At 55.8% G+C, this 57,671-nt stretch carries 52 protein-coding genes and 2 tRNA genes (1 of these 54 running past the window's edge); 22 read left to right on the forward strand and 32 right to left on the reverse strand.

The genetic code is table 11. The features are described from left to right. The 3 genes from ACSYTG_RS12210 to ACSYTG_RS12220 form a co-directional block, all read right to left on the reverse strand. A protein-coding gene (locus ACSYTG_RS12210) for a sensor domain-containing diguanylate cyclase (RefSeq protein ID WP_489783373.1) crosses the window boundary here: on the reverse strand, positions 1-976 show its start. It extends 1,826 nt beyond the left edge of the window; only the first 976 of its 2,802 coding nucleotides appear in the window; it begins with the start codon at positions 974-976; the stop codon falls past the left edge of the window. A gap of 232 nt (positions 977-1,208) precedes the next feature. Further along, positions 1,209-1,880, reverse strand: a complete 672-nt coding sequence (gene tmpT, locus ACSYTG_RS12215; RefSeq protein WP_489783374.1) for a thiopurine S-methyltransferase — start codon at positions 1,878-1,880, stop codon at positions 1,209-1,211. A 34-nt stretch (positions 1,881-1,914) separates the two neighbouring features. Next, positions 1,915-2,241 carry a YnfA family protein gene (locus ACSYTG_RS12220; protein ID WP_489783375.1) on the reverse strand — a complete coding sequence of 109 codons (327 nt, stop codon included), beginning with the start codon at positions 2,239-2,241 and terminating at the stop codon, positions 1,915-1,917. 740 nt (positions 2,242-2,981) lie between these two features. Between ACSYTG_RS12220 and ACSYTG_RS12225 the strand changes: the two genes are divergently transcribed. The 5 genes from ACSYTG_RS12225 to ACSYTG_RS12245 all read left to right on the forward strand — a co-directional run bounded on the left by ACSYTG_RS12225 (position 2,982) and on the right by ACSYTG_RS12245 (position 8,987). Beyond that, positions 2,982-5,186 (forward strand): EAL domain-containing protein, encoded by a 2,205-nt coding sequence (locus tag ACSYTG_RS12225; RefSeq protein ID WP_253529743.1) that lies wholly within the window; start codon positions 2,982-2,984, stop codon positions 5,184-5,186. A 125-nt stretch (positions 5,187-5,311) separates the two neighbouring features. Then, positions 5,312-6,229, forward strand: coding sequence for an NUDIX hydrolase (locus tag ACSYTG_RS12230; RefSeq protein WP_489783376.1), 918 nt, complete (start codon positions 5,312-5,314; stop codon positions 6,227-6,229). 86 nt (positions 6,230-6,315) lie between these two features. Continuing rightward, entirely contained in the window at positions 6,316-7,296 is a 981-nt protein-coding gene (gene nadA, locus ACSYTG_RS12235) for a quinolinate synthase NadA (RefSeq protein WP_095350187.1), read from the forward strand. 21 nt (positions 7,297-7,317) lie between these two features. Continuing rightward, a complete protein-coding gene (nadC, locus tag ACSYTG_RS12240; RefSeq protein WP_489783377.1) occupies positions 7,318-8,181 on the forward strand; it encodes a carboxylating nicotinate-nucleotide diphosphorylase in 864 nt (287 codons plus the stop codon). A 188-nt stretch (positions 8,182-8,369) separates the two neighbouring features. After that, a complete protein-coding gene (locus tag ACSYTG_RS12245) occupies positions 8,370-8,987 on the forward strand; it encodes a GcrA family cell cycle regulator (protein WP_489783379.1) in 618 nt (205 codons plus the stop codon). Between the two features lie 67 nt (positions 8,988-9,054). Here the strand turns inward: ACSYTG_RS12245 and ACSYTG_RS12250 are convergent, their stop codons facing one another. Next, positions 9,055-9,744 (reverse strand): bactofilin family protein, encoded by a 690-nt coding sequence (locus ACSYTG_RS12250; protein WP_489783381.1) that lies wholly within the window; start codon positions 9,742-9,744, stop codon positions 9,055-9,057. Positions 9,745-9,959: 215 nt separating this feature from the next. Here ACSYTG_RS12250 and ACSYTG_RS12255 point away from each other — a divergent pair, with 215 nt between their 5' ends. Then, positions 9,960-10,958: an adenosine kinase gene (locus ACSYTG_RS12255; protein WP_095350184.1), complete on the forward strand. Its 999-nt coding sequence runs from the start codon at positions 9,960-9,962 to the stop codon at positions 10,956-10,958. A 35-nt stretch (positions 10,959-10,993) separates the two neighbouring features. On the opposite strand, the gene rnd is transcribed toward ACSYTG_RS12255, so the two are convergent. Next, a complete protein-coding gene (gene rnd / locus ACSYTG_RS12260) occupies positions 10,994-12,196 on the reverse strand; it encodes a ribonuclease D (RefSeq protein ID WP_086645106.1) in 1,203 nt (400 codons plus the stop codon). A gap of 122 nt (positions 12,197-12,318) precedes the next feature. Here rnd and queF point away from each other — a divergent pair, with 122 nt between their 5' ends. Next, the gene (gene queF, locus ACSYTG_RS12265) at positions 12,319-12,789 is read left to right on the forward strand and encodes a preQ(1) synthase (protein ID WP_086645105.1); all 471 of its coding nucleotides are present in this window, start codon (positions 12,319-12,321) and stop codon (positions 12,787-12,789) included. A 63-nt stretch (positions 12,790-12,852) separates the two neighbouring features. Here the strand turns inward: queF and atpC are convergent, their stop codons facing one another. The 6 genes from atpC to ACSYTG_RS12295 all read right to left on the reverse strand — a co-directional run bounded on the left by atpC (position 12,853) and on the right by ACSYTG_RS12295 (position 18,234). Then, entirely contained in the window at positions 12,853-13,260 is a 408-nt protein-coding gene (atpC, locus tag ACSYTG_RS12270; protein ID WP_086645104.1) for an ATP synthase F1 subunit epsilon, read from the reverse strand. A gap of 28 nt (positions 13,261-13,288) precedes the next feature. Next, on the reverse strand, positions 13,289-14,761 hold the full coding sequence (gene atpD, locus ACSYTG_RS12275) for a F0F1 ATP synthase subunit beta (protein WP_086645103.1): 1,473 nt from the start codon (positions 14,759-14,761) through the stop codon (positions 13,289-13,291). Positions 14,762-14,792: 31 nt separating this feature from the next. Beyond that, the gene (locus tag ACSYTG_RS12280; protein ID WP_086645102.1) at positions 14,793-15,680 is read right to left on the reverse strand and encodes a F0F1 ATP synthase subunit gamma; all 888 of its coding nucleotides are present in this window, start codon (positions 15,678-15,680) and stop codon (positions 14,793-14,795) included. Between the two features lie 16 nt (positions 15,681-15,696). After that, positions 15,697-17,232, reverse strand: a complete 1,536-nt coding sequence (gene atpA, locus ACSYTG_RS12285) for a F0F1 ATP synthase subunit alpha (protein WP_086645101.1) — start codon at positions 17,230-17,232, stop codon at positions 15,697-15,699. Continuing rightward, positions 17,232-17,849, reverse strand: coding sequence for an ATP synthase F1 subunit delta (atpH, locus tag ACSYTG_RS12290; RefSeq protein WP_179290170.1), 618 nt, complete (start codon positions 17,847-17,849; stop codon positions 17,232-17,234). Before atpH ends, atpA begins: the two co-directional genes overlap by 1 nt. Positions 17,850-18,160: 311 nt before the next feature. Further along, positions 18,161-18,234: transfer RNA gene (locus tag ACSYTG_RS12295), tRNA-Gly, on the reverse strand. Positions 18,235-18,459: 225 nt separating this feature from the next. Here ACSYTG_RS12295 and ACSYTG_RS12300 point away from each other — a divergent pair. From ACSYTG_RS12300 to ACSYTG_RS12315, 4 genes are all read left to right on the forward strand, one after another. Beyond that, a tRNA-Trp gene (locus ACSYTG_RS12300) sits at positions 18,460-18,536 on the forward strand. Between the two features lie 132 nt (positions 18,537-18,668). Further along, entirely contained in the window at positions 18,669-18,863 is a 195-nt protein-coding gene (gene secE / locus ACSYTG_RS12305; protein WP_059024606.1) for a preprotein translocase subunit SecE, read from the forward strand. 9 nt (positions 18,864-18,872) lie between these two features. Further along, entirely contained in the window at positions 18,873-19,403 is a 531-nt protein-coding gene (nusG, locus tag ACSYTG_RS12310; protein WP_086645100.1) for a transcription termination/antitermination protein NusG, read from the forward strand. Positions 19,404-19,592: 189 nt separating this feature from the next. Then, the gene (locus ACSYTG_RS12315; protein WP_489783382.1) at positions 19,593-21,221 is read left to right on the forward strand and encodes an NAD-dependent malic enzyme; all 1,629 of its coding nucleotides are present in this window, start codon (positions 19,593-19,595) and stop codon (positions 21,219-21,221) included. 74 nt (positions 21,222-21,295) lie between these two features. Here ACSYTG_RS12315 and ACSYTG_RS12320 read toward each other — a convergent pair whose 3' ends face one another. Next, a complete protein-coding gene (locus ACSYTG_RS12320; RefSeq protein ID WP_489783511.1) occupies positions 21,296-23,257 on the reverse strand; it encodes an alpha/beta hydrolase family protein in 1,962 nt (653 codons plus the stop codon). 265 nt (positions 23,258-23,522) lie between these two features. Here ACSYTG_RS12320 and ACSYTG_RS12325 point away from each other — a divergent pair, with 265 nt between their 5' ends. Beyond that, entirely contained in the window at positions 23,523-24,107 is a 585-nt protein-coding gene (locus tag ACSYTG_RS12325) for a DedA family protein (RefSeq protein ID WP_086645156.1), read from the forward strand. Further along, positions 24,104-25,054, forward strand: a complete 951-nt coding sequence (locus ACSYTG_RS12330) for an SDR family oxidoreductase (RefSeq protein ID WP_489783383.1) — start codon at positions 24,104-24,106, stop codon at positions 25,052-25,054. Before ACSYTG_RS12325 ends, ACSYTG_RS12330 begins: the two co-directional genes overlap by 4 nt. Positions 25,055-25,066: 12 nt before the next feature. Here the strand turns inward: ACSYTG_RS12330 and ACSYTG_RS12335 are convergent, their stop codons facing one another. Continuing rightward, the gene (locus tag ACSYTG_RS12335) at positions 25,067-27,418 is read right to left on the reverse strand and encodes a helicase-related protein (RefSeq protein ID WP_489783384.1); all 2,352 of its coding nucleotides are present in this window, start codon (positions 27,416-27,418) and stop codon (positions 25,067-25,069) included. 362 nt (positions 27,419-27,780) lie between these two features. On the opposite strand from ACSYTG_RS12335, the gene ACSYTG_RS12340 reads away from it, so the two are divergent. From ACSYTG_RS12340 to ACSYTG_RS12350, 3 genes are read left to right on the forward strand one after another with little or no spacing between them, the layout of a single operon-like run. Next, positions 27,781-28,677, forward strand: a complete 897-nt coding sequence (locus ACSYTG_RS12340; RefSeq protein ID WP_095350180.1) for a ferredoxin--NADP reductase — start codon at positions 27,781-27,783, stop codon at positions 28,675-28,677. A gap of 58 nt (positions 28,678-28,735) precedes the next feature. Continuing rightward, positions 28,736-30,133, forward strand: a complete 1,398-nt coding sequence (gene gorA / locus ACSYTG_RS12345) for a glutathione-disulfide reductase (protein WP_489783385.1) — start codon at positions 28,736-28,738, stop codon at positions 30,131-30,133. A 10-nt stretch (positions 30,134-30,143) separates the two neighbouring features. Next, a complete protein-coding gene (locus ACSYTG_RS12350; RefSeq protein WP_095350178.1) occupies positions 30,144-31,493 on the forward strand; it encodes a dihydroorotase in 1,350 nt (449 codons plus the stop codon). Between the two features lie 143 nt (positions 31,494-31,636). Here ACSYTG_RS12350 and ACSYTG_RS12355 read toward each other — a convergent pair whose 3' ends face one another. The 13 genes from ACSYTG_RS12355 to ACSYTG_RS12415 form a co-directional block, all read right to left on the reverse strand. Further along, the gene (locus ACSYTG_RS12355) at positions 31,637-33,181 is read right to left on the reverse strand and encodes a Tad domain-containing protein (protein ID WP_158093019.1); all 1,545 of its coding nucleotides are present in this window, start codon (positions 33,179-33,181) and stop codon (positions 31,637-31,639) included. Then, on the reverse strand, positions 33,178-33,786 hold the full coding sequence (locus ACSYTG_RS12360; protein WP_086645091.1) for a TadE/TadG family type IV pilus assembly protein: 609 nt from the start codon (positions 33,784-33,786) through the stop codon (positions 33,178-33,180). The genes ACSYTG_RS12355 and ACSYTG_RS12360 overlap by 4 nt, the downstream gene beginning before the upstream one ends. Further along, positions 33,755-34,237, reverse strand: a complete 483-nt coding sequence (locus ACSYTG_RS12365; RefSeq protein ID WP_086645090.1) for a TadE/TadG family type IV pilus assembly protein — start codon at positions 34,235-34,237, stop codon at positions 33,755-33,757. The genes ACSYTG_RS12360 and ACSYTG_RS12365 overlap by 32 nt, the downstream gene beginning before the upstream one ends. Further along, positions 34,224-34,967 (reverse strand): tetratricopeptide repeat protein, encoded by a 744-nt coding sequence (locus ACSYTG_RS12370; protein ID WP_086645089.1) that lies wholly within the window; start codon positions 34,965-34,967, stop codon positions 34,224-34,226. The genes ACSYTG_RS12365 and ACSYTG_RS12370 overlap by 14 nt, the downstream gene beginning before the upstream one ends. A 28-nt stretch (positions 34,968-34,995) precedes the next feature. Then, positions 34,996-35,934, reverse strand: coding sequence for a type II secretion system F family protein (locus ACSYTG_RS12375; protein ID WP_086645088.1), 939 nt, complete (start codon positions 35,932-35,934; stop codon positions 34,996-34,998). Beyond that, on the reverse strand, positions 35,934-36,899 hold the full coding sequence (locus ACSYTG_RS12380) for a type II secretion system F family protein (protein ID WP_086645087.1): 966 nt from the start codon (positions 36,897-36,899) through the stop codon (positions 35,934-35,936). Before ACSYTG_RS12380 ends, ACSYTG_RS12375 begins: the two co-directional genes overlap by 1 nt. Beyond that, on the reverse strand, positions 36,896-38,224 hold the full coding sequence (locus ACSYTG_RS12385) for a TadA family conjugal transfer-associated ATPase (RefSeq protein ID WP_491706432.1): 1,329 nt from the start codon (positions 38,222-38,224) through the stop codon (positions 36,896-36,898). Before ACSYTG_RS12385 ends, ACSYTG_RS12380 begins: the two co-directional genes overlap by 4 nt. A gap of 68 nt (positions 38,225-38,292) precedes the next feature. Next, positions 38,293-39,555, reverse strand: coding sequence for a CpaE/TadZ family protein (locus ACSYTG_RS12390; RefSeq protein ID WP_165925898.1), 1,263 nt, complete (start codon positions 39,553-39,555; stop codon positions 38,293-38,295). A gap of 3 nt (positions 39,556-39,558) precedes the next feature. Beyond that, the gene (locus ACSYTG_RS12395) at positions 39,559-39,897 is read right to left on the reverse strand and encodes a hypothetical protein (protein WP_086645084.1); all 339 of its coding nucleotides are present in this window, start codon (positions 39,895-39,897) and stop codon (positions 39,559-39,561) included. A 6-nt stretch (positions 39,898-39,903) separates the two neighbouring features. Beyond that, on the reverse strand, positions 39,904-41,358 hold the full coding sequence (locus tag ACSYTG_RS12400) for a type II and III secretion system protein family protein (protein ID WP_242005812.1): 1,455 nt from the start codon (positions 41,356-41,358) through the stop codon (positions 39,904-39,906). Continuing rightward, the gene (gene cpaB / locus ACSYTG_RS12405) at positions 41,345-42,190 is read right to left on the reverse strand and encodes a Flp pilus assembly protein CpaB (RefSeq protein WP_086645083.1); all 846 of its coding nucleotides are present in this window, start codon (positions 42,188-42,190) and stop codon (positions 41,345-41,347) included. The genes ACSYTG_RS12400 and cpaB overlap by 14 nt, the downstream gene beginning before the upstream one ends. Before the next feature lie 9 nt (positions 42,191-42,199). Beyond that, entirely contained in the window at positions 42,200-42,661 is a 462-nt protein-coding gene (locus ACSYTG_RS12410; RefSeq protein WP_165925897.1) for an A24 family peptidase, read from the reverse strand. 115 nt (positions 42,662-42,776) lie between these two features. Next, positions 42,777-42,968 (reverse strand): Flp family type IVb pilin, encoded by a 192-nt coding sequence (locus tag ACSYTG_RS12415; RefSeq protein ID WP_086645081.1) that lies wholly within the window; start codon positions 42,966-42,968, stop codon positions 42,777-42,779. Positions 42,969-43,257: 289 nt separating this feature from the next. Between ACSYTG_RS12415 and ACSYTG_RS12420 the strand changes: the two genes are divergently transcribed. The 3 genes from ACSYTG_RS12420 to ACSYTG_RS12430 all read left to right on the forward strand — a co-directional run bounded on the left by ACSYTG_RS12420 (position 43,258) and on the right by ACSYTG_RS12430 (position 46,826). Beyond that, positions 43,258-44,421 (forward strand): glycosyltransferase family 87 protein, encoded by a 1,164-nt coding sequence (locus ACSYTG_RS12420; protein WP_489783386.1) that lies wholly within the window; start codon positions 43,258-43,260, stop codon positions 44,419-44,421. 176 nt (positions 44,422-44,597) lie between these two features. Then, on the forward strand, positions 44,598-45,032 hold the full coding sequence (locus ACSYTG_RS12425; RefSeq protein WP_415437211.1) for a methyltransferase family protein: 435 nt from the start codon (positions 44,598-44,600) through the stop codon (positions 45,030-45,032). A gap of 249 nt (positions 45,033-45,281) precedes the next feature. After that, entirely contained in the window at positions 45,282-46,826 is a 1,545-nt protein-coding gene (locus ACSYTG_RS12430; protein WP_489783387.1) for an NAD(P)/FAD-dependent oxidoreductase, read from the forward strand. A gap of 52 nt (positions 46,827-46,878) precedes the next feature. Here ACSYTG_RS12430 and ACSYTG_RS12435 read toward each other — a convergent pair whose 3' ends face one another. The 3 genes from ACSYTG_RS12435 to ACSYTG_RS12445 are packed head-to-tail and all read right to left on the reverse strand — an operon-like array spanning position 46,879 to position 50,507. Then, positions 46,879-47,343 (reverse strand): hypothetical protein, encoded by a 465-nt coding sequence (locus ACSYTG_RS12435; RefSeq protein WP_086645077.1) that lies wholly within the window; start codon positions 47,341-47,343, stop codon positions 46,879-46,881. A 12-nt stretch (positions 47,344-47,355) separates the two neighbouring features. Continuing rightward, positions 47,356-48,492: a DegT/DnrJ/EryC1/StrS family aminotransferase gene (locus ACSYTG_RS12440; protein ID WP_489783388.1), complete on the reverse strand. Its 1,137-nt coding sequence runs from the start codon at positions 48,490-48,492 to the stop codon at positions 47,356-47,358. Beyond that, complete coding sequence (locus ACSYTG_RS12445; RefSeq protein ID WP_489783389.1) at positions 48,489-50,507, reverse strand: polysaccharide biosynthesis protein; 2,019 nt, start codon at positions 50,505-50,507, stop codon at positions 48,489-48,491. Before ACSYTG_RS12445 ends, ACSYTG_RS12440 begins: the two co-directional genes overlap by 4 nt. 66 nt (positions 50,508-50,573) lie before the next feature. Here ACSYTG_RS12445 and ACSYTG_RS12450 point away from each other — a divergent pair, with 66 nt between their 5' ends. Beyond that, positions 50,574-51,599 carry an MraY family glycosyltransferase gene (locus tag ACSYTG_RS12450; protein WP_489783390.1) on the forward strand — a complete coding sequence of 342 codons (1,026 nt, stop codon included), beginning with the start codon at positions 50,574-50,576 and terminating at the stop codon, positions 51,597-51,599. Positions 51,600-51,620: 21 nt separating this feature from the next. Here ACSYTG_RS12450 and ACSYTG_RS12455 read toward each other — a convergent pair whose 3' ends face one another. The 3 genes from ACSYTG_RS12455 to ACSYTG_RS12465 form a co-directional block, all read right to left on the reverse strand. After that, positions 51,621-52,064, reverse strand: a complete 444-nt coding sequence (locus tag ACSYTG_RS12455) for a hypothetical protein (RefSeq protein ID WP_086645073.1) — start codon at positions 52,062-52,064, stop codon at positions 51,621-51,623. Positions 52,065-52,263: 199 nt separating this feature from the next. Further along, complete coding sequence (locus tag ACSYTG_RS12460) at positions 52,264-52,677, reverse strand: MarR family transcriptional regulator (RefSeq protein WP_086645072.1); 414 nt, start codon at positions 52,675-52,677, stop codon at positions 52,264-52,266. A gap of 170 nt (positions 52,678-52,847) precedes the next feature. Beyond that, the gene (locus ACSYTG_RS12465; protein WP_489783391.1) at positions 52,848-54,275 is read right to left on the reverse strand and encodes a leucyl aminopeptidase family protein; all 1,428 of its coding nucleotides are present in this window, start codon (positions 54,273-54,275) and stop codon (positions 52,848-52,850) included. Positions 54,276-54,387: 112 nt separating this feature from the next. Between ACSYTG_RS12465 and ACSYTG_RS12470 the strand changes: the two genes are divergently transcribed. Together ACSYTG_RS12470 and fdxA are read left to right on the forward strand one after the other, a co-directional pair. Further along, positions 54,388-56,973, forward strand: coding sequence for a helicase-related protein (locus ACSYTG_RS12470; protein ID WP_489783513.1), 2,586 nt, complete (start codon positions 54,388-54,390; stop codon positions 56,971-56,973). Positions 56,974-57,138: 165 nt separating this feature from the next. After that, positions 57,139-57,471, forward strand: a complete 333-nt coding sequence (gene fdxA, locus ACSYTG_RS12475; protein WP_086645070.1) for a ferredoxin FdxA — start codon at positions 57,139-57,141, stop codon at positions 57,469-57,471. Positions 57,472-57,671 lie beyond the last annotated feature (200 nt).

Here is a 57,671-nt window from a genome sequence, read left to right on the forward strand (position 1 = left end):
CAATTCTAAAATGAGTATAGCGTATGGCCATATCGCAGATTTCCTGCAAAAGCCCCGCTTCATCATTTGCCTGACTGGCACATTGGCTGGCCTGTGCCATAAACATGTTAAAATCGGTCAGCCTGCGCAAATGCGCCATCTGCTCACGATCACGCCGACGGATTAAAAACTCCCCGACGAGCAATAACAGGACAAGCAGCAGTGCCTCCGCACTCCAGCGCGCGGGAGCCTGCTGGCTGTATGCGTGCCATACGCGCGAGGAAGATACCAGCGTCTGCACAACAAACGGGTAACCCGGCACAGGGGCCAGCGCGACCATTTCCGGCTTTACAGACAACAAAGGGTGAACCTGCACCTGCATATGCAGCAAATGGGTCAGGGACTGCCCGCTCCGGGTATCAATAACCGTAAAATCCCAGCTCCGGTAATCCGGTGGCAGTTCCTGCTCATCCAGAAACCTGCTGAGCCGGTAAGGAGACCCTAAAAAATAGCCCGCTTTTCCACCGTCTTTTTCGCGCACCCGCATTGGCAGCACGACTGTTCCCAGACTTTCCGAATAATGCACCGGCCCCAGAAGGTGATGTGGCATTTTGGGAACGGGTAAAAAATCCCGCAATGGTTCATCCAGTGCTTTTTTCTGCTCCGAGCTGGACCATTGTATGCTCTCACCATCAGCCCCCAGAACACTAAAAGTCGAGTAAGCCGGGCGCGAAAGCAGATAGTGCCGAAGCGACAGCTCAACCTGGGGAGAAAGAGGAGTGCCAAGCTTGTCATCCGCACCGCGCAGCGCGGCCAGCGCCATATCCAGCTCGGTAAAGCGGGTATCCAGCCGCTCCATAATCAGGTTGGCATAAGCCTGACTATCCCGGCGGGCAGCCTCGTTAATTCTGGAAATGGCATGCTGGTATTCATCAAACTCAACGGCTGTACCGCAGATTGCCACAACCAGAACTGGCAGCCCATAGCTCACCATCATTTTTGCCGGCTTTTTTATGGCTCTGAAAACCTGAGAAGCCGCAACAAAGAAGGATGGGAATGGACTCACGCGCATGACCATATGCAGGATTTTATAACAAGCTCACAGGCAATATATACGACGCTATGCCCAAGACTCTATGTTTTTTAAGTAATGGATACAAATATTTTACAGATTTTTTGCAAAAATCAGCACGCGGCCCAAATTCATAAAAAGTCAAACCAAATATGGATTAAATTTTCTGGCCACTCGCAGGCGCTTCATCACGCCCTTGCAAAATCCAGACATGCTCAAACCCCGGTTCTTTTCCCTTTATGCCTCTGGGCACAGGCAGGCGCTCAATACTCTCGATATTATAAGTCTGCCCGTAATACCGCTCCACATCATGCGCCATAACGGCATAGGGCGGACCAGACAGGCGGGACTGATCATATTCAACACAAATCAAAAACTGTTCTGATTTACAGGAAATTTCCATAACATGCTGCGCATAACGCACGCGTATATCCTCAGGTAACGCCACCAGAGCGGCCCTATCGTAAACCGCATCAACCGGACCGAGTATGGTGTGCGTCAGCACAAAAATATCCGCCACAAAAATTTTTATATCAGGACCTTCAAACACCATGATTTCTGGAGACAGAGAAAACACAGCGGGTTGAATCCCCAATTCAGCAAAAAGCTGTTCAACCGCCAGGCGACTCAGTTCCACACCGACAACTTTGCACCTCTGTTCTAGGAGCCAGTGGATATCCAGTGTCTTCCCACATAACGGCACAAAAACCCGCCCCCCTGGAGACAAACCGAGCCTGGAAAAATACTGCACCAAAGCATGATGCGGGCAAGGAGTATGAAACCCGATTTCGTTTTGACGCCATTTTGCAAGCCAGAACTCTGCGTTCATGAATACACATGCCTCCGCCAGAACAAATAATCGCTCACCGCGCGTGGGGCGCCAATAAAATAACAACCGTACCCAGCAGGCATAAACCCACATCCAGAAAATCCCACGGGTCTGGTCGCGCTCCTTCTGCCAGCCACATCCAGAAAACCGCTACCAGAATGTAAATACCCCCGTAGGCTGCGTAAGCACGCCCCGCCACGGATGTATCAATCAGGGTTAAAAGATACGCGAACAGAAGCAGGCAACAACACCCCGGCACAAGCCAGAGGGGCGTTTTCCCCAAACGCAGCCACCCCCAGAAGGCAAAACACCCGCCGATTTCAGCTATTGCAGCAGCCAGAAAAATTAAGCCTGTCTTCATGCTCTCTTGTCACAACCATCTATCTGATCCTTCACCGCTCCTTTAAAAGAGGGCCGGATACAGGGTCATGCCTGCATATCACGCTTCAGAGCAAAAACCTGACATTAAAATTAAGCCATTTAAACCAGTCAGGCACCGTATGAAGCAATGCTTTACCTTGTTTGTTTTTCTCCACAATCCGCTAGCAAAACCCTGCTTTTCCGCCCCGGAGCAGGAGCGGGAAATTATCCTTTAAATAACTGTAAAATTAGATTTTTTTTACCTATTTTTAAAAAATATATGGACGCTCCACTGTTGTAACGCCAATGTGACAATGGTGGTATAAGAATCACGATAAGCTTCATGGTGGGGTTTTGCTGCGAAGCAATTCCTCCAGATCTTAAAACATTTTTGACGCCTTGCGATAACAATAAAAACATTACGTGTGTCATCACAAGGGAATATATACGACATGAGTTTGATTATTTTTGACAAATTTATTGAATATAACGCACAAACACTAGAACTATATTTTATTTTTTCTGTTCTGTTTTATATAACATGCCATTTTCTGAAAAATAATTTTCCAATTTCTCATACTTTCAACAAAATTTATTTGACTTTGCAATCACCCATATATTCAATTTTCAAAAGACCTCACACACCAAACCATGCCTTGCGCAATGCGGTTCTTCCATCTGGCATGAATGTCATGAGGCAGATGTCCCTCTGGTTTAGCCTTCTGCTTAAAGATTGAGTCCATGCCAGAACTTGCAAACCCGCTCACGCTCTCAGGCTATACCAACACGTTTTACGCGGCCATTCTTGAACAGGCGACTGATGGCGTCATCATCATTGATGACCAGAACAGGATTGTTTTTTTCAATGCTGCGGCAGAGCATTTGTGGGGGTGTTCGGCATCTGCGGTTCTGGGGAATAATGTTGACCTACTGATCCCCCTAGGGCACCGCCAGCACCATAATGACTATATTGAACACCATCGCAAGACGGGGATTCACCGCCTTGTCAACACCTCGCGCGAAGTTACGTTTGTTCGCAGCAATGGAGATTATGTTGCCGCAGAACTCTCGTTATCTACTGCTCTGATCGGGAAAGATAACAAACGCTATTACATGGCTTTTATTAAAGGTGTGACCGAAGAAGTCCACCGCCGCAAGCTACTGGAACTGCAAAGCGAGGTTTTTGCCGCACTCGCAGATTACACAACCATACACGATGTTGCAGACATGCTGTGCAGCAAGGTGGAAGAACTTGTTCCCAACAGCATAGCCACACTCCTGCACATTACCCCACAGGGGGGGCTTTCCATTCTTTCGGGGAAAAGCCTGCCCAGCAGCAAGGTCAACAAGCTGGACAATCTGGTTTTAAGTGCGTCGGATATCCAGACCCTGCGCACAAACCCACACCATGCCTGCGCCCTGATCTGGACCCCAAAACAGGGTCAAAGCCAGCTCAACGATCTGCATGACTGCTGGGCATCGGCCATCTGCAACGGTGCGGGGGAACTGATCGGTATTTTTGCACTTTTCTCACGCAACAAGGAAAAAATCACTGACTGGCCGCAAAAAATTGTCACAGGGTGCATTCCGTCCTGCGCATCCATTATAGAACATGAAAAAACACTCTATAAAATCAATAATTTTAATAATATTGATTCCCTAACGGGGCTTCTGAACAGAACAGCCCTGTCCACCCGCCTGAGGCAGATGCTGGCGCAGACCGGGCAGGCACCCTTTGCCATTCTGATGCTTGACGTTGATCTTTTGCAGGATGTCAACAATGTCATGGGGTACAATAGTGGGGACATCCTGCTCCAGACCATTGCCCGCCGCATTGCCGCTTTTTGCCGCGGGCAAAATCTGGTTGCCCGTTTGGGAGGGGATGATTTTGTGGTTGTCATGCCTGATGCAGACCGCAACAAAGCCTGCAAACTGGCCCATGACCTGAACTGCATATCCCGCGAGCCCATAGAGGTTAAGGGCCGTGATCTGGTTGCCTCCCTGAGCATAGGGATCAGCCTTTACCCCGATGATGGCACGGAAATAGAGGAAATACTGGGCGCTTCCGAAATTGCCATGCGGCAGACCAAAAAACAGGCCCGTGGCGGGTTCCGTTTTTTTGGTAAAGGCGGCAACAGCAATATGCGCGAACGTCTGATTATTGGCTCTGCCCTGCGCGAAGCGTTGCAAAAAATGCAGCTTCATCTGGTCTATCAGCCCCAGATTTGCGCATTAACGGGCACCCTGTGCGGCGTTGAGGCACTCAGCCGCTGGCAGCACCCCACACTTGGCTTTATTCCACCCTCCACCTTTATTCCCATTGCCGAGGAAACCGGGCAGATTGAAGCCATAGGTCTATGGTCGCTGGATAAATCCTGCCAGCAGGTCATAGAATGGGAGCAGAACAATGTTTATGTTCCCATTGTCAGCGTAAACATGTCTGCTGTTCATTTTTGCAGCATGGACCTGCCAGACCAGATTCTCTCCGTATTGCAGAAGTACAATCTGGCCCCGCATCGCCTGACCATAGAAATTACCGAAAGTGTGGCCATGCGGCAGGACCCCGAAACAGCCGCCAACCTGACTGCCATCCGCAATATTGGTGTTGGCCTGTCCATGGATGATTTTGGTACGGGCTTTTCGTCCCTGTCACGGCTTGCACAACTCCCGCTGACAGAGATCAAAATCGACCGCAGTTTTATTGAGAATTTTGAAAACAACATCAGTTCTCTTGTTGTTGCAGAAGCTGCAATCAACATTGGCAAACGCCTTGGTATCAAGGTCGTTACAGAAGGTGTTGAGCACGAAGCGCAGGAAACCAAGTTGCAACAACTGGGTTGCGATATTCTGCAGGGCTATTTTTACAGCAAACCCCTCCCCGCAAAGGACATGCCCCTCTGGCTGGACACATTTCCCGCCAGACGGGCCATCTCCCCCTTGGCCTGAGCGGGCCTGTTCTTTTATAACTCTTTTACCACGCGGGCATGGCGCGCTTCTTCTCACGCACGGCGTCATGCACACTCATGTTATGACACTTGCCAGACACCACACGTTCAGACACTTTGCCAGCCATGATCAGTCCTTTGGCCCCCCCCATACCCCAAAACGCACAGCCAGTATTGTGTGAGACCGAACTGGTGGCTGTTCTGGTCAGTATCAGCAACAATACGCCACACATTCTAACGCTGGAGCATGGCCGTTCCTTTCCGTCCGGCCCGCTTATGGTGGAGCATCGCTCCTTGCAAAAAGGGATGCGCAACTGGGTGGAACACCAGACCGGCCTCAAGCTTGGTCATACAGAACAGCTTTATACCTTTGCCGACCCCCTGCATGGGCAGGGCCACCAGATGGTGCAGATTTCCTACATGGCGTTCATCCGCCAGAACTGCGACCACAGTCTGGCCGAGCGTTCCATTTATGACTACTTCCCATGGGAAGACCGGCGGGATGCAACAACCTGCCCATTGCTGCATACCATTGCCATGCGCCTCAAACAGTGGGCCGCCGGTAACACGCAGCGCTGGCAAAGATGCACCACTGTTTTTGGCCTTGAGGACCATGCCTGGAACGATGAACTCAGCCTCCAGCGTTATGAACTGCTCTGGGAGGCCGGGCTTGTGCCCGAATCCTCGTGGCAGAATGGCGCGCACCTGCCGGGCCTGAGCATGCACCGCGACTACCGGCGCATTCTGGCCACGGCACTTTCACGCATGCGGGCAAAAATACGCTACACACCGGCAGTGTTCGACCTACTGCCCCGGCAGTTTACCTTGTTGCAACTTCAACAGGCCATGGAGGCTCTGGCGGGACGCGCCATGCACAAACAGAACTTCCGGCGGCTTGTGCAGCAGCAAAAACTGGTCAGCCGCACCGCGGAATACGATTCCCCCCCACAGGGCCGGCCAGCACAACTGTATCAATTCGCACCCGAAACAGCCGAACACTGCTATCTGGCAGGCGCCAAACTTCCTTTACCTGCCATCTCCTGAAAAAGTGTTTGGTTCGGCCCTTGCAATTCCTGAATGCTATATATACTCAATAAGAGCATATATAGCACGGGAAACGGAACACAACCATGTCTGCCTCTCTCATGCCCAGCAGGGATGAATTATACCACCCTGTTGCCCACATTATGCTGCGGGACCAGTGGGAAGCCAATTACGCGGCGGATATTGAAGCCATCCTGCGCTTGAAGCAGGAAAAAAATGCCGTCATTCTGGCCCATAATTACCAAACACCGGAAATCTTCCATTGTGTGGCAGATATTCGGGGCGACAGTCTGGCTCTGGCGCGTGCGGCACAAACGGTGGATGCCTCTACCATGGTGATGGCCGGCGTGCATTTTATGGCCGAAACCGCAAAACTGCTGAACCCGGAAAAAACTGTTCTTATCCCGGATGCTACGGCAGGGTGCTCTCTCGCCGAAGGCATTACCGCAGACAACGTGCGAACGCTCAAAAAGCGCTACCCCGGTGTGCCCGTTGTAACCTACGTTAACAGCACAGCCGATGTAAAAGCGGAAAGCGATGTCTGCTGCACATCGGGCAATGCGCGCCGCATTGTGGAAAGTCTGGGTGTTCCCCGCGTGATTATGATCCCCGACGAGTTTCTGGCCCGCAACATCGAAGCCGAAACCGGCATAGAAATGCTGACATGGCCAGCCCACTGCGAAGTACATGAACGCTTTACCCCGCAGGAAATCCGCCAGTACCGGCGCCTGCACCCCGATGTGAGTGTCATTGCGCACCCCGAATGCCCGCCCGACGTGGTTGCAGAGGCCGACCATGCAGGCTCCACTGCACAGATGATCAGCTTTATTGACCAGACCAAACCGCAAAAGGTCCTGCTGGTTACAGAGTGTTCCATGAGCGACAACCTTGCGGCACTCTATCCGCAAACGCAGTTTGTACGCCCGTGCAACCTGTGCCCGCACATGAAGCGGATTACCCTGTCCAACATCCGTCAGGCACTGGAAACCATGCAGACGGAAGTGACCATCCCTGAACATCTGCAACACCCCGCCCGTATGGCGGTGGAGCGGATGCTGGCAATTTAAGCCCCCAGACCGGAGCCTGACATGACCACAAACCTGCATCTTCCCACCCTTTTATGGGAACCCATTGTGCGCACCGCACTCATGGAAGATCTGGGAATTGGGGGGGATGTCACCACACAGGCGCTGGCCCAGCCGGGGCAGCAACTGCATGCCATCTTCCGCAGCCGCCAGAATGGTGTTCTGTGCGGGCTGGAAGGAGCCCGACAGGCTTTTGCCATACTGGACCCCAGCGTGCGCTTCAGCCAGATCAAGCAAGATGGCAACCAGATTGCACAAGGGGACGTTCTGGCCACCGTGGAAGGCAACGCCACCACCCTGCTGGCTGGGGAGCGCACGGCATTGAACCTGCTGTCACACCTGAGCGGCATCGCCACGCATACGCACCATATTGTGCAAGCCGTAGCTGGCACCAAAGCCCGTGTGGCCTGCACCCGTAAAACCCTGCCGGGATTAAGAAGCCTGCAAAAATACGCGGTGCGCGCCGGGGGCGGGAGCAGCCACAGGCTCCGGCTGGACGATGCCATTCTGATCAAGGACAACCATATTGCCCTGTGCGGTGGCAACATACGAAAAGCCCTGCTTTCTGCCCGTACATACGCAGGACACCTGATGAAGGTGGAACTGGAAGTCGATACCCTCGAACAGCTTGAGGAAGCCCTGTCCGGACCGGGGGCGGATGTCTATCTGCTGGATAACATGTCCGTACCCCAGCTTGAACAGGCCGTGCGCATGATTAACGGGCGCGCACTGGCCGAGGCCTCTGGCGGCATCACGCTCAAAACAGCCCCCGCCATTGCCCAGACCGGGGTGGATGTGCTCTCGCTCGGCTGGCTGACCCATAGCGTGCAGGCACTCGATATTGGTCTGGATATTGTGCAGAGCTAGGCACAGGTCCCTGCCCTTCCACCACCCATAAACCCGGCAAAACCACTTTTTGCAGGCATGAACACACCACAGGGCACCCAGACTGCGGGCTTTCCGCTTGAGATACGAGTGCCATCCTCCTAATATGCACAACGTAGAAGCACTGGTATTTTGCCAGCCCGCCATGCAATGCTCAAAGGTGCCTGTTAATGGAGTGGTCCGAAGAAATAATCGCCCAGCTTAAGGACCTCTGGGCGGAAGGTCTTTCAACGGCGGAAATCGGCAGGCGTCTTTCCATTACCAAGAACGCAGTGGTCGGCAAGGCGCACAGGCTGGGCCTGCCGCCGCGTCCCTCCCCCATCCGGCGGAACGGCAGCAAACCCAAGGCAGCGGCCGACAAAGCCGAGCAGCCCACGCTTATTCCCCCCACACAGGAAGTCCCCGTTAGCCGCACGGCAACTCCGGCTCCGTCCGTGGCACCTGCTACACAGCCGGTTGCTGCAACCGCGCCTACACCTGTTGCAGCCCCCTCCCCGGCACCTGCTGCTGCGACTGAGGCAGGTACGGTGGATGATAAAACTGCCAGAAAAGAAAAAGCGGCACCCGTTGCGCGCACCAGCACCAAACCCAAAACACTGCTGCGCAGCATCTCGGACCCCGAACCACAAAAGCGCCGCGGCCCATCCTGCTGCTGGCCTATTGGCGACCCTGGCACACCGGGTTTTCATTTTTGTGGTGCAACGCCCATCCCGGGCAAACCCTATTGCGAGGAACACGCCCAGATCGCCTATGTGCGTCTGCGTGACCGCCGCGACAGTGTAGCCTGATCAGCCACACCCAAGCATGATGCCTGATGGTGGCACTAGCACCACCATCAGGCTAACAGGCAGATAATCAGCCTTCAATCGCCTTAACCGGCTCAGCCGCGCTATCAGCCGTTTTGGTTGTGGCACTGCCTTCAGCCAGCATTTCCAGCTGCCCTGTAATCTGGCCACCATCTTCCACTTTCAGGCGATGGCAGGCGGCCTTACCCAGCAGGCGGCCGCTACCACGTACGGTCAACCCGCCACGTGCGGTCAGGGAACCATCCACAGTACCGGCGATTTCCGCATTTTCTACTTCCACACCACCACGGAACAGGCCACCTGGCATAACAACCAGTTCCTTGGCCGTGATCATGCTGGATTCAACCGTCCCTTCAACCACCAGACGCTCTGCATCCTGCACCGTGCCCTGCACGCTAATGCCGCGCCCGACAACCAGAGTACGCTGTTCCAGGCCATCCTTTTTCGGCTGGATCTGCGTGGGCAGGCCACGGGCGGCGGCAGCTCCGGGCATAGGCGGAATACCAGCACCTGCAGGAAGAGAAGAACCAGACGGAAAAGGTGCACGACCCATAGGTGAAGTTTCCTTTGAATTATCAGAATGCGATACGGGAGCCCCAGCCGCAGAACTACCCTGAGCCGCCGCATTGGACGGAAGAACAGTGCCAGATGCCCCTGCCGGACGCGCAGAACCCTGCTGCACGGTAGAGGGTGCCTGTGTGTTTGGCTGACTATCTTCAGGCTTACGTCTTTTGAACAAGAAAATCCCCCGCCTTTCTGGCCGCCTGTATTCAGGCAGCAGTCCACGTTAACAAGCCGCTCCAACACCGGCCCGGCTTCGTTCAGAACATTTTCATGCACGGAGCCGTCCGGTAAGCAGCGCATGTTGCTTAAGCCTTACTGTTGCCCTTTTTGTGGCAGCGCGCTAGCCAAACAACCGCACAGATCATTTTTTCAGGAAAAAATTTTATCGCCATGACCGGTCAGGACACACAATACGACATTCTCGGTATTGGGAATGCCATTACCGATATTCTCGCCCGCACGGATGCCGCCTTCCTGCAAAGCCAGGGACTCACGCCCGGCAGCATGACGCTGATCGACGTGGACCGGGCCAACGCACTGGAAGCCGCTCTGGCTCCCGAACAGGTCATGGGTGGTGGTTCCGCAGCCAATACCTGCGTTGTTGCTGCACAGTTTGGCGCGCGCGTTGCCTACCTTGGCAAGGTCTCGCGCGATGATGCTGGGCTAAAGTTCACGCAGGACCTGCGCGATAACGGGGTGCAGTTTCCGTCCGCTCCGCTGAATACGCAGGTATTTGACAACCTGCCCACAGCCCGTTGCGTGGTCATGGTCACACCCGACGGGCAGCGTACCATGGCAACCTATCTGGGTGCCTGCACCTGCTTTACCCCCGAAGACGTACTGCCGGACATGATCGCCGCATCCAGCATTATCTATCTGGAAGGGTATCTGTTCGATCCCCCGCATGCGCAGGAGGCATTCCGCCGGGCCGCGGCTCTAGCCCACAAGAACGGCCGCCAGGTTGCGCTTTCCCTCTCCGACCCGTTCTGCGTTGGTCGCCACCGTGCTGCGTTCCTTGATCTGGTCAAGAACCACGTCGATATCCTGTTCGCCAATGAAGACGAAATCTGTGCATTGTACGAAACAGAAAACTTTGACACAGCTGCCCGCCGCACCGCGCAGGACACAACCTTTGCAGCCCTGACGCGCTCAGGCCTTGGCAGCGTGATTGTGCATGATGGCCAACTGACCACCGTAGCCCCGGTTCCAACACAGGTTGTGGATACAACAGGTGCGGGCGATGCCTATGCCGCAGGCTTTCTGGCAGGGCTGACATCCGGCCGCAGCCTGCCTGAATGTGGGCGTCTTGCCTCTGTTGCTGCGTCGGAAATCATCTCGCACTACGGTGCGCGTCCGCTTTCCAACCTGTGGGAAGAAATGGGCTTTTAAAGCAGGCTCCCGTCCGGCGGGCGCGCGTCACTCCGTCAGGAGGCCGCGTTTTCGCCGGGCACGCTGATCACCCGCCCACCCTTGACCTGAAGCGCCACGCGCCCTTCACACAAAGCCTGCGCCACATCCCCAAATACTCTGCCCCGCCAGCCCGACAGCAAGGTGGGAGCCTGTGCCGGGTCCAGCGCCAGAGCCTCCAGTTCATCCATGGAAGCAACCAGGCGTGGCGCCACATCGTGCTCCTCGCAACAGGCGGTCAGCAGCACCTTGAGCAGAGCCACCAGAGATGCAGGTGCTCTTGCGTTATCCTTACCCTTGCCCCGTGCAGGACGCGGCAGTTCCGACTCCGGCAAAGCCTGTGCCTGCTTGACCGCTTCCAGCAGCGCCATGCCGGTGCGGCCTTCGGCCAGCCCACGGGATACGCCACGCACACGGGCAAGCGCATCCACCGTACCCGGTGTTGTGGCTGCTATTTCCAGCAGGCTTTCATCCTTGAGCAAACGCTGGCGCGGCACATTCACGCGTTGGGCCTCACGCTCGCGCAGGGCGGCAACTGCACGCAGCACACCCAGCATACGGCGGTTGCCCGTACGGGCCTTAAGCCGTTCCCACTGTTTTTCCGGATCAGGGCGGAATGTAGCCGGGTCTTCCAGCTCTGCCATTTCAGCAGCTACCCAGCTCAACCGCTTGTCCTGCTCCAGCTTGCGCACCAGCTTTTCGTAAACCAGCCGCAGCCATGTCACATCGCCTGCAGCATAATTCAGCTGGGCTTCGGAGAGCGGACGGGCTGACCAGTCCGTAAAGCGGTGGCTTTTATCAATCATATGGCCAGTCAGGGAGCCAACCAGACTGTCATACCCAACCTGATCCCCAAAGCCCGCCACCATGCCCGCAACCTGCGTATCAAACACAGGTGTCGGCAGGGCATCGAACTCATGTAGAAAAATTTCCAGATCCTGCCGCGCTGCATGAAACACTTTCAGCACCGAGGCATCAGCCATCAGTTCTGCCAGAGGGGTCAGGTCAATCCCTTCCGCCTGTGCGTCAATCAGCACAACAGCATGTGCACTACCCACCTGCACCAGACACAACTCCGGCCAGTACGTGCGCTCACGCATGAACTCCGTATCAACCGTTACAAAACGTTCGGCATGAAACGGTTTAAGAGCTTCCGCCAGGTCCTGGGTAGAGGACACAAGCTGGGGCTGGGGAAAGACGGGAGTGGGTAATTTGGCCATGTTTCTTCCATACACCAGCCAACCAGAAAGAGACAGCCAGAACCCATATACCCCATACGAAACTTGACGAACGCACCGACAAGCCGGACACCCAAGAAAACCATAGCTGCATGGAGAAAATGATGAACACGGCAGATGATGGACGCCACGCGCTTACCCAGCTTGGCCGCCAGATTGCTCCCCCCAACAGCCCGGAAGAGGCCGTGCTGGAGCGTGTGCCAGCCCCCAACCCGGACAAACGCTATATGGTGCGCTTTACCGCGCCGGAATTTACGTCCCTGTGCCCTATTACCGGCCAGCCGGATTTTGCCCATATTGTGCTAGATTATGTACCGGACCAGTGGATTGTGGAGAGCAAATCCCTCAAGCTGTTCCTGACCAGTTTTCGCAATCACGGCGCGTTTCACGAAGCCTGCTCCGTGCAGATCGCAAGCACTCTGGTTGACCTGCTCAACCCGGTCTGGCTGCGCATTGGTGCCTACTGGTACCCGCGCGGTGGTATTCCCATTGATGTTTTCTGGCAGACAGGGGATGCCCCCGCAGGGGTATGGATTCCCGCGCAGGATGTCCCATCCTACAGAGGGCGCGGCTGAATCCGGACACAAAAAAAGCCACCTGAACGGTGGCTTTTTTTAAAATCTGGCTGAACACAAATTTTAGCTGGCGCTGCCTGCTTCAATTTCTGCCCGTACTGCCTGAATCTGATCCTGCAACACGACAAGGCGGGACGTATCCGTCTTGTCTGCCTTGTCCCATGCTTCAGATAGGGCCTCCAGCTGTGCTGTGGCCATATCAATGGAAATGTCGCTTACCGGCACAGCCTTGTCGGCCAGCACGGTGCATCGTGCAGGGGTAATGTCGGCAAAACCCCCCCCCACAAAATAGCGATCGGTCACCTTGTCCCCTTCGTAAAGGGCAACAACGCCACCACGCAGAAGAAGCATCATGGGCGAATGTTCCGGCATGGCGGCAATATCACCCTCCATGCCCGGAAGAACGGCCATATCTACCTCACGCGACACCAGAACCTTTTCAGGGCTGATTATCTCAATCTGGATTGGCATGAATGGTGCTCCCTCCAGAAGCCGGCTGTTAGGCCGACTCCCTCAGTTTTTCTGCCTTGGCAACAGCTTCTTCGATCGTCCCGACCATGTAGAAAGCCGCTTCTGGCAGATCGTCATATTCACCAGCACAGATCGCCTTGAAGGAACGAACCGTATCGGTCACGGATACCAGCTTGCCGGGGGCACCGGTAAACACTTCCGCCACATGGAACGGCTGGGACAGGAAGCGCTGGATACGGCGAGCGCGGGCCACAACCAGCTTATCGTCTTCAGACAGTTCATCCATACCCAGAATAGCAATGATATCCTGCAAGGACTTGTAGGTCTGGAGAATACGCTGCACTTCGCCAGCCACTGCGTAATGTTCTTCACCCACAATCTGCGGGTCCAGAGCGCGGGACGTGGAGTCCAGCGGGTCCACAGCCGGGTAAATCCCCATTTCCGCGATGGAACGGTTCAGAACGGTGGTGGCATCCAAGTGGGCAAAGGTTGCTGCCGGAGCCGGGTCGGTCAAGTCATCGGCAGGGACATAGACGGCCTGAACGGACGTAATGGAGCCTTTTTTGGTGGACGTAATACGTTCCTGCAGAGCGCCCATTTCCGTTGCCAGTGTCGGCTGGTAGCCCACGGCAGAAGGAATACGGCCCAGCAGTGCGGACACTTCCGAACCAGCCTGCGTAAAGCGGAAGATGTTGTCCACGAAGAACAGCACGTCCTGGTTTTCTTCATCACGGAAGTATTCCGCCATGGTCAGACCGGTCAGGGCCACGCGGGCACGGGCACCCGGCGGTTCGTTCATCTGACCGAACACCAGCGCCACTTTGGAGCCTTCGGTCGAACCGTTTTCACCCAGCTTGATCACGCCTGCGTCCTGCATTTCAAAATACAGGTCGTTCCCTTCACGGGTACGTTCACCAACACCGGCAAATACGGACACACCACCGTGCGCCTTGGCGATGTTGTTGATCAGTTCCTGAATAATAACGGTCTTGCCAACACCTGCGCCGCCGAACAGGCCGATCTTGCCACCCTTGAGGTACGGGCAGAGCAGGTCAACAACCTTGATGCCGGTCATCAGGATTTCGGATGCAGCAGCCTGCTCGTCAAAAGCAGGGGCATCGCGGTGGATGGGGGCGCGACGTGCGGTCTGGACAGGGCCCTGTTCGTCAATCGGTTCACCGATCACGTTGAGGATACGGCCAAGGGTTTCCGGACCGACAGGCACGGAAATCTGTGCACCGGTGTCAACCACTTCCGTACCACGGACCAGACCATCGGTCGTGTCCATGGCGATGCAGCGCACTTCGTGTTCGCCGATTTCCTGGGCCACTTCGAGCACCAGAACCTGATCGCCCAGCTTGACATGCAGCGCGTTCAGAATTTTGGGCAGTTCACCTTCGAACTGCACGTCAACAACCGGCCCTTTAATGGTGGTAATGCGGCCAACAGCATTGGTCTTCGTGGCCGCAGGGGCCTGGGTCTGGGTTGTGGTATCCGACATGGGTCAGCTCCTGCGGGGCATACGATCGGGCTCAGACAGCCTGTGCGCCCGAAATGATTTCGATCAGTTCGTTAGTAATATTGGTCTGGCGGGTCCGGTTATAGACCTGCGTCAGACTATCGATGGTGCGGCCTGCATTGCGCGTCGCGTTATCCATGGCCGTCATACGGGCACCGTTTTCGCCCGCAACCGTTTCCAGCAGCGAAGCATAAATCTGGACCTGCAGATTACGCGGCAGCAGCATGGCCAGCAGCGTTGCTTCATCAGGTTCAAACTCATACTGGGCCACATCGTTGGAGGCTTCGAGCGTACCAGATGCCTCTTCCACGACCATGGGAACCAGTTGCTGGCATGTCGGCACCTGTGTCATCGCATTGCGAAACTTGTTGAACACAAGTGTGCAGACATCAATCTCGCCTGCTTCAAGCAGGGCATTGATCTTGTCACCCAGGTCACTGGCGACGGAAAAGGGAATTTCCTTCGCACTTGTCCCGATCACATGATCAACAATCAGGTCCGCATGGTCACGCGTGAAAAAGTTCAGCGCGCGACGACCAACCGGAAGCAGGCGCACCGTCTTGCCTTCAGACTGAAGGCGACGGATGGTCTGCACCGTAAGGCGATGTACGTTGGAGTTAAAGCCACCGCACAGGCCACGGTCACTGGTCATGGGCACAAGGAGATGCACCTTGTCCTGCCCGGTACCGGCCAGAAGAAGAGGCGCTCCGTCCTCCCCCTTGGTTGCACCGGCCAACTCACCCAGCATACGGCGCATAGCTGCCGCATAAGGACGAGCAGCTTCTGCGCTGGCTTGCGCCCGCCGCAGCTTGGCCGCTGCCACCATTTTCATGGCGCTCGTGATCTTCCGTGTCGATTTGATACTTCCGATCCGGGCGCGTAGTTCCTTAAGGGAAGCCATGAGTGCTTCTGCTCCCTCAGCCGGCGAAGTTGCGGTTGAAGGCGGTCAGATATTCGGTCAGCCGCGCTTCAAGGTCCTTGGAAATGGCCTTGTCCTTGCTCAGCGTGTCCAGAATGTCCTTCCCTGCGCTCCGCACATCGCTCAGCACTGCACGTTCCCAGGCCACAACCTTGCTGGCTGCAATGCCATCGAGGAAGCCACGGGTACCAGCAAACAGCAGAACAACCTGCTCTTCAACCGAAAGCGGCGAAGCCTGCGGCTGCTTCAGCAGTTCCACCAGACGGGCACCACGGGCAAGCATCTTCTGCGTTGCCGGGTCCAGATCGGATGCGAACTGGGAGAAGGCTGCCATTTCACGGTACTGGGCAAGCTCAAGCTTGATCTTGCCTGCGACCTGCTTCATGGCCTTGATCTGTGCCGCAGACCCAACGCGGGAGACGGAGCCACCCACGTTAACGGCAGGGCGGATACCCTTGTAGAACAGATCGGTCTCAAGGAAGATCTGGCCGTCCGTAATGGAGATCACGTTGGTCGGGATGTAAGCTGCAACGTCACCGGCCTGCGTTTCAATAACGGGCAGAGCCGTCAGAGAACCTGCGCCATTGGCATCGGACATTTTAGCAGCCCGTTCCAGCAGACGGGAATGCAGGTAGAACACGTCACCCGGATAAGCTTCACGGCCCGGCGGACGACGCAGCAGCAGGGACATCTGGCGATAAGCCACAGCCTGCTTGGTCAGATCGTCATAGCAGATCAGGGCGTGCATGCCGTTGTCGCGGAAGTATTCGCCCATAGCACACGCGGCGTAGGGGGCGAGATACTGCAGCGGAGCCGGGTCAGATGCGGTAGCGGCCACGACGATGGAGTACTTCATCGCGCCTTTTTCTTCCAGCAGGCGCACAAGCTGTGCAACTGTGGAGCGCTTCTGGCCAACAGCAACGTAAATGCAGTAGAGGGACTTCTTGTCGTCGCCCTGCTCATTCACGCCCTTCTGGGCCAGAATGGTGTCGGTCAGGATGGTGGTTTTACCGGTCTGACGGTCACCAATCACCAGTTCACGCTGGCCACGGCCAATCGGCACCAGAGCGTCAATCGCCTTGATCCCGGTCTGCATGGGTTCGCTCACGGACTGGCGCGGCATAATGCCGGGCGCCTTGACTTCCGCACGACGCAGTTCAACGTCAACCAGCGGGCCCTTGTCGTCGATCGGGTTACCCAGACCGTCTACAACGCGGCCCAGCAGGCCCTTACCAACCGGCACACTGACAACCATACCCGAACGGGTGACACTGTCCCCTTCACGGATATTGGTGTCATCACCGAAAATAACGATACCGACGTTGTCGCTTTCCAGGTTCAGGGCCATGCCCTTCTGGCCAGCGGACGGAAAGTCCACCAGTTCACCCGACATGACATTCTGCAGGCCAAATACGCGGGCAATACCATCCCCAACGGACAGGACTGTGCCGGTTTCGACCACATCAGATTCCTTGTCGAACGAGGCAATCTGCTGCTTGAGGATATCCGAAATCTCTGCGGGACGGATTTCCATCACGCGGCTCCCTTCATGGCGTAATGCAAACGAAACAGGCGGGTTTTGAGGCTGGCATCATACAGCTTTGCCCCGACGCGGACGACAAGACCGCCGAGCAGGGCGCTGTCAACACGCTCGCGAATATTGATGCGGGAATAACCGGCTTCGGCCAAACGAACCTGAAGCTGGGCCCGCTGTTCGGCCGTAAGCGGCACAGCACTGCTGACCTCGGCCACAACCTCGCCACGGCGGGCCACGGCCAGAGCATCCAGCGATGCAAGAATGCGACGCAGGACCGGTAGACGACGGTTATCAGCCACGACGCCCACAAAATTACGAAGAATCTGACCGAATCCCTGAGCCTCAAGCACAGCCAGAACGGCCTTGCGAGACACCAGGATATCCAGACGCCTGTCTTCCAGAACAGTGCGCAGGGGCGCACTCTCATCAATCAGGCGCGCAAGTGCGCCACCTTCATCAAGCACGGTGTCCAGCTGCTGCTGTTCGGCAGCCAGATCATAAAGCGCAATCGCGTAACGGCCTTCAAGACCGTTGGCCGCAAAAGCTACTGCTTGTGCTGTCGTTACGCCCGAGGCCACCACTCTTTGGTTCTTTCCTTCTGTGCGCGCCGGCATTCCACACTGACAACGATGCAACCCAGACCATCAGGCGATGAATCCAGATTTTGATGCACCTGTTGGCGCGGCCTCTAGCATGACCACAACAGGCACGCAACTAGCTGAACAACCCTATTTTATTCAACCCGCCGCTGGCAGCGCATTCTGGCAGACCAAAATACCAGACCAAAAGCCCTTAAACGCCGGAGCAGCGCACCCTATTAGGTGATAGACCCCCCCGCCCGGAACGGCCAACGGAAGCCAGACGCAATCCACTACGTTCACGAAACGGTGAGGTAACAGACATTCAGATTTTTTGGGAGGAACCTTGGAGCGGACAGAGGGAATCGAACCCTCCTCGGTAGCTTGGAAGGCTACTGCATTACCACTATGCTATGCCCGCACTCCGAAGTGTTGGTTTTTATAATCCATCCCCCACACGCGCCGCAAGCCCCCACCAGTTTTTTTACGCCCACGCTCCCCGCGCACGACAATAATCTGCAACAGGCACTTGACTTTAGAGCCACAACATATTTTGTTCCGCCTCCTGTGATGCCCGCAAGATTGTGGCTGGTCAGACGAACGGGTTTCCGTTATAGGTCTTTTCCAGCCGTGGCGGACACGCTGCAGGGGTGTAGCTCAATTGGCTAGAGTGCCGGTCTCCAAAACCGGAGGTTGTGGGTTCGAGACCCTCCACCCCTGCCAGATTTTCTCGTGGTGTACGGAAGGTTCCGCTTTTCACCTGTAAAATGCGGCTTTATCGTACAATCTGAGTGGTGTTGATTTAAGACTGCCCCCTTGGCAACCGAGCGGGGCGGAACAAGGAGAGTGTGCTTCGTGTCGTTCAGTCCCGGTAAGTTCCTGCATGATGTGCGTACCGAGGCGGAACGGGTCACATGGCCCACCCGCCGCGCAACATTTGTCACCACCGGCGCCGTATTGGCCATGGCAGGTATGGCATCCATCTTCTTCTTCGTCGTTGACCAGTTGATCGGTCTCGGCGTGCGTCAACTTTTCGGGCTGGGAGGCTGAGGAAACGGCATGGCCAAGCGTTGGTATGTGGTCCACGTCTATTCGGGCTTCGAAAAGAAAATCGCGCAGCACATCCGCGAAGATGCGGCCCAGAAGGGACTGAGCGACCATATTGACGAGATTCTTGTCCCGTCCGAGGAAGTGATTGAAGTCCGCCGTGGCCAGAAGGTGAACGCGGAACGCAAGTTCTTCCCCGGTTACGTGCTGATCAAGATGGAAATGACCGATGAGTCATGGCATCTGGTCAAGGACACCCCCAAGGTTACGGGTTTTCTGGGCACCAAAAACCGCCCGACACCCATTTCCGCGGCGGAAGCCGAACGGATTATCCGCCAGACAGAGGAAGGTGTGCAGCATCCCCGCTCCGCCGTTACCTTTGAAGTGGGCGAACAGATTCGTGTGGCTGATGGCCCCTTCACCTCCTTCAATGGTGTTATTGAAGAAGTGGATGAAGAAAAAGGCCGCCTGAAAGTCAGCGTTTCGATCTTTGGCCGTTCCACACCGGTGGATCTGGAGTTCAATCAGGTCGAAAAGCTGTAATTTTTCAGCCCATAGATACGATATTAAAAAAGGCGGCCTCCGGGCCGCCTTTTTTATTGCTGATTCGCACCGTCCATCTGCCTTGCAAACACAACAAACCCATTCCGGCGTTTGGAACACTCGGGCATGTTCCGGGTTGTACCCTTGTCTGTTAGCCTGACGTGGTTTTTGTTTTGCCAAGGAGTTACCATGCCTTCAGCCCTGACTCTTAGAGGAACAGCCCTTCTTAACAATGCCCTGCTGAACAAGGGCACGGCATTTACAGAAGCAGAGCGGCGGGAATACGGGCTGGAAGGACTCCTGCCCACACAGGTGGAAACACTGGACCGGCAGGTAGAGCGAATCCACAGGCACCTCGAAGCCAAACCCAGTAATCTGGAGCGCTACATCTATCTGAGCGGCCTGCGTGACCAGAACCAGACCCTGTTCTACCGGGTGCTCATGTCCAACCCTGCACAGTTTGTGCCCATTGTGTATGCGCCTACTCTGGCGGCTGTCTGCCAGCAGTTCAGCCACATCTACCGTCGCCCGCGCGGCATGTACATCAGTCTGGACATGCGCGGCCGAATCCGTGACGTGCTGCGCAACTGGCCTACGGATAACGTACGCTTCCTGTGCGTCACCACGGGGGGGCGAATTCTGGGGCTGGGCGATATTGGCGTGAACGGCATGGGCATTCCCATTGGCAAGCTTGACCTTTACACGGCCTGCGGGGCGGTCCCGCCGGAAGTGCTCCTGCCTGTGCAGCTCGATATTGGCACAACCAACAGCGCCCTGCGGGCAGACCCGCTCTACCTTGGCCTGCGCAGGGAACCCCCTCCGCTGGAAGAACTGGACGGGTTTGTGGAAGAATTTGTAAGCGCGGTTAAGGAGGTCTTCCCCAACTGCTGCCTGCATTTTGAGGACTGGAAGGGCACAGACGCCCTGCATTATCTCGACAAATACCGCAACACGGCTCTGTGTTATAATGATGACATTCAGGGCACTGCAGCCGTTACGCTGGCCGGCCTGATTACCGCGCTCAAAATCAAGAACGAAACACTGGCACAGCAGCGCTTTTTATTCCTCGGGGCAGGTTCCTCCGGGCTGGGTACCGCGGATATGCTGATTTCCGCTCTGAAGCAGGAAGGCATAAGTGAGCAGGAAGCTATTGAGCGCATAACGCTCATGGATGTGAATGGCCTGCTCGAGACCTCCCGCACGGACCTGAGCCCACAGCAAAAACGCTACGCCAAAGCCATGCCCCCCTCGCGTGATCTGCTGGCCACAATCAAAGCCTTCAAGCCCACCGTGCTCATTGGTGTTTCAACCTGTGGGGGAGCCTTTACGCAGGAGGTTGTGGAAACCATGAGCGCGCTGAACGAGCGCCCCATTATTTTCCCGCTCTCCCTGCCCCAGAAAAACGCGGAATGCACAGCCGAGCAGGCATATGAATGGTCACAGGGACAGGCACTTTTTGCCGCTGGTCTGCAGTTCCCCGAAGTGGAAATGAACGGACGGACCTTCTACCCCGGTCAGGCCAACAATTTTTACATCTTCCCGGCTCTGGGGCTGGCTGTGTACGCCACATGCCCCAAACACATTACGGATGACATGGTCATTGAAACTGCCCGCGCACTGGCGGATCAGGTAGATCCGGCATCACGCGAGCGGGGCCGCCTGTTCCCGCCCCAGAGTGATATTCTGGAGGTATCGGTTACGTCTGCTGCGCGTATTGCCGAATTTATTTTTGATCAGGGTGCCGCAACGGTAGAACGGCCCAAGGATATTCGGGCCTGGATTGAAAGCCTGACGTACAGCCCACGCTACGCGGACTGATTTTTTACAGACCACAAAAAAAAACGGAGCGATGTTTCTGCTCCGTTTTTTTCGATTCGACTGGGCGTATGCACTCAGGCGTCCAGCGGAGGAGCCGGATCAAACCCGAAAACCCTGCCGTAAAACGCCAGTTCCATGGTCCATGCCTGACGGATGGTTGCCTCCTGGCGGAAGCCATGCCCCTCGCCGGGGAATTCATGCAACGTACAGGGAGCACCAGCCGCACGCAGCGCCGCTGCCATGGCATGCGCCTGAGAGGGCGGAACAACCTTGTCCTCCGTCCCCTGCAACAGCAGCACCGGCGCCCTTATCCGGCTGGCGACAGAAAGGGGTGAGCGCGCCACATAAACAGACTCCGCTTCCGGCCACGGGCCAACCAGACCATCAAGGTAGCGCGCTTCAAACTTATGCGTTTCCTGTGCCAGTGCGCGCAGGTCAGTGACACCATACAGGCTGACACCCGCAGCAAACAGGTCGGATGCCGCCAGCGCCAGCAACACGGTCATTCCCCCCGCACTGGAGCCGCGAATAGCGATTCGCTCGGGGTCAACGCGGCCAGTGGCCACCATATGGCGGCAGGCGGCAATGCAGTCCGCCACATCCACAACACCCCACTGGCCTTGCAGCCGATTACGCCAGGACCGCCCAAAGCCTGTGGAACCACCGTAATTGACATCCAGCACGGCAAAACCGCGCGATGTCCACCACTGCACCTTAAAGGAAAAACCATCCTGCGCCCGGGCGGTTGGGCCACCATGCACCAGCACGATCATCGGGGGTTTTTCATCCTGCGGCACACAGGCACGGCTATTGGCAGGGGGGTAGAAAAAGGCATGCCCCTGCTGGCCATCAACCCCATCCACCGCAAAACGCACCGATTCGGGGCGGGAAATATCTGCCGCCTGCAAATCCAGCGTGGCAGAACGACGGAGTACCTGCTGCACACCGTGCTCGGCAGAGCCCACCACCACGGCGGGCAGGGCATCCACCGGTGCCTGCACCCATGCAAACCGCCCGTCTGCCAATGCAACAGGGCATTGGTCTGGCTGCCCTGCAAAGCTGTGAGTGTGGCCCTCAGCCGTGCGTACAAAACACTGGCCTTCGCCATCACGCACGCTCAGGGCCATGCATCCGCCATTGGCCAACGGCTGGTAGCTGCTTTGGCCAAACACCCATGCGGGCTGGCCAATCTCCCCCTCTGGCATGGCATACGCCACCAGATGCGGGGCGGGCTGATGCACGACCTCCCATACCCGCCAGAGTTCGCAACGGTCAGAAATCACAAGCAGGCGGCCATCTACCGTCCAGCGCGGCTCCACCAGCGACTCGCCGCCAGCCCCTCCGGCCAGAACCTGCACACCCTCAAGTGCCGCAATGGTGCCATCTGCCCCGCGCACCACACGCCCCATGCACAGGCGCGTGGAGTCCCACGGCATGTTCGGGTGGTCCCACTCAATCCACGCCAGCAACGTGCCATCGGGCGAGAAGGTGGGGGACATGTAAAAATCCGCACCATGTTGCAACACCAGCCCCTCTGGGCCAGCCCCCCCACCAAGAGCGACCAGTGTGCTCTGGGGCTCACCAGCCGCACAGTGGTCCTCACGCACGGCCACAACCGAAAGGCTGGCGGGGTCAAACCGCAGGTCGGCAAAGCGCACGCCTTCCGCCCCGGCCAGAAAGGTGGAGGCTCCACCTCCCTGCCCAAGCAGCCAGACCTGCGCCGTGCGCCTGTCCGCATAGACAATACCGTGGGGGGAGACGGCATAAGCGCCTCCGCCATATTCATGCACACGGGTCCCGACATCGGCCTGCGCAGGCAGCACCTCGGCCACGCCATCGGGCTCCGCCCAGCGCATCAGAACTGTCCGCCCCCCTTCTGCCGGGCGGCGCTCCAGCCAGAACACGGCCTGCCCTGTGCTGCGTACCTCTGAAAAGGTCAGGCTTTTACCGGCCACCAGAGTAGCCGTTACGGGGGAGGGCCAACTACCACAGCGCATGGGCTGGGGCATTTGAGCATGAGCGCTGTTCTGTTCCATCATTCACCCAGTTTATCATGCAAAACGCCCTGAACGGAAAGGCATGTGCCGCTTTGCATTCCATGCTAGGCAGGGCATACGGACCTGCTGTTTTTTCCTGTGGGCTTGACATGACGGGAGCGACTCTGCTCCTCCCCACTCCTGACGATGTTCTCTCTGAATTGGATTGTCTGTCCTGTTACACGCTCTGGAATCCATCTTTTCGCTTGATTACCTGACAACCCTGTTCACCCGGTACGGTTATGGGGTGGTTGGAGTGGTTGTTATGCTGGAAAGCATGGGCCTGCCCCTTCCTGCGGAAAGTCTGCTGATTACCGGGGCCATTTTTTGCGCGACCACCCACAAGCTCCAGATCGAAGGCATTATTGTTGCCGGGGTAACCGGGGCGATCATGGGGGACAATCTGGGCTACCTGCTTGGCCACCGGCTGGGCCTTGGGCTTTTGCGCAAGCACGGCCCGCGCTTTGGCTTAACCCCTGAGCGCCTGCTGTTGGGGCGTTATGTTTTTCTCAAGCATGGTGGGCCGGTTATCTTTTTTGGTCGCTTTGTGGCCATCCTGCGGATGTTTGTTGCCATACTGGCCGGAGCGAACCGTATGCCCTGGCATACGTTCCTGTTCTATAACGCGCTTGGCGGCGTGTTCTGGGCTGGAGGATACACAACATGCGCCTACCTGCTGGGAAGCGAGATTGCCAAGCTCTCCGGCTGGCTGGCCGTAGGCTTCGGGGCCGCGACTCTGGTGGTTATTGGCGTGCTGTTCGTGTTCATCAAGCACAATGAAAAACGTCTGACGGAGGAAGCCATGAAAGCAGCAGAACAGGATGAGCAGCTCAAAGCCCCCCTGCCATGATGGGCCGCAGTCCCTGGCGGGTTAACAGCACACAACCGGACCTCCATGGGCGCGTAGCCCTTGTAACCGGCGCAAACAGCGGTCTGGGGTTTGAGGCCGCACTCGGCCTTGCCCACCGTGGTGCAAAACTTATTCTACCAGTCCGCAACCCTGAAAAAGGGCAGAATGCCCTGGACCGCCTGCGCGCGGACTGCCCCCGGGCGGATGTGACCCTGCTCCCGCTTAATCTGGCCTCCCTCCGCTCCGTAGCGGAATGTGCGCGGGCTGTTGGCGCGCTGACAGACCGGATTGATATTCAGATCAATAATGCCGGGGTCATGGCCCCGACGCGGCGCATGGAAACCGAGGATGGATTCGAACTCCAGTTCGGTGTGAACCATCTGGGCCATTTTGCCTTGAGCGCGCATCTGCGCCCCCTGCTGGAAGCGGCAGAAGGGGGCGGCGTGCTTGTAACCGTAGCCAGCCTTGCGGCGGGTAAAAACACCATCCATTTCAACGACCTGCAATTCCGCCACAGGTATAGCCCGTTCGGGGCGTACCAGCAGAGCAAGCTGGCCAACCTGCTTTTTGCGCAGGAACTGGCCCGCAAAGCGGGGGAACGGGGCTGGAACATCCACTCCCGCGCAGCACATCCGGGATGGGCGGCTACCTCCATTGTGGCTAACGGGCAGGCATCCACCCTACCCAAGCCGCTAGGGCTGATCGAACAGACCCTTGGCACGGCTATCCTGCGCGTTATGGGCCAGTCCGCCGCCAAAGGGGCCGAACCCCTGCTTTATGCAGCCCTTGCCCCCCAGGCGCGGGATGGAGATTACTATGGCCCGCAGGGAACGGGCGAACGCCGTGGCCCACCCGGCCCGGCCATTGTGCCCCTCACAGCCCGCAAGGCCAGTCTGGCCGCCCGTCTGTGGGATGTTTCGGAACGGCTGACCAACACGGCCTGGTAAAAACCAGGCCGCTTACCCGTGCGTGGAACGGCGCGCACGGCTCTGCTGGCGCAGAACGCGCTCGATCCAGTCATTCAGCTTACGGGTGGTATCCTCCGCCTCTTCCCGGTCCGGGTAGATGGTGGGGAAGCGCAGCGCCAGCCAGCGCCATGCCACCAGCCGCTTATGCCGTTTTTCGGCCCGCTCCAGTTCCTCACGCCCGGCGCGTTCGGCAGCAGGCAGCGGGCCTGTGCCCGGTGGCAGCACACGGCGGCCAGCGGCATGGTCCGCCGCCCAGCCAACCAGACGCCTGATCCCGTTATCGCGGTCATCCACCGGGCACATGGCGTAGGACCAGCGGGTGGTCAGGTCCAGCCCTTCCACCCCTTCCAGCGCCGAGGCAATGGCAAAGGCCTGCTCCATATCCGACAGGCGGTAATTGGGATCATCCTTGCGCAGAACCGCCCTGTGAATGCGTGAGAGCACGCCATACAGGCTTTGCGAGCCTATTTCGGACGCAACAGCTTTGACAATGTCCGCATCGGGCTGCACGTAGGGGCGCAGGTCATCCGGCAATTCGGCATCGGCATCCAGCTGGCGGCGCACAAAGCTCGGGCTGCCTGCACCAGCCAGCACGGCCACAACACCTGTCTCGTGCTTGCCAAAACGGCCCGCACGCCCGCCAATCTGCTTGACCTCCTGCACGGTCAGGTCGCGTGTCTGCCGGCCATCGTATTTTTTGAGCGCAGCAAACACCACCCGTTTGATGGACAGGTTAAGCCCCATGCCAATGGCATCTGTTGCCACCAGAATATCAGCCTGACCGTTGTTAAAGCGCTGCGCCTCCGCCCGGCGTACTTCCGGGCTGAGTGCGCCATACACCACAGCCACACGCTTGCCGTGCTGCATAAGGGCTGCACGCAGGTCCAGCACCTCCCTGCGGGAAAACGCAATCAGCGCATCCCCCGCCCCAAGGTCGGCCAGACGCACAGGCTGGCTGGCGGCCTTGAGCGGGCTTTTACGCTCGAGCGAGATTTCATCCAGCGGGTCACCACATAGTTCGGCAATCCGGCGGACCATGGGAATACAGTCCGGCGCACCCAGCACATAGAGGTGCCGCGCTGGTGCCCCCATAATGGCGGCTGTCCATGCGGCACCACGGTCCGTATCAAACAGCATCTGGGCTTCATCAATGACAGCCACATCAACCGGGCTGTAAAAAGGGCACATTTCCACCGTTGCAGCCAGATGCCGGCTTCCGGGGACTTCAATCCGCTCCTCCCCGGTGGACAGGGAGGCCTCAACCCCACGCGCGGCCAGCGCTTCACGGAACTCATGCGCCAGCAGACGCAGGGGAGCGAGGGCCAGCCCGCTCTCCGCCTGTGCCAGCGCATTAAGGGCTGTGTAGGACTTGCCACTGTTGGTTGGCCCTGTGACCAGCGTAATCTGGCGGTTGAGGGCACGCGCAGTGCGGAAATGGGCCGCGTATTTGTCCAGCGCCGCCACACGGGCGATCACGGCATTGGCGACCTTGCGCCCCATATCCGGCGCATGTTTGCCCTTGCCCGGACCTGTTGCGGGGCCACGTTCCTCCTTGCGCCACTCGGACAGGTTGCCCCGCAGGGCCACAAGTGCTGCGGGGTCAAACTCCCACCGCTCCCGCCCACCGGGTTCCTGCACCTTACGCGCAACGGGTAGCCGATTCTCGGCAATCCAGCGCAGGGCCTCACGGTGGGAGCAATGGAGGAGTCGCGGCACCTCATTGAACGGCACAAGGCTGCTTTCCCATGCCTTAAGGTGCTCTTCCTCCTGTGCGCGTTTGTTCTGGGCGGTCTGTTCTATCCGGCTGGCGGCCCGCTGGCGCTGTGCCTCTTCCTTGCGCGCGGTCTCCAGAAAGGGGTCGCCTTCGGGCAGGTCAAAGGCAATGGCCACGGCCATAAGCAACAGGTCGGTCTGGGCGGGGGATGGCACGCGCCCAATATCCACCAGATCCGCCTGAATGGCGGCAAACGCCGCATGGGGCGATGCCCCATACCCACGCAGGCGCGCCAGACTGACCGGGGCCAGAGCGTGCTCAAGCGCCTGATCATCCGCCGCCGGGTCGGTAATCCCGCCGACGGCCTCTTCTATTTCCTCCCGCGTAATCCAGATTCGGCCACTGCGGCGCGTACGGTCCAGCAGGCGGGAAATCCATTTTTTACGCCGCACCTGGCACAGCGCAGCCCGATAGATCTCAACCGGGACTTCGCGCGCTCCGGGTTCAAGTGCCCGGGCAATGCGGCGCAGAACCTCTGTTTCTTCCTTAGGTTCGGGCTGGAGGCCCGTATGGGCCACGGCACGGGCAAGCGCTTCACGCGCGGGGGAGGCGGGGCTATCTGACGTCATGCCCTACTCTTGCGTCATCCCGGGCGGCGGAACAATGGGCCTTGCCCAATACTTCATGGAAAAATCAAACATTGCGCCCCGGCAATGGGGGGAACGGCGCAATATACGCTTGATATGGCAGCCGCCTTGTGCCCATTGTGCCCGCCACTGGCGGTTTGTGGCTTCCAAGCGAGGCTGTTCCTGCCCTGCTGTGTGAAGCAGGAACACGTCTTGTGACGAATTTGCACTGGCGTCCCACGCGCCTGCCCCTTAAAAACGCCGCCAAAGCACCAGGGTTGCCTTTTGCCTGTTGAAGCACTGCCCCCTTTGGGCAAAAGCGCGCCATCTATCTGATCTGCTATAAGCGGAGTACAAAGCGGTCCATGTCTGAAACCATTCTTGATAACGACGTTCTCCCCCGGATGTCTGCCTCTGAAGTGCCGAGCAGCCTGCTGCCGGTAGAAGGGCAGGACGGTGTGTGGCACCTTGCTCCCCCTACCAAGGAGTACGGCCACCTTTACCCGGCCAAGGTGCTGACCGTGCACCACTGGACCGACCGCCTGTTCACCTTCACCACCACGCGTGACCCCGGCCTGCGGTTTGAGAACGGCCAGTTCGCCATGATCGGGATTGAAGTGGACGGCAAGCCCCTGCTGCGCGCCTACTCCATTGCCTCCCCCAATTATGCGGACGAAATGGAGTTCCTCTCCATTGCCGTGCCTGATGGCCCGCTGACCTCGCGCCTGCGCCACGTCAAGGTAGGCGACACGGTTCTGATCGGGCGCAAGCCCACCGGCACCCTGCTGCTGGACAACCTGCGCCCCGGGCGGAACCTGTACTTCCTGTCCACCGGCACGGGTCTGGCTCCCTTCATGAGCCTGATCAAGGACCCGGAATGCTATGAGCGTTACGACCACGTGATCCTCAGCCATACGGTCCGTATTTCTGGCGAGCTGGCCTATGCCAACCATATCCGCCACGAACTGCCCCAGCACGAGTTCCTGGGCGAGGACATCAGCGGCAAGCTGCTTTACTACCCCGCCGTCACGCGTGAAGACTTTGCCGTAACCGACCGCATTACCAAGCTGATCGAAACCGGCAAGATCTTTACGGATCTGAATATCCCCGCTCTGGACCCCGAGCATGACCGCGTGATGATCTGCGGTTCGCCCGAAATGCTGGCCGATACGGAAGCCCTGCTTCAGGCCCGCGGGTTTGATGAAGGCAACATGTCCACCCCCGGTGCTTACGTGGTGGAAAAAGCATTTGCCGAACGGTAAAGGTAGTCCCACCTTACTGTAAAAGACCCTCAGCCCAGCACCAAAGGAGCCCGGCCCCATGACGTATGACTTTGATCTTCTGGTCATAGGAGCAGGCTCCGGCGGTGTTCGGTGCGCCCGCATTGCCGCCGGCCACGGTGCGCGTGTTGGTGTGGTGGAAAGCCGCCACTGGGGGGGCACATGCGTCAATCTTGGCTGTGTGCCCAAAAAGCTGATGGTCATGGCCAGCGATTATGCCGACATGGTGGAAGACAGCCACGGCTTTGGCTGGTCCACCGCACCGGGCACCCATAGCTGGCCCACCCTGATTGCCGCCAAGGACCGCGAAATTACGCGCCTGAACGGTATTTACGTCTCCATGCTGGAAAAAGCGGGCATTACCCTTTTTACCGGCCATGCCGAATTTGTGGATGGGCATACCCTGCGTATTACCCCCTCCCCTCTGGCCCCCACGGAACAGCCCCGGACCATTACCGCCGAGCGGATTGTGATTGCCACCGGCTCCACCCCCACCAAGCTGGACATTCCCGGAGCAGAACTGGCCATTACCTCGGACGAGGCCTTTGCCCTGCCGCAGCGCCCCGAACGGGTGATCATGATTGGGAGCGGGTATATCGGCATTGAATTTGCCGGTATCTTTGCAGGACTTGGCTCGCAGATAGACCTTGTTTACCGCCGTGACCTGCCCCTGCGTGGCTTTGATGAAGACATGCGCACCGCACTGGCAGACGCCATAGATGCCCGTGGCATTACCCAGCACCGCCATGCCAACCCCACCAGCATAACCCGGAACGGCGCCGAGCTGGTCCTGACACTGGATAACGGGCAGACCCTGCGCGCGGACTGCATCTTCATGGCCACAGGCCGCCGCCCCAAAATTGATGCGCTGGGACTGGGCAAGACATCCATCACCACCGCCGATAACGGCCGCATTCAGGTTGATGGCAATAGCGAGACGGCACATCCCGGCATTTACGCCATTGGGGACGTGACCGACCGTATCAACCTCACCCCCGTTGCCATTGCGGAAGGGCATAATCTGGCCGATCGCCTGTTCGGGCAGGCCCCCCCGCGCCAGTGGTGCTACGCGACCACTCCCAAGGCAGTCTTTTTCTCCCCCCCTCTCGCCACGGTTGGTCTGACGGAGGAGGAAGCCACACAAAACGGGGCTGTGGATATTTACCTGACCCGCTTTAACCCCATGCGCTACACGCTGGCAGGCCGCGTGCGCAAAACGGTCATGAAACTGGTTGTAGACCAGCAGAGCCAGAAGGTGGTTGGTGTGCATATTCTGGGCGACGAAGCACCGGAAATGCTACAGGCCGTAGCCATTGCCGTAACAGCCGGGCTGACCAAAGCCGACTTTGACCGCACCATTGGTATTCACCCCACCTCAGCCGAGGAACTGGTGACCATGCGCACCCGCACACGCACCACCCCCAAAGCTGACAAGTAAGGACAACCCCATGGCCGCATCCGCACAGAACACTCCGCACAAGGCGCATGATCTGGCGCTCAAAAACGGTTCCGTTGTCCTGCCTGATGGCACGGTGGAAACAACGGTATATGTGCGTAATGGCCAGATTAGCGCCATTGGCGGCACGGCAGATGCAGCGCGGGTTATTGATTGTAGCGGCCTGACCATTCTCCCCGGCGTGATCGACACTCAGGTTCATTTCCGTGAACCCGGGGCTGTGGAAAACGAAGACCTTGAAACCGGCAGCCGGTCCGCCGTGCTTGGCGGGGTCACTGGCGTTTTTGAAATGCCGAACACCAAACCCACCACCTCCACGCCCGAAGCCGTGGCCGACAAGCTGGCCCGCGCCAAAGACCGGATGTGGTGCGAACACGCATTTTATGTTGGTGCAACATCCGACAATGCCGACCAGTGCGGGGAGCTGGAAAAACTGCCCGGCACTGCGGGGATCAAGGTGTTCATGGGGTCTTCCACAGGCAACCTGCTGGTCTCCGATGATGCCATGCTTGAGCGCGTCCTACGCTCCGGCCAGCGCCGGGTGGCCATCCATGCCGAAGACGAAGCCCGGCTGATCGAACGCATGGGAGAACGTGTGGAAGGGGACCCCTCCTCCCACCCCGTCTGGCGGGATGATGAAACGGCATTACGCGCAACTGCCCGTGTGCTGCATCTGGCCCGCAAAACCGGGCGGCGCGTGCATATCCTGCACATTACCACCCCTGCGGAACTGGAACTGATTGCACAGCACCGCGACATCGCCACCTGTGAGCTAACGCCCCAGCACCTGACACTGGCAGCCGAGGATGCTTACCCACGTCTGGGCACGTTTGCCCAGATGAACCCCCCCATCCGCTCCGCTGCACACCGCGACGGACTGTGGCACTGGGTCACGCAGGGTATGCCCGATGTAATTGGCTCCGACCATGCGCCCCATAGTCTGGCCAACAAGAGCAAGCCCTACCCGGCCTCCCCTTCTGGCATGCCGGGTGTGCAGACGCTGCTCCCCCTTATGCTCAACCATGTGGCCCACCACCGCCTGACCCTACGCCGGCTGGTAGACCTGACATCCGCCGGCCCCCAGCGCCTGTTTGGTCTGGTTCGCAAAGGCCGGATTGCCGTGGGGTATGATGCGGACTTTACCATTGTGGACCTGAAGGCCCGCTGGACCATAGAGCAGAACTGGCTGGCCTCGCGCTGTGGCTGGTCCCCGTTTACGGGCGAGACCCTGACCGGCAAACCTGTGGGCACCGTTATTCGCGGGCAGCAGGTGATGTGGGAAGGAACACTGGCGGACAAAGCAACAGGTCAACCCTTCCGCTTTGACGCAACCGACAAGTAAAGCGCCACATCGTCAGCTTCCAAAGCGGCAGGCCCCGCGCCGGTTATATCAGGGAAACACAGCCGATAAGCGGTTCAAACGCCGCTTATCGGCTCTAATATTGCCCCTGCGAAAACTACCGGCAGAAAACCTTACCCACACATTTACTGAGACAACCGCAAAGCGGAAATCTGGCCAGCGATGTTGGAAAAGGCCGTTTGCATATCTGAAGCATTGGGTGATTCGAAGTAATGGTTACTATCGGTTGCACACGCCTTCATGGTGTTGATTGCAGCCGTATCCACCGATGACCCCTGATGCGTATAGAGAATAACAAACAGGTCTATGCCCATCGCCTTCATGTTAGAACAGACCTGCACCACAAGATTATCCAGTATGGGTCGCACAGTATCCTGAAACCCATAATAATACCCGTTTACCGTAGCCAGGTTATTATCCAGCAAACGCCCGAATGCTGTTTCGTCACTGTTCCACCATCCCCCCATATTGTCATAATAATCAGGGTAGCCATAGTAACAGGGGCACATCTGGTTCGTGCCATCGGTCATCAGCACCAGAATTTTCTTTGTGCTGGATTGCCCATAATCATAGGGCATGTCTGGTAATGAACTGGACCACAGGCCCTTCCACTTGGGGCTGATTGTAAACCAGCCCATCTGCAACGCATTCTGGATCAGGGTTCCACCACGCTGCAGCATGGGCATAAGGCTGATTTCTTTTTCAACGGTCGCCTTTGCCGCAGTCTCGGGCAACAGTGCAAGCGGCGGACACCCCAAATTGGGGCCGACTTCACCGCTGGAAACCCTTGGGGGAGCAGACGCGGATAATGTAATTGGGGCTGTTTCCGTAATGCCGGGCCGACCGGAAACACTCCAGTCATTATCCCCCTGCAGGTAGCTACAGCCGCCAAACCACGAACAATAATAAGGTGTTTTCTGGTAAGTGGTGGGCCAGAAAAACGGCTTGAACAGATAACTGGATACGGGCGGATTCTCACTCATATCTGCCGTTCCATCACTCGCATAACGTGCGAACACACATCCACCCCAGCCATTTTTGCCATATTTCAGGGTGGAAATATTAGAGGAACTATCCAGCCAGTCTGTATGCGAGTTGCCAATATTTACCTCGCCACCAAACGGCACAACAGAAACCCATGTGGTTGTCGTTGTTGTACTGTCCCCATACACCGTTTCGACCAGATTGGTTGCGCCCGTTCTAAGAGCCAAAATACCGTCCGAACCCAGTGAGTTCGTATTATCCAGCACAAGAGCGACCTCAAGCCCGCCCCCTGCGGCAACAACCTGAGCCTGTGCCACAACCGGGATCTGATTCCAGCCAAAGATTTTAGCAAACACCATCGGCACATATGCTGTGGCCGAGATGTTCAGCGTAGAAGCATCCACAAACGTGATTTTAGGCCCAGGCGTTTGTGATCCAAGCGGACCAATCCCATTGGCAACGTGATTGACTGCAAAATTCTGCCAGAACACCAGTGTAGCATCTGCATCACGGGTGGAAGCCTTGACCTCCCTCCCAGCCGTAAGGGCTGCCGCATCAATAGCGGTTTGCAGTCTTACACGCGTCAGATAGGTGCGGGAAAAGTCGATACCCATGGCAACAGAGGCAACCATGGCAAACATGACTATACCAACAACCAGCCCCACAGCTCCCTTTCGATCCATCATGTGCATTCTTTCGCTGTTGCTGTGGTATCAAGTTTGCCTACGCCAATATTGGTACCAAAAAAACGGGCTGGCAAAACAGACTGGCTGCTGAGCACCGGACTATCCCGGTTGGTCATAAGCCCCGAAGCAAACTGCCATAACCCGGGCCGGGCAAATGCCTCCACTGCAATAAATGTCTGAGCAGGATTCATGGAGACACCGGATATTGCATATTGCGAAAGACTCGCTGATGTAATCCCGCTTTTAAAGGTAGTGGAGCCAACCTGCTTCTGCCAGTAAATGGCGAGCTTATTATTACTATCCGGTCCTATCGCTGTAATGATAACGGCACCATTGGTTGTACCGACAATGTCCAGAGGTGCTGCGATCTGCTGCGCATCAGCAAAAAAAACATTCAGGTCATACGGGTCTGAAATATGCTGGCACTGGGCAATAATCTGCCCCACCTGCGTCGTCACAGAGTGAAGGCGCATCCAGTTCCTGAATTCAAAAATCATGTCTGCTGCCCCCAGCAGCAGCAAAAGAGCCACAGGGGCAACAAGCGCCAGTTCCAGCGCTACAGAGCCCTTACGGTTAGCAGCTAATCGTGCCTGAAAACGGTTCATTTTTAACCAACGAGGATACTTTATGGACCATACTCCTAGAGTTCATAATCCACTTTCCAAAAAAAGTAAGGTATGGCTGAGTATAAACAAATGTATAAATCATTGTATCCCCCCCAGCACCCCCAAATCCACTGCCACTGGAAGAAACAGCCGTAGCATTATTTGCTGCCGACGTTATTGTCAGGTTTTCGGGTTTTAAAATTGTCGGAGCTCGTAGCGTCACAAGAAAAACAATAGCCTGAGCACGACACGTTGGAGAGGCCTTTACGTTTGGCACAATCGACTGCCCGGTTGATGCAAAGCGTATCGCTTCGTCCACCCCGTTCCGCAGGGCAGCCTCGGTTTCCAGCTGCCAGCCAACCTCTATCGTGCCCACCACAACCATAATCAGCAGCAGGGCCGTTAACGCAAACTCGACTGCGGCCGCACCACGACGATCATTGCGCAACATAAGGGCGGGTCCTGAATTTGGAAAAAGACGCCATGACAATGTTTGCCTGCGCCTTTGGCATATCCTGCATGAGCGTATTCCGCGCATTGTTCCGGTATCCAGCCAAGTATTGTGCCAGTGCAAAATTGGCCCGCACCCTGCTTGAAGTCGTATCCGGTGCAGCAGCAATAGGTTCCAGAATATCCAGCGCCTGAGCGTACTGCCCACTCAACACATACGACAGCCCCAGATTGCTCTGAGCAGACACTTTCATCGGATCAAGCCCCATGGCTTTCCTATAGGCCGCCTGCGCAGGCACATATTGGCCCTGCAGGTCATACGAAACGCCCAGATCAACCCATGCCTGCACATCGCGCGGATAACGCTTGACCATATCCTGTAGCAGCACCGTTGCCTGCGGTGGATCGATCTTCAGCTTGATCTTGGCCAGACCTTTGGTTGCTTCCAGGGAATGCGGCTTGTGCTGGAGGGCTTTTTCAAAAAAAATGGCGGCTGCCTGATTACGGCCCATGCTGGCATTGACCTTACCCAGTTCAGTCAGGGCTTTAGGGTCATCCGGATGTTCATTCAGATAATGTTTCAGCACCTCCAGAGCCGCCTGAGGGGCGCCATCCCGCAGTTCTGCATCGGCTTTGACAACTTCATCCGTCATCGCCGACTGCGTTCCGCAACCGGCAAGCAACGGGAGCAGCAGGAACAGCAGGACATTCATGTATCTGATACGGTACATCTCTATTGTACTCTTCTCTTCCCTTAGATTAGTTATAAAACGTCTTCACAACCTGAAGGAAGGCTGGTCCACCAGCAATAATGAACACGATTGGTAGAAAAAATAGAATCATAGGCAACGTCAGCAATACCGGTAGCTGAGCAGCACGGGCTTCATATTCAATCATGCGGTTCTTACGAATTTCAACAGAAAGAGCGCGCAACGCCAGCGTTACCGACGACCCGACCTGAATAGTCTGGCTTAAGGAGTTGGCAATACGGCGCATATCCAGCAATCCCGTACGGCTTGCCATCAACTGAAAAACTTCCCGTCGATCAGTAATCATGTTCATCTCCTGAGCCGTCAACTGAAACTCAAAAGCCGTACTCGGATTGACACTCTTCATTTCCAGCGCCACGCGATTAATGGCCGCTTCAATTGCCAAGCCTGCATCCGCACAGATTACCAGCATATCCAGCGCATCAGGGAGTCCTTTTTCTACCGCCTTAAGGTAGCTCTTCCTCCATTGCCGAATAAGGATATCAGGTAACAGCAAGCCAAAAATGGCCCCGGCAACAGGAGCAATAATATGCAATGCAGGTTTGGAAAAGAAGTCATAGGAAAAAAACCAAGCAACAAAGCCACCAACCGGTAGCAGGATCAGCTTACATCCAACAAAGATTTCCAGATAATGACTTCCTATATAAGAACTTGCACGCAAGCCTTCTGTAAACGCCTGAATGCTCTTTTCATCTATAATTCCACTTTTTAGAACAACTTGGCCTATTTTTTGAAATACTACTGAAAATCTACCCCCTTTTCGTTCTTCAACAGAATTAGGGTCGAGCTCGCCTACAGTCGCCAGAATAACCCGTAAACGTTTGGCACGTCTGTCGTCACTGCGTGTTTTGGCCACCAGAATGAGCACAGAAGCGCAGAACACCGCCAGCAAGCAAAGGAATATGATGATGTTCAGATAAGATGCCATTAGAGGTCAAGAGTTCTGCTGATAATTATCTTCATAACCGCCATCCCCAAAACAAACAAAAAGATGGCAGACGCCAAGAGGTAATGACCAGATTGCGTCCAAAAAAGCTGGTTGATATAGTCCGGATTAACGAACTCCAACAGAATGGCAATAAAAAAGGGCAGTGCAGCCAGGACGTAAGAACTCATTTTAGCTTCGCTGGAAAGTGCAAGGCCCCGCTTGTAAATGGCAATCTGCTGCTTGATCGTATCTGCCAGCGATGACAGCACATCAGCCAGCGCCCCCCCAGTAGAAGACTGAATACTGATAACCGTTGCCAGAAAACGGTATTCCTGAAGATCAACCCGGTCCGCCACAGCCTGCAGAACTTCCCCCAAACTCCGGCCCACGGCAACCTCGCCCGCAATGACCTTAAACTCCCTGCACGTTGGTTCGTCGCTTTCCTCACTGACAACAATCATGCAGCGCGAAAGGGGGACACCAACACGCAAGGAGCGCACCATCATACCAATTGCATCGGGAAATTGTGTATATAATTTTTTTTTGTATCGATTCCGCAGAAAATTACAAATAAAGCGGATAGTAGCAACCCATATGAAAAAGTTTATAATAACGCTCCATATACCGATAACACTAAACAGATAGTAAAGCGTTATGGTCGGGAATATGGAGGACAATAAATATATCTTCAGCAAACCCACATCACTATGTGCATAATGTTGTGGATTATACTTTGAAGCCCAGATCAAAAATTTTCTGATAAAACCAGATTCAACAATATATACAGCCCACTCCACCGGTGTACGTTTGCGTGGCTCAATATTATGCAGAAGGTAAGAGCTTATTTCTTTATAGATACGCTTATTGCGGCGATCTTTAGCTATACTGGACTGATAAAGAAGGTACGCAAGAACATTAATACCCGCAAAAAATAAAAAACCAATAACCAGAAGGAAACTGGTCATAAGGACACGCTTTCAAACGCGGCATTCCATACGCCATCCATCTGGTTATAAACCAGTTTTTCATAAAAGCTGGGGCGAATGCGCGAGACTTCGTAGCTTGTCAGCAGCTTGCCTTCTGCATCCTCACCATCAAACTGCATCCGGAAAATATCGTTCAGAACGACAACATCCCCTTCAACACCCGAAACGTCTGTCACCTGAGTAATCCGGCGACCGCCATCCCTGTGACGCCCAACCTGAATAATCATGTCAACCGCACCAACAATCTGGTTACGGATCGCAGAAATAGGCAGACCGAAGTTGCCCATCTGCACCATGCTTTCAATACGTGTCACGCCATCACGCGTTGTGTTCGCATGGACCGTGGACATACTGCCATCATGGCCGGTGTTCATGGCCTGAAGCATGTCAAACGCTTCAGCACCACGGACCTCCCCGATAATAATGCGGTCAGGGCGCATACGCAGAGCATTACGGACAAGATCACGCTGCGTCACTTCCCCCTTGCCTTCCAACGACACGGGGCGTGTTTCCATACGCACAACATGCGGCTGCTGAAGCTGGAGTTCCGCAGCATCTTCAACGGTAATCACACGCTCACCAAAATCAATAAAATGCGAAAGTGCATTCAGCAGCGTCGTTTTACCAGAACCCGTGCCGCCAGAAATTACAACATTCAAACGAATCCGTGCTGCAATTTCGAGAATTTTGGCAACAGCAGGCGTGCAGCTGCCATTATTAACCAACTGCTGAAAACTGATTTTGTGACGCGAGAATTTACGAATGGACAGATAAGGACCATCCAGCGCCAGAGGCGGGAAAACAATATTAACACGCGAGCCGTCTTTAAGGCGCGCATCGACCATCGGGCTTGATTCATCCACACGTCGGCCTACATCTGACGCAATGCGCTGGCAAACAGACGCAAGGTGGCGCGCATCCCGGAAGCGGATATTGGACGGCTGCGTTTTCCCGCTCCGTTCCACAAAAATGCTGTTGGGCCCGTTGACCATAATATCTGCAATACTATCGTCATCAAGCAACGGCTGAATGGGGCCCAGCCCCTTCATGTCATGAACAAGTTCCGTCGCAATACGGCGCTGCTCACGCAGATTGAGCTGAATCCGCTGCTCCGTGGCAACCTGATCAACCACCTGCTCGACCTGTTCAAGCAGGTCCTCGGCCGACAAGGATAAAACTATTGTAGGATCAAGCCGGTTTAAGCACAGCGGACGCAAAATAAGCGACTGATCGGACAGCGCAGGGCTTTCAACCTCTGCGGCAGGTGCCGTTTCCTGCGGAGCAACTGCTGCTGCATCAGGCACGCTAAACTCGTCTTGCACATTTTGCATGCGGCGCAGACGATCAACAATCTCATTTTGCTTGCTAGAGCTCATTTCTTAAACCGTGCTCCCAAGGCTTTTATTTTTTCTTTGAGTTGTGCAAAAAATCCTCCCTTGGAAAGGGAGGAGCTCAACGTAACGGCCAGTGCACCATGTGCCAGCTGTTCAATAGTCTGACGGTACACTTTGTTTTTGGTAACAACCAGCTTGCCGTCGATTTCAGCGTTTCCACAATCTGCGGGCAGATACGGCATGAGTATATCAGGCTCCGTGCCCAGACTCTGCGTAATCTCGTCCAGTGACAAGGACCCAGGCCGCCCCACATTGTTAACAACAATAAACGGCTTGCTGACAGGAGAAACACGCGGAAGGCTGGCCATGACCCGCAGTGCATCACGCACGGAGACAATGGTCGGATCCATTATTAAGATATACTGCTGTGCTTGCCCCAGAACACGCATATACACGTCATCATCCGACCATTTTACTTCGGTCAGGACAAAACGAAAACGAGGGCGCACAAGTTCCATCAACCGGGTAACAGCGTTACTCCCGATTTTGGGCAACGTGTTCAGATCCCCCATGCTCGACAGGACCTGCAAACGCTCCCCAACGGCCTGCATGCTACGCTCAAGCAGCAGTTCGTCCATGCGATCGGGCGTTTCCAGAGCAGACCGGAAACCACCGTTGGTATTAATATCCAGCAGTGTTGCCATTTTGCCTGCGCGCAGGTCAAAATCGATCAGCAGCGAATATCGGCGGGCTTCTTCTGCCAGAAAATAAGCCAGATTTGTGGTAAGAGTTGTCGCCCCCACACCATCACGCACCCCGATGCAGGCAATCAGGCTGGCCCCTTCCATCAGGCGATGCGTGTCACGCCCGTGAAGAATAATCGGACCAAAAATACGTAAAATCAGGTTACGGCTGAAGGGACGATACAAATACTCCGCCGCCCCGAACACGTGGGTTACGCTTCGGTAGAAATCCGCATCGGTGCGATCACCCAACACCATAATGGTTACGTCGGGTGGCAATAACTCCGTAACTGTACGCAGAACGCCTAATGCGTCACTTTCTCCACCAACGTCGATAATCAGATAAGATGGAAACTCATGCTTACCCAGGTAGGAGATCGCAAACGCCCCTGACCCGCGCAAAACCTGCACTGTGCCGGACCGGAGCTCTTTAAGGCATTCGGTAAGCTGCGCCTCTGTATCCGCATCCTGCACAAAAGCAAGGACGCTGCCCTGCTTTATGTTGTCAGTATCACCAGGCTGCTGCTGGGGCTGGGACTGCTCTGGGGGAAGTGCCACGTGTTATTGCCCCCCACCACTGCTACTGGTAGCGACTCCACCCCCGGAGTTTCCCTGATCCTCACCGTTCATATTCAACTCAGCCAGACCACTCCGGCCAAGGCTTTTGACACGGTCTTCGCGCCAACGTTCCACCGCAGCCACGGCTGTCTGCCCGTCAGACGGCGGCAGCGGACGACCTCTTTGCAAATCTCGTTTATTCTCTACCTGTGCGGCCGTGTTGGCATCGTAAACCCCCAGACTCCGCCAGTGATAAGACTGGTCAAGCGGTTCCATAACCGAACAGTCCGCCAAACCCATCAACAGGATAACCGCAGTGCCCGACACTATTTTATACGACATAAGGTGCTACTCCACCATAAAACCAGCATCGCCGGTTTCCAGACGCTGCCAGGGGCGTCTACGAGAAACATCGGTGCCACTCTGACGCATCATAAAAATACGTTCCATGTCATTTGGCGGCGTCCAGCCTTCATCCGGTGTGTGCAGCTCTTTTTCGTTGCTCACCGGCTTGACCAGATACGGCGTGGCAATAATGACCAGTTCGCTCTCGTCTTTCTGGAAGCTTGAGGATTTGAACAACGCCCCCAGCACAGGAATATCCCCCAGCCATGGCAGGCCTTGACCCGTAATTTTTGTGCTATCCGACATAAGGCCAGCAAGAACAAAGCTTTGCCCGCTTGCCATTTCCACGGTTGTATCTGCACGCCGGACAGTAATCGCTGGAATCTGAACAGAAGAGTTCCCAGCCGAGAGTGTTACTGCCCCATTAGAAGAAAGCGCGCTCACCTCGGGCCTTACATGCAGGCTGATACGGCCATCCCCTAAAACCGTGGGAACAAACGCCAAAGAAATACCATACTGCTTAAAGCTGACGTTGGTCGTATTATTGTAACTGGAAACCGGAACAGGGTATTCACCACCAACCACAAAATTGGCGGGCTGCCCGCTAATCGTGGTCAAGTTTGGTTCGGCAAGGCTATGAACCAGACCATCTCTGGCCAGCATATCCACAACCGTTTCCAGCGTGACCGACTGGCTACCGGCTTTAAAGCGAGAAAGAAAGCCAATGCTGCTTTTGGTCGTCGCCAGTGTTTCCAAGGGGCTAGAAGTCGCAAGACCAATAACTGCCGATGTGCCCAAGGCGTTAACGTTTTGCCATTCCACCCCAAGCTCACGCACCAACGAGCGATCCATTTCAACAATACGGATCTTGAGGTTCACCTGAATGGAGCCGTGCATTTTGGAATAATCGGACACAAAACCGTCTTTACCGACCAACCCACGAGCACGGTCGCTAAAACGCCAAGCTTTTTCGGGATTATCGGAATCCCCATCAATGTTCAGCCCGTCTGGCGTGGCCGTGGCCCGTAGCATCGGCACAATTTTGCCAGCAGAATGATCCAGTGTGTTGGCAGGATAAGTGGAGGGCTCAACACGCACCGCGTAATGGTCAATCGCCTGCCCATTGGTATCTGCCGCCACAATACTTGTGCGACCAGCAGACAGCCCGAAGACAAACACGCTGTGTGGGCTTGCCGGACGTATTTCCGCAACCTTTGGATCCGCTGAAAACACGTTTTCGGCTGAGCCGGACAGTTCGACCAGCTTACCGTTCCCGACCTCAAGGGTCAGAACCGAAAGGGAGCGGGGCTGCGCCGCATGGCGCTTTGCAGCAACTGGCGCATGGTGCCTTCTGGGATGCGCTTTTGCTTTGCGCGCGGATGCCTCCATAGGAGGACACATGCCAAACAATACGATGCCACTTAGCGCAATCCGCATGGCTCTTTTAAAAGTGGACATCTTGAGCGCCTGAAATCCCATTATAGACATGCATAACCTTTACGCCGCCCTTCACCTGCTGACTATCAGACGCAGAGACAGAGTATTCCCAGACCGGGGGTGTGGCAAGATCATCATGTGAGCCACCAAGCGATTGAACTGTCAGCACTATTTGACCGAGTTGCTGGGCCGTACCCAGAACACCTGACTGCTCAGGCGTGACTTCCAGAGTTACTGTTCGCACGTCTATACCGGCCTGCTCAGTAACATTCCGGCTTCCACGCGGGGATAGAGCACCACCCACGGCAACAACCCGGATACCTGAAAGAACAATTTTAGAGACGAGGCGCGAAACATTGCTTCCGCCAGCACCATCTCCGACCCGTTCGGTCATCACCACATCGACTCTATCACCAGGTTCGATAAGGCCTGACACGCCTGAGGCCAGATTGACGCCAATGCTCAGTGCGCGCATCCCGGGCTTCAGAACCGCGGAAAGAAAGCCGTGGTCCCCGACTCGAAGAAAAGCCTGTTCAACAATTCCGCCGCCCGCAGGAAGATCCATCCGCAGCAGCGCCCCTTCCAGAGCCTGCCGGTTCGCTGGAGTATCCTCCAGACTCCCTGGGGGGACATAATCATCGGGGATAGCCGATGTAACCAAGTCTGCCTCGCGGAGAAAATCACCCGCATGCATGGCATGCCGGACCGTGAGCAGTTTTTTTGTATGAACAACAACTTCCTGCTGGGCGGCCTTCTGCGGTGCAGGCGCGGGGGACATAATAACTTTCCCGAGCACAAAAAGACCAATCAAGCCGATCACACCAATGAACAACATCGCAATACGCGTGACCATTCTTACCGCCTACCACTCACCCCGCAGGGTCGTCATAATGAAGCCAATCGCAATAGCCACAGCATAGGGTAGGGACATACCCCGCCTAATCCGCCAGGCCTCGACGCGCAGAACGCGATTTTTTGTTGTCCTCTTTGATATGATTGGCAATCTGTTCCGACCAAAGAGATACAGCATGGCCAGAACACCGCCAGCCAAACCAATATTCAAAAGAAAAATAAGCTGCTCATACGGCATAAAAAACAATGAGGTTGCGGCAATCAGCTTAACATCCCCACCCCCGATGACTCCGAGACTCCACAAGAAAAAAAGCAGGAGGTAAATCAGAGCACCAAAGGCAAGGGAAATCCAATGGACTGCCGCACCATTTAAAATCGCAAGAGCCAGAAGACCCAGACTGACCCAGTCAGGGATCTCCCGCACTCGCACGTCAACCCACATTGCATAGCAAAGGAGGGCATAGGCTGCCATGAGAACAAACCATGACACCACTAGACCCTCTGACCATTGCCCCTCAGGAGCGCAGAAGCACTCCCAAGGTTACACCTCGTAAACCGACGCAAGGCCGCAGCAATATCCTTCGCAATTACGACGAGATACTTTGCGCAATCGACTGGAACACTGCGCTGAGCCTGGAACCAAGAGTCGTCACGCCACCGATAATTGCCAAAGCAATCAAGGAAGCAATCAGACCATATTCAATAGCCGTCACCCCGCGCTTATCCTTAATGGAAAAAAAACGGGCAACCACTGCTGCATATTCATTTACTCGCAACATGTATCATTCTCCTAAATCTAAAAAATCAATGGAGGTTACCCCCACTGGTTTACGCTAGTGTGTACTATTAATACACATCGGGTTACATATTAATTGCTTTAAATCAAAATTTCAAAAAAAATCCTCTCACCACTTGCTCGCGACGTAGAGTTGTAAATTTCCATCAAATTCCTTAATGTCGAACCATATCAAATCACATCATGCAAAGCGCATTACACAAATGCTCAGTTCGAAGAAGCCAAGAGATATAGTACAATTTCTATATTCTGAATTAAAAAATATGAATTTCATGAATAAAGAAAGATGTAATGCATATTTGATAATATATATTATAGTTTTTACGATTATTTTCTCTTTTTTATATATTATTAAGGACGAAAATAAACCTGAAGACTATGCATTTGGTGGAGATTTTATACTGTTTTGGGCAGCCTCCAAGCAGTTAATTCACGGCCACATTTATGATATCTACAATACAGCTGCTCATGATGCAGTCATGCAAAGTGCTCATGCCCTGAGCCACCCTTACAAACTACCATTTCTATATCCACCTTCCATGCTTTTTTTCATCTGGCCGTGGGCATTTTTTACTTATACATTATCTTACACTCTATGGGGTTTGACGGCCCCCTTCATCACCGCAAAAACATTGAGTATTTTGTGCCGCAACTGGTCCATTACTGCATTTGCATTTGTATCTCCTCAATTCTGCATTTCTCTAGTTACAGGACAAACAGGGCTTTTGATCGCTCTGATTTTAACATTAGGTTTTTACTATATTGAAAAAAATCCATTTGTTTCTGGTTTATTTTTCGGTCTCCTTATTATTAAACCACATGTTGCATTTCTTGTTCCTCTTGGTCTTATTTTTATGGGCCGCTGGCGCACAATAATTGGAATGATGACATCTGCCACTTGTATGGTAGGCCTTTCCTTGTGTGTGTTTGGTCTTGATGCTTGGATACGTTTTTTTGAATACTCACACATGATGCAAGATAGCATTTTGCATAACGTAGCTTTATGTCAGATTTTTATCACGTTATTCGGTTTTCTGTCCGTGCACCATGTGCCATTCTCTACAGCTTTATGGCTGCAAATTATATTTTGCTCTACCATCATAATGTTTGTTTTTTATAAAATAAAAAAAGGGAGAAATATTAAAAATAATCTCATTCTATGCTTGGCCGCATCTCCTTTATGCACACCTTATCTTCTACACTACGACCTCACTTATATGATGATACCCGCAATATGGATGATTAATACAGCTATTGAAACGAAATTTCTTCCTTGGGAAAAACTTCTACTGATTGTTTTATATTTTTCACCTTTTTATATTTTGTCCCTAACCTTGCATTATCATATGCCAATTGAACCAATTATTGCCCTGATCTTCCTTTACGTAGCCTCCCGGCGCCACTCGTACCTTGAAAAGAACGCAGTTCAATGTTAAGTGAAAATAAATATATTAACGATAAACTAGAAAAAATAATTATAATCATCCCATATATTTATTTCATAAATCATAATTTCAAATTGATATTTATTGATTATAATATTATAACTATATTGTATATGGTGGAAATGATATTGGAGCTTCTCTTTACGTTATTTCGATCTCCAGGAAGAATGAGCCATAACACAACAGACTGGATATTAGCCATTCTGGGAACGTATTCGGCGCAGATCGTTTCTACTCATACCAGCAATACACATCTTGCCCCTGTTACATTGTGCTTTATCTTGTCGTTTATAGGCATTCTTATCAGCCTTTCAGCCAAACTCTGCCTAGGGAGAAGCTTTGCAATTGTTGCAGCTGTACGAGTTGTAAAAACTTATGGTCCATACCGTATCATCCGGCATCCAATGTATGCTGGCTACATGTTAACCAGCCTCGGTTTTCTCCTGTATAATTTCAGTCTTTGGAATATCTGCGCTATTTTTAGTACATGGTCGTTACAGATCCTGCGTATCCGAGCAGAAGAAAAAATGCTTTCCACAGATCCACAATGGTGTCTTTGGTCAAAGCAGGTTCGCTGGAAGATTTTGCCCTTTGTTTACTGATACGATTACCTGTTACGCGCATTATTCAATTATCACACCTCACACCCAAAAATTATTTGCCGTGGAATTAAAATAATGGGGTAATTTTTGAAAATTTCAATTTATTATTTGGATTATTGAAATTTCTTCGTCACATTATCATAATTAAAAAAATATACCGATTTGACCTTTTGTATTCTTCATATACCCTGTATTTACTACCGAGCTTTCCGATCAGAAATAAGAAGTTGGGTAAATATAGGGAACGTCATGGCACAAGATGAAAAAATCGTTGTTATTGGTGCTGGGCCAGCAGGTTTGACACTTGCCTATGAACTCCTGAAAGCCGGTCGGAAAAATGTAACTGTTTACGAATGCGACAAACAGGTTGGCGGAATATCAAAAACCATCAAGCATCATGGCAACCGTATAGATATTGGTGGGCATCGCTTTTTCTCCAAATCCGACTGGGTTATGTCCTGGTGGGAGAGCTTTCTGCCAATTGCGGCAACAAGCGAACAAAACGTTACCTTACAATATCAGGGTAAAGAGCGAGAGCTCGCTGTTGGACCTCAGTCTTCTGCGACTGATGACGTCATGCTGGTCCGCTCCCGTCTCTCTCGTATCTATTACAATAAAACGTTTTTTGACTACCCACTCAAACTCACACCAACAAATCTGGCCAAGCTTGGGTGGCGTAAAACCATTGTTTTCGGCCTGAGTTACCTCTGGGCCCGGTTCCATAAAATTACACCTGAACTGACACTGGAAGATTTTTTCATAAATCGGTTTGGTCGCAAACTGTACCAACAGTTTTTTAAAGATTATACAGAAAAAGTCTGGGGCGTTCCGTGCTCTAGCATTAGTGCGGACTGGGGCGCTCAGCGGGTTAAAAGCCTGTCTATTTCCAGCGCAATTCTGCATGCCTGTAAAAAAGCTCTTGGTCTGCAGAAAGACGCGAGTGTTCAGACCTCCCTTATAGAGCAATTCATCTACCCCAAATATGGTCCGGGCCAGATGTGGGAAACTGTTGCGCGGCATATTACAGATATGGGGGGAACAATTCTCCTCAATCATCATGTCAATGAGATTACTTTTGAGAATAATCACGCCGTATCCATAACTGTTACCGATAAGGATGGCGGACAAGAGCGCCAGAAGTGCGATATTCTGGTGTCAACCATGCCGATTAAAGAGCTTGTCTCTGCCAGCGGAAGTTACTTTTCCCCCACGGTAAGGCAGATTGCACAAGACCTGCAATACAGGGACTTTATTACAGTTGGCCTGCTCTATAAATCTTCGGACATAACACGCCAGTTAGAAGACAACTGGATTTATATTCAGGAACCCGGCGTCAATGTCGGACGGGTGCAGATCTTTAATAACTGGAGCCCCTATCTGGTTTCCGACCCGGAAACCACATGGCTTGGACTTGAGTTTTTCTGTTCCGAAGGAAATGAGCTCTGGACTCTGAGCGAGCAGGATATGATCAAGCTCGCCTGTTTTGAAATGCAGAAAATCGGCCTTGTTTCAACGCTTAACACATTAGACAGTATTGTGGTGCATGTGCCCAAAGCGTATCCCGGTTATTTTGGTGAGTCCTACAAAAGTTTTTCCACAGTCCGCAATGCCTTGGACACTGTGGAAAACCTCTATCTTATCGGGCGGAATGGGATGCACTGTTACAATAATCAGGACCATTCCATGCTAACGGCCAAGGAAGCGGCTGACCAGATTATCTCTGGCCAGCAGGATAAGAGCAAAATCTGGGAAATTAATATTGATGATGAATACCACGAAGAAAAATCAAACTGAGGCACTTTTTCAAGGCAGGTTAGCGCCCTAACACTGCCACCTCATGACCGCCTTATGGAAAGCTGGAATGCTTGAACGGATAGCGGTCAACCATCATGCGCAGCGGAGCAAAGTCCTTGTTGGAAAATGTTTCCGTGCGCACCCATGACCCGTCGGGCGATTCCACAAAAACCGTAGCATTCCAATCGGCCGCACTAATCCCGGTCCACAGCGTTAGGGTCAGAACATCCTTGCCCTGAGCATCCTTGAGCTGCACATGCGAGTCCCCCGAGGATGGTGGCGTGCGGCTAAGTGGCCCCCAGCCGGACTTGTGGGTTGAAAGCCACTTGTTAACATCTGCCACTTCATCCGCTTCCAGCGGGCGCTGGCGGTGCATTGGCCCCACATCAATAACGCCACTGGCAACCTGCGGAAAAGAAACAGGTTTGAAATTGGGCAGGGCAAAGGTCCAGATCACAATCGTGGTGCTTATGGTCAAAACCAGAAAGCCAATAATAAACGCCGTTTCTTTCCGCATGATATATCTTTCTTACCCTCTGACTGCGGCAATCACGCGCGCTACGTCTTGGTTTGTCAGTTCCGGGTGAATGGGCAGTGCCAGAATACGCTGCGCCAGGTCTTCGGAAACAGGAAGGGCCGTACCATCATGGTGGTCACGATAGGCAGGCTGTTTATGCAGTGGCAGGGGGTAATAAATGGCCGAAGGCACCCCTTTGCCTGCCAAGCGGGCCTGTAGGCCGTCCCGCTCCGCTGTATCTGCCAGCAATATGGCGTAAATAGCCCACGCGCTGCGGCTGTCGGCCACACGTACCGGCACCTGAACACACCCGCCAAGCCCTGCATCATATTGTGCAGCTATGGCATCGCGCCGGGCCAGTTCATCTTTAAAGCTTTCCAGCTTGGCCAGCAGAACTGCTGCCTGCAGGGTATCAAGCCGACCATTCATGCCTGTGCGCAGGACCTCGTACCGGCTTGCTCCTTCGCCATGGGTGCGTAGGGAGCGGTACAGGGCGGCCCGCTCGGGGTCGTCTGTCAGAATGGCTCCACCATCCCCATACCCACCCAGTGGTTTGGACGGGAAAAAGGACAAAGTGGTTGCCGTGGCCTCGCACCCCAATGGTTTGCCCGCCAGTTCTGCCCCAAAAGACTGGGCGCAATCCGCCATAAGGAACAGCTCTTCCGCCGCAGCAATGGCACGCAGTTCCGGCCACGGAGCGGGCTGGCCAAACAGGTCCACCCCCACAATAGCGCGCGGCCGCAGCTTGCCCGCCGCCCGCACGGCCTGAATCCGGCTTTGCAAGTGCGCAGGATCAATCTGGAATGTCTTGGGGTCCACATCCACAAAAACGGGCGTTGCCCCCAGCAGCAGAGGCACCTCCGCCGTGGCGGTATAGGTGAAGGCGGGTAGAAAAACCGCATCCCCCCGGCCAATACCTTCAGCCATCATGACAATCTGGAGTGCATCCGTACCGGAAGACACCCCTACGCACTCCCGCGCACCAGCCCATTCCGCCAGACGGCCTTCCAGTTCCGCCACCTCCGGCCCCATAACAAAACGGCAATGGGCCAGCACGGCATCCAGACGCTGGCGCAGCACAGGCCCCAGCCGCTTCTGCTGGGCTGCAAGGTCAAGAAATGCAATGGGCCTGCTGTCTGAACTGCTCATGGTGCCATCTGCTCCGTGCCGTCGGCCTTTATCTGCTCGTCTTTTACCGCACCATGGGATTTTGCACCAGTCGGAGCCAGTTCGCGCACATCCCCGTTAGGGTTATGGTCAAACTCGGGCACCAGCAGGCGCAGGACCTGCAAGGTTGCGGCGACATCACCACGCCGGGCATGGGCGGTAATCTGGTCCACGGCTGCGCGCACCTCATCCATTTCCACCACACGCGGCGTTGCCATGAGCAGGCCGGGAGCATCCGTCGGCACCGAGGTCTCACGCCCATGGAACAGTTCCTCGTACAGTTTTTCCCCTGCACGCAGGCCGGTAAAATGAATGGCAATATCTTCATCCGGCTTAAGCCCCGCCAGACGGACCATCTGCCGGGCCAGATCCACAATCTTAACCGGCTCCCCCATATCCAGCACAAAAATACCGCCCTGACGGAGCAGAACCTCCATATCCGTCCCTGTTGCACAGGACATGCCACGCACACATGCCTGCAGCACAAGCCCCACGGCCTCAGGCACAGTCATGAAGTAACGCCGCATTTCCGGGTGGGTTACGGTTAACGGACCGCCCCGCTCCAACTGCCGCTGGAACAGAGGAACGACAGAACCGGTGGACCCCAGCACATTGCCAAACCGCACCGTAATGCAGCGCATGGCCTTAGGCCGCCCCGAAGAGCGGGCCTGCACATCCAGCGCCTGACAGTACATTTCTGCCGCACGCTTGGTCGCCCCCATCAGATTGAAAGGATTAACTGCCTTGTCGGTGGAAATCACGATCATGGCTGCCGCCCCATGCCGGGCTGCGGCATCGGCCACCACACGCGTGCCGTGCAGGTTGGTCAGAACACCTTCTTCCGGATTGGCCTCCACAATCGGAACATGCTTGAGCGCTGCCGCATGAAACACCAGATCAGGCTTGTACTGGGCCATAATGGCGTTAATCCGCTCCGCATCCCGCACATCGGCCACAACCACCTTGCGCGTAATGCTCGGAGCACACTCCGCCAGTTCCACATCAATCTGCCACAGTGCGAACTCGCCATGGTCCAGCAGAACAAGGCAGGCAGGCGCATGGCGGGCAATCTGGCGCACCAGTTCGGAACCAATGGTCCCCCCAACCCCCGTTACCAGAACCGAGCGCTGGTTGATCAGGCGGTCCAGCCCGGCCTGATCCAGCGGTACCTGCGGGCGGTTCAGCAAGTCCTGCGGCTGCATTGGCTGCAAACGCACCTGTTCTGCCGGAGTCATGTCCAGCATGGCTGGCGGTCGCAGCACAGCCAGACCGTATTCTGCCGCCACATCCAGCATCTGGCTTAATGCACGGCCCCTGCAATCGGGGTCCAGCACCACCAGAGCTTCTGGCAGATGCCCCGCCGTGTTCATCTGCGCCAGCACACGGGCCAACTCTTCCCGGTGCCCCAGAATAGGCACGTTACGAATCCGGTGGCCCGTTTGTGACCGGTTCCCCCCCACCAGCCCGGCAATACGGACATTCATGTGCTTACCGCGTTCTGCCACCTGAATAAACAGATCCGCTGCGGTATCCGACCCAATCAGCAGCACGCTTTGTCCATCGGCCCGTGGCCCGCCTGCTCTGTGCGCCAGACGGTGGAACACCCGCACCCCGCCGAGCAGAACAAGCAGCACCAGAGCGTAAATAAAGGGGAACGCAACACTGGGCAGGGGCAACCCGGCCCACACCACACCGGCAAAAAGCAGCAGAGCGCTGCTGAATGATGCACCGGCAAGCCCCAGCAGGTCCGACATGCCTGCAAAGCGCCAGTATTGCTGCGGCAGCCTAAAGGGTAGCCCCCCCACCACCAGTGAGGCACCCCCGGCAAGGGCAAACCACACTGGATGAAGCTGCACCCCATAAGGGGCCGCCAGCCAGCAGGCCAGCACTGCCGCCAACGCTGCCAGCCCGCCGTCGAGCAGGATATTCAGGGCAATCCTGTTCAGCGGCCAAAATCTTGCATAATGATGCTGAAGCTGGGAACGTTGCGATACCATGATCGTGCGCTTATAGCCCAGCGCCCGACATCCTAGAAGCAGCCTAACCGGACAACCCTCTCTTTCATGTCTTTTTTTCCCGCCGTTCTGGCTTTTTCATGCCTGCCTTGCGCTGCCCTGCTGTGTGCAGCCCTTGTGCGGTGCATGATCAGGCTGGCGGTTATGGACCACCCCGACCACCGTAGCGCCCATGCCACCCCCACACCCAAGGGGGGAGGAATCGGGGTTATGGTGGCATTCGGGCTGTTTTTTCCTGCTCTGCAAGGGGTGGCAGGCCAGCCTATTTTCTCTTTCCCATGCTTTATGGCGGCAGTGGCTCTGGTGCTTTTGTGCGGTGTCTCGTGGCTGGATGACCTGTACCAGTGGCACCCCGGCCTTAAGTTTGCAGCACAGACCATAGCCGCCAGCCTGGTTGTAGCGGGCGGTGTGCATCTGACCGGGCCAACGCCGCTGGCGGGTGCGGCCCTGTCTGTTCTGTGGCTGGTTTTTATCACCAATGCCGTCAACTTCATGGACGGGTTAAACGGGCTTATTGCGGGGTGTCTGGCCTGTGCCGCCCTGTGCGTGGGTCTTGCTGCCCCGTTTTTTGGCGTGCCGGAGCTACACTGGCCTGCCTTGCTGCTCAGCGCCTGCCTGGTGGGCTTTCTGCCCTTTAACTTCCCCCATGCCCGGATTTTTCTGGGTGATGTTGGCAGCCAGGGTTGCGGCCTGCTGACGGGAATAGCCAGCCTGTATATTGCCAGCCATACCACCCTGCCACGCGGAGGAATACTGGGCCCCGCCCTGCTGTTCCCACTGGTTTATGATGTGCTGTTCACGCTTATCCGCCGCCTGTACATGCGGCAGACGCTTGTGCAGGCGCACCGGGGGCACCTTTACCAGATTATCTACCGTAGCGCCGTAGCGGTGCCCGTTGTCTCCCTGCTGGAATGGGGGCTAACCCTGTGGGGTGGTGGCGTTGCCTGCCTTGTAGCCCCCACAACAGGGTTCTGGAGCGGCATGGCTGGCGCAGCCCTGCTTATATTACCCCAACTGGCATGGACTCTTTGGGGTGTGCTCCGCACACGCCAGCACGCAATTGGCCCGTGGTAAGCCGCACACCCCGGCACGCAGTTATTTGAGTGTTAACGTCAGCCCCTGAGCAGAGCCGGCAAGCCGCGCCCCCTGCGAGATGGTCTCGATCTTGATCCGGACACCATTCTTGTTTTCCAGCACAGCCCCGCCCAGGCCCTGCCCCAGCGTGGCCTCGCCATGGGCTGCAGCATAGGTGCCGCTAAAATCCTTCAGGCGGTGCAGGTTATAAACCGTGCCTGTTCCCTCGATCTTGGAAAAACCGACAGCGGCAATAGTCCCGCCGGTAATGGAAAAGGCATGCGTTTTGCCGCCATAGGTCAGCTTACCCTCGCCCCACGTATAGCCCAGCCCAATATCGGCCGATTTGGCGGTCAGGGTAATTTTGGCGGTGGGTGCGCCCATGGCATCGGCGGCGTATGCGGCAGGTACGCCCGCAACAGAGACAGCCAGAGTGGCCGCGGCAACAAAAGAAGAAAAACGCATGGAACAGCTCCCTTTACAGGCGTGTCCAGAAGACTGTTAGCAACCTGAAGGTTGAAAACATCTGACACAGGTCAGGAACAACAACGCCCTCCATGCAAAAAGGTTGCCGGTTACAGCCCCGCCCCCTTTCTGGAAGGGTACGAGGCCCGCAACACGGCAACCTTTATACGTGCGTGTATAAAACGTGCAGGCTGGCTGATCAGGCAGCCGCAACGCGGCGCAGGCGGCGCACTGTTGCCACTTTTTCTTCCTGCTGGGTGTTCTGGGCCACATCATGTGCGGTCGTGCCCATGATGGAGCGAATTTCCTTCAGGTAGGAAGCGCCCTTAGGGGTACGCTGCACCAGCACGGAGCGGCGGTCCAGCGGGTCCACCTTGCGGCGTGCCAGATCCAGTTCGGTCAAACGGTCGAGTGCCCGGGTAATGGCAGGCTTGGACACGTTCAGGCTTGCCGCCAGACCGCGCACTGTATGCCCGCTTTCATCCAGATAGCAGGTCAGGAACACAGCGAGCTGACGGGCGGACAGGTCCGGCCCTTCTCCGCGCACCAGTGCAACAATGGTATCCCGCAGGGTCTTGACCAGATCCTCTGCCTTTTCTGCGGCCTGTGCCATGACGTTCAACTTCCTTTTGTGCCGGGGACCAGAGCTTTGGCCCGCCCGGCTGTGTTTTTCCGGCCCATATGCAAACCGGAATGAATCTGATGCGCTTTATATAGACACCGAAACGATTTTTTAAAGCGCTGTCACAAAAAAATATTACGCCAGAGTGGTCTGTAAAAACCCTAACTCTTTTGCGTCCGATTCGTTCCACAAAGAGAACGGATTACACGAAAAAGTGCACGAATTCCGGGAGTATCCCCGCCTTCTGGCCGTCCGGGTCTGCTGGAATCATTCCAGGCATAACTATCGATATGCACCCAGCGCTGGTCTGGTTTTACAAAATGTTCCAAAAACAGCGCGGCTGTAACAGCTCCTGCCATGGGCCGGGAGGCAATATTGTTCAGGTCCGCCACCGTGCTTTTAAGCCAGCCTGCATAACCCTGCCAGAGTGGCAGACGCCACAGGGGGTCGGCCTCGTGCTCCGCCGCCTCCGCGAACAGCATGGCCGTGGAGTCGTTATTGCAGAACAGGGCAGGCAGGTCTGGCCCCAGCGCCACGCGGGCAGCGCCTGTAAGGGTTGCCACATCCACCAGCAGGTCTGGCGCGCTCTCACCTGCCTCGTGCAGCAGGTCACTCAGCACCAGCCGCCCTTCGGCATCGGTATTGCCAATTTCCACCGTTAAGCCCGAGCGGCTCCGAATAACGTCCAGCGGGCGCATGGCATGGCCGGATACGCTGTTTTCCACACATCCCAGCCGCAGTTCCAGCCGCACGGGCAGGTCCTGCGCCATAACCAGATAAGCCAGCGCCAACACGGTCGCTGCCCCGCCCATATCCTTTTTCATGCGCAGCATGCCGCTGGAGGGTTTGATGTCATACCCCCCGCTATCAAAGCACACACCTTTACCAACGAGGGAGATCAGCGGTGCATCCTTGCCGGCGTGTGTGCCGTGCCAGCGGGCCACGACCACTCTGGGCCCACGCTGCGAACCATTACCCACATGCGCCAGTAGCGGATAAGCCTCGTCCAGCGCTGTGCCTTTGATGACCTCGACCTCAGCCCCAAGCGGGCGGAGTGCCGTTTTGGCCTCCCGTGCGAGCTCGGATGGCCCCAGCAGGTTGGCAGGGGTATTGATCAGGTCACGCGCAAAGCAGATAGCCCGTGCCATCTGCGCTGCCAGCCCCTTGCGCTCGGTCGCCGTCACCACAAGCCGGGGCTGCTCACCCTGCTCTTCGGTTTTCAGGCTGTAGCGGTATGCGCCCAGACAAAAGCCAAGAATAACATCATCCCGCGCCACATCATCTGGTGCCTGCACGGTCCAGTCCCCTGCGGGCAGGTCCTGTGCCAGCTTGCCGAATATAAACGGGTCGCGCGGCGTGGTCTTTTTTTCAGGCAGGCCAAAAAGCGCCTGCACCTTGCCCCCGGGACCGGGCACCAGCACAAGCTGGCCTGCCCGCGCGACAAAGCCGCAGTTTTGGGCAAAGCTGACCGCCGCCTCCCCTGCCAATGCCACCCATGTCTCTCGCTCACAGGCCCGCACGGCATAAACGGTGCACAGAGTCTTCCGCCTGCGCGCAACGCTCAGACAGTCCAGATCATGAATAGGCATGGCATTCCTCCTTCTGCCCGCACCCTGCGCTTCCCTTTTGCATGATGCAACGGGGGAGGCTACACGCATTGCCGACTTGCTTTTCAGGCGCGGGCAGCGGACCATACACGGCATGAAGGTTCCCCCCCGCCAGATGGCTCCTGCCCTGCACGCAGCCCAGTGCGTAGATCAGGCTCCGGTCCGTGCCATTCTGGGCCCGACCAACACCGGCAAAACACATCTGGCGCTAGAGCGGATGCTGGCACACGCGTCCGGTGTCATCGGTTTTCCGCTCAGGCTGCTAGCGCGCGAGAACTATGACCGCATGGTGCGGCTTAAAGGGGTTCGCTCGGTTGCGCTGATTACGGGGGAGGAAAAAATCATTCCTCCACAGGCGCGCTGGTTCTCCTGCACGGTTGAGGCCATGCCCATGCACCGCCCGGTGGACTTTGTGGCGGTGGACGAAATCCAGCTTTGTGCCGACCCCGAGCGTGGCCATATTTTTACCGACCGCCTGCTCAACGCCCGCGGTCGGTCCGAAACCCTGTTCCTTGGGGCGGACACCATTGCCCCGCTCATGCGCAGCCTGATCCGCGACATCAGCATTGAAACCCGCCCGCGCCTGTCCAGCCTGAGCCATACTGGCCACACCCGCCTGTCGCGCCTGCCGCCCCGCACGGCCATTGTCGCTTTTTCCATGGCCGAAGTGTACGCCATTGCTGAACTGATCCGGCGCAAAAGAGGTGGGTGTGCGGTGGTCATGGGCCAGCTCTCCCCCCGCACCCGCAACGCGCAGGTCGCACTGTACCAGAACCGCGAGGTGGATTATCTGGTCGCCACCGATGCCATTGGCATGGGGCTGAACATGACAATCGACCATGTTGCCTTTGCGGGCCTGTCCAAATTTGACGGGCAGCGCCACCGCATGCTGGCTCCGGCGGAAATCGCCCAGATTGCCGGGCGCGCAGGCCGCGGCACGCGCGATGGCACATTTGGCACCACCGGGGAGTGCCCCCCGCTGCCAGAGGCCATGGCCGAGGCGGTGGAAACCCACAAGTTTGAGCCTCTTCCCTTTTTGTGGTGGCGCAGCAGCAAGCTCGATTTTGCCTCCCCGCAAGCCCTGTATGCCAGCCTGTGCCAGAAGACCCCACACCCCAACCTGCGCCCTGCCGAACCCGCAGCCGACATGCAGACGCTTAGCGCGCTTATGCAGACCCCTGCCGTGCGCACACTGGCCACAACCACCGCACACACCCGCCTGCTGTGGGAAATCTGCCAGATACCGGATTTTCGCAAACTGGGACTGGACAGCCATATCCGCCTATGTGGCCAGTTGTTTAGTATTCTGGCCAAAGACGGGCAGTTGCCTTCCAGCTGGCTCAAAGGGCGGCTCGCCAGTCTGGAGCATACCGGTGGCGAGATAGAAGACCTGATGCACCGCCTGATGGGTATTCGCACATGGTCCTATGTTGCAGCCCACCCAGACTGGGTGGAAAACGCCCAGCACTGGCAGCGCCATACCCGCATGCTCGAAGACACACTCTCCGATGCCCTGCATGAGCGGCTGGCCAGCCGGTTTGTGGACAAACGCGCCGCCAGTCTGGCCCGCAGGCTGGAAGAGGCAGATGGAGCCCCCCTGCTGTGCGCCATTAACAAAGCCGGGGAAGTGCGCGTGGAAGGGCATGACGTAGGGCATATGCGCGGCTTTGCCTTTGTACCCGACCCCGAAGCCGCACGCTCTGATCAGGCCCTTATTCTCAAAGCCGCACGGCGCGCAGCCCGGAGTGAGATCCCCCGGCTTGTTGCCCGTTTTCTGCAAGCCCCTGAGAGCGAGATCACGCTGGACAACCAGACAGGCCACATCCTGTGGCGTGAGGAGCCAATCGCCCATTTACGCAAAGGCCCTTCGGTCCTGCACCCGGTGATCCATATTGATGATGCGGAGTTTCTGGAATCTACCCATAAAGCCAGAATACGCGAGCGGCTGACACAATTTATGGCCTCGATCCTTGCCCACACCCTTGGCCCACTCTTCCGTGCGGAGCAGGCTGTGGCAGACCACCCCCTGCTCCGCGGCATTGTGCATGCTGTTACCGAAAATGGCGGCGTTGCCACCCTGCCCGCCCCGCCTGTTCTTCCCCCGGCGGAAGCGCTACTGCTCCGCCGGCAGGCCATTCGGCTCCATGGCCCGCTGGCTTTCTGCTCGCCATTGCTCAAACCCCATGCCATGGCGCTCCGCAGCCTGCTGCTCCGCATCCACACGGGCCAGTCCATAACGCAGCCTTTACCCGGTGGTGCGGTTTCCGTGCACCTGAACGCACCACTAGCACCCCCTGCACAGGCACTGCTGACCAGCCTTGGCTGGCTGCTCAGCCACAACACGCTGGTTCGACTCGATATTGCAGCCAGCATCATGCAGGATATGCGGGTTTTGTGTGCCCGCACCCCCAAACCTTTGCCGCTCTCTCTGGCATCCCGCCTGGGGATCAGCAAAAAAGAGCTGCCCCATGTGCTCAAAGGGTTAGGAATCCGTTTGCAACCTCCCGCCCCTTTACCGCCACGTTATGCGGGGCCAGCGGCACCTTTTATGGTTTTACCAACACGCCACGCAGAAAAAAGAAAACAGCGCTCCAGCCGTCCAAAACACGGGGCACATCTACAAAGTGCCCAAAATAACAGTCCTTTTGCCATTCTGCGCACGTTACGGAGCCAAATGTAGGAGCAGCCCTGCGGGCATTGAAGTGCCCCCTTTCGTCCAAGCGGGTTGCCATAGTGCAAAAAGCCCATCATATCTGCGCCATCCTTGGTGGCACGACCGGCTGGTTGGCCATCTGACCCCACGCGGCGAGCCCCACTCGACCGCCAGATAATTTCGGAGATGGCAATGACCTACGTGGTCACTGAAAACTGCATCCGCTGCAAATTCATGGACTGTGTGGAAGTCTGCCCCGTTGACTGCTTCTACGCCGGTGAAAACTTTCTGGTTATCAACCCGGATGAATGCATTGACTGCGGCGTATGCGAACCTGAATGCCCGGCCGAAGCCATTTTCCCCGACAGCGACGACCGGTCAGCAGCGTGGGCGGAAATCAACACAAAATATGCCAGCCAGTGGCCCAACATTACACGCAAGGGCACCCCACCGGCTGATGCGCAGGAATGGAAAGACAAGCCCAACAAGGCTGACCTTCTTTCCCCCGAACCGCACAAGGACTGAAACCCCACCTGACTTAAGGGGTTTTACCAACAAAAAGGCACCGGTTTTCCGGTGCCTTTTTTGTTGGGCGCAGTACAACCTTCGCAAAGGGTAACAGGCGGTGCAACGCGCAGCGCCCCAGCATTGCCCGGCAGCAGGCCCAATAAAAAAACCCCGGAGCCTGAGCCCCGGGGTTTTTTATTGCTGACCGCCGCCCTGAC

The organism is Acetobacter sp. ESL1128 (genome assembly GCF_058505085.1).

Excerpts from the sequence above, each read along its gene's own strand:
- ACSYTG_RS12350 (WP_095350178.1), top strand. The coding sequence starts at position 30,144 with ATGGCCGCATCCGCACAGAACACTCCGCACAAGGCGCATGATCTGGCG.
- ACSYTG_RS12410 (WP_165925897.1), bottom strand. The coding sequence starts at position 42,661 with ATGGCAGCCTATGCCCTCCTTTGCTATGCAATGTGGGTTGACGTGCGA.
- ACSYTG_RS12375 (WP_086645088.1), bottom strand. The coding sequence starts at position 35,934 with ATGGCATCTTATCTGAACATCATCATATTCCTTTGCTTGCTGGCGGTG.
- ACSYTG_RS12450 (WP_489783390.1), top strand. The coding sequence starts at position 50,574 with ATGTCTTTTTTTCCCGCCGTTCTGGCTTTTTCATGCCTGCCTTGCGCT.
- ACSYTG_RS12315 (WP_489783382.1), top strand. The coding sequence starts at position 19,593 with ATGCCTTCAGCCCTGACTCTTAGAGGAACAGCCCTTCTTAACAATGCC.
- ACSYTG_RS12280 (WP_086645102.1), bottom strand. The coding sequence starts at position 15,680 with ATGGCTTCCCTTAAGGAACTACGCGCCCGGATCGGAAGTATCAAATCG.
- ACSYTG_RS12320 (WP_489783511.1), bottom strand. The coding sequence starts at position 23,257 with ATGGAACAGAACAGCGCTCATGCTCAAATGCCCCAGCCCATGCGCTGT.
- atpD (WP_086645103.1), bottom strand. The coding sequence starts at position 14,761 with ATGTCGGATACCACAACCCAGACCCAGGCCCCTGCGGCCACGAAGACC.
- ACSYTG_RS12370 (WP_086645089.1), bottom strand. The coding sequence starts at position 34,967 with ATGTACCGTATCAGATACATGAATGTCCTGCTGTTCCTGCTGCTCCCG.
- ACSYTG_RS12245 (WP_489783379.1), top strand. The coding sequence starts at position 8,370 with ATGGAGTGGTCCGAAGAAATAATCGCCCAGCTTAAGGACCTCTGGGCG.
- ACSYTG_RS12325 (WP_086645156.1), top strand. The coding sequence starts at position 23,523 with ATGCTGGAAAGCATGGGCCTGCCCCTTCCTGCGGAAAGTCTGCTGATT.
- ACSYTG_RS12440 (WP_489783388.1), bottom strand. The coding sequence starts at position 48,492 with ATGAGCAGTTCAGACAGCAGGCCCATTGCATTTCTTGACCTTGCAGCC.
- ACSYTG_RS12465 (WP_489783391.1), bottom strand. The coding sequence starts at position 54,275 with ATGCCTATTCATGATCTGGACTGTCTGAGCGTTGCGCGCAGGCGGAAG.
- ACSYTG_RS12340 (WP_095350180.1), top strand. The coding sequence starts at position 27,781 with ATGTCTGAAACCATTCTTGATAACGACGTTCTCCCCCGGATGTCTGCC.
- nadC (WP_489783377.1), top strand. The coding sequence starts at position 7,318 with ATGACCACAAACCTGCATCTTCCCACCCTTTTATGGGAACCCATTGTG.
- ACSYTG_RS12435 (WP_086645077.1), bottom strand. The coding sequence starts at position 47,343 with ATGCGGAAAGAAACGGCGTTTATTATTGGCTTTCTGGTTTTGACCATA.
- rnd (WP_086645106.1), bottom strand. The coding sequence starts at position 12,196 with ATGGCCAAATTACCCACTCCCGTCTTTCCCCAGCCCCAGCTTGTGTCC.
- ACSYTG_RS12220 (WP_489783375.1), bottom strand. The coding sequence starts at position 2,241 with ATGAAGACAGGCTTAATTTTTCTGGCTGCTGCAATAGCTGAAATCGGC.
- ACSYTG_RS12400 (WP_242005812.1), bottom strand. The coding sequence starts at position 41,358 with ATGTCCACTTTTAAAAGAGCCATGCGGATTGCGCTAAGTGGCATCGTA.
- gorA (WP_489783385.1), top strand. The coding sequence starts at position 28,736 with ATGACGTATGACTTTGATCTTCTGGTCATAGGAGCAGGCTCCGGCGGT.
- fdxA (WP_086645070.1), top strand. The coding sequence starts at position 57,139 with ATGACCTACGTGGTCACTGAAAACTGCATCCGCTGCAAATTCATGGAC.
- ACSYTG_RS12380 (WP_086645087.1), bottom strand. The coding sequence starts at position 36,899 with ATGACCAGTTTCCTTCTGGTTATTGGTTTTTTATTTTTTGCGGGTATT.
- ACSYTG_RS12430 (WP_489783387.1), top strand. The coding sequence starts at position 45,282 with ATGGCACAAGATGAAAAAATCGTTGTTATTGGTGCTGGGCCAGCAGGT.
- ACSYTG_RS12460 (WP_086645072.1), bottom strand. The coding sequence starts at position 52,677 with ATGGCACAGGCCGCAGAAAAGGCAGAGGATCTGGTCAAGACCCTGCGG.
- ACSYTG_RS12415 (WP_086645081.1), bottom strand. The coding sequence starts at position 42,968 with ATGTTGCGAGTAAATGAATATGCAGCAGTGGTTGCCCGTTTTTTTTCC.
- ACSYTG_RS12365 (WP_086645090.1), bottom strand. The coding sequence starts at position 34,237 with ATGTTGCGCAATGATCGTCGTGGTGCGGCCGCAGTCGAGTTTGCGTTA.
- tmpT (WP_489783374.1), bottom strand. The coding sequence starts at position 1,880 with ATGAACGCAGAGTTCTGGCTTGCAAAATGGCGTCAAAACGAAATCGGG.
- atpH (WP_179290170.1), bottom strand. The coding sequence starts at position 17,849 with ATGCCGGCGCGCACAGAAGGAAAGAACCAAAGAGTGGTGGCCTCGGGC.
- ACSYTG_RS12445 (WP_489783389.1), bottom strand. The coding sequence starts at position 50,507 with ATGGTATCGCAACGTTCCCAGCTTCAGCATCATTATGCAAGATTTTGG.
- ACSYTG_RS12455 (WP_086645073.1), bottom strand. The coding sequence starts at position 52,064 with ATGCGTTTTTCTTCTTTTGTTGCCGCGGCCACTCTGGCTGTCTCTGTT.
- ACSYTG_RS12395 (WP_086645084.1), bottom strand. The coding sequence starts at position 39,897 with ATGTCGTATAAAATAGTGTCGGGCACTGCGGTTATCCTGTTGATGGGT.
- ACSYTG_RS12470 (WP_489783513.1), top strand. The coding sequence starts at position 54,388 with ATGAAGGTTCCCCCCCGCCAGATGGCTCCTGCCCTGCACGCAGCCCAG.
- nadA (WP_095350187.1), top strand. The coding sequence starts at position 6,316 with ATGTCTGCCTCTCTCATGCCCAGCAGGGATGAATTATACCACCCTGTT.
- atpC (WP_086645104.1), bottom strand. The coding sequence starts at position 13,260 with ATGCCAATCCAGATTGAGATAATCAGCCCTGAAAAGGTTCTGGTGTCG.
- nusG (WP_086645100.1), top strand. The coding sequence starts at position 18,873 with ATGGCCAAGCGTTGGTATGTGGTCCACGTCTATTCGGGCTTCGAAAAG.
- ACSYTG_RS12355 (WP_158093019.1), bottom strand. The coding sequence starts at position 33,181 with ATGATGGATCGAAAGGGAGCTGTGGGGCTGGTTGTTGGTATAGTCATG.
- ACSYTG_RS12330 (WP_489783383.1), top strand. The coding sequence starts at position 24,104 with ATGATGGGCCGCAGTCCCTGGCGGGTTAACAGCACACAACCGGACCTC.
- queF (WP_086645105.1), top strand. The coding sequence starts at position 12,319 with ATGAACACGGCAGATGATGGACGCCACGCGCTTACCCAGCTTGGCCGC.
- cpaB (WP_086645083.1), bottom strand. The coding sequence starts at position 42,190 with ATGGTCACGCGTATTGCGATGTTGTTCATTGGTGTGATCGGCTTGATT.
- ACSYTG_RS12230 (WP_489783376.1), top strand. The coding sequence starts at position 5,312 with ATGATCAGTCCTTTGGCCCCCCCCATACCCCAAAACGCACAGCCAGTA.
- ACSYTG_RS12425 (WP_415437211.1), top strand. The coding sequence starts at position 44,598 with ATGAGCCATAACACAACAGACTGGATATTAGCCATTCTGGGAACGTAT.
- ACSYTG_RS12335 (WP_489783384.1), bottom strand. The coding sequence starts at position 27,418 with ATGACGTCAGATAGCCCCGCCTCCCCCGCGCGTGAAGCGCTTGCCCGT.
- ACSYTG_RS12420 (WP_489783386.1), top strand. The coding sequence starts at position 43,258 with ATGAATAAAGAAAGATGTAATGCATATTTGATAATATATATTATAGTT.
- atpA (WP_086645101.1), bottom strand. The coding sequence starts at position 17,232 with ATGGAAATCCGTCCCGCAGAGATTTCGGATATCCTCAAGCAGCAGATT.
- ACSYTG_RS12255 (WP_095350184.1), top strand. The coding sequence starts at position 9,960 with ATGACCGGTCAGGACACACAATACGACATTCTCGGTATTGGGAATGCC.
- ACSYTG_RS12360 (WP_086645091.1), bottom strand. The coding sequence starts at position 33,786 with ATGAACCGTTTTCAGGCACGATTAGCTGCTAACCGTAAGGGCTCTGTA.
- ACSYTG_RS12225 (WP_253529743.1), top strand. The coding sequence starts at position 2,982 with ATGCCAGAACTTGCAAACCCGCTCACGCTCTCAGGCTATACCAACACG.